This is a genomic window from Streptomyces sp. STR69 (genome assembly GCF_024519455.1).
Classification (GTDB): domain Bacteria; phylum Actinomycetota; class Actinomycetes; order Streptomycetales; family Streptomycetaceae; genus Streptomyces.
The window spans coordinates 1-56226 of record NZ_JALJRY010000012.1 but is presented as its reverse complement, the minus strand read 5'-3'; the positions used below and the strand labels follow the sequence as shown (position 1 = coordinate 56226).

At 70.3% G+C, this 56226-nt stretch carries 57 protein-coding genes and 2 riboswitches (1 of these 59 only partly in view); of the genes, 20 read left to right on the top strand and 37 right to left on the bottom strand.

Annotated features, from left to right (window positions below; genetic code table 11):
- From OC490_RS23040 to OC490_RS23025, 4 genes are all read left to right on the top strand, one after another.
- Positions 1 to 730: the final stretch of a YhgE/Pip domain-containing protein gene (locus tag OC490_RS23040; RefSeq protein WP_262059876.1), read on the top strand. 1355 nt of this gene lie to the left of the window's left edge; only the last 730 of its 2085 coding nucleotides appear in the window; the start codon falls outside the window, past its left edge; its stop codon occupies positions 728 to 730.
- Positions 731 to 792: 62 nt separating this feature from the next.
- Positions 793 to 1422, top strand: a complete 630-nt coding sequence (locus OC490_RS23035) for a TetR/AcrR family transcriptional regulator (protein WP_262059875.1) — start codon at positions 793 to 795, stop codon at positions 1420 to 1422.
- A gap of 366 nt (positions 1423 to 1788) precedes the next feature.
- Positions 1789 to 2415 (top strand): DUF4126 domain-containing protein, encoded by a 627-nt coding sequence (locus OC490_RS23030; RefSeq protein ID WP_262059874.1) that lies wholly within the window; start codon positions 1789 to 1791, stop codon positions 2413 to 2415.
- A 45-nt stretch (positions 2416 to 2460) separates the two neighbouring features.
- A complete protein-coding gene (locus OC490_RS23025; protein WP_262059873.1) occupies positions 2461 to 3972 on the top strand; it encodes a phytoene desaturase family protein in 1512 nt (503 codons plus the stop codon).
- Positions 3973 to 3975: 3 nt separating this feature from the next.
- Here the strand turns inward: OC490_RS23025 and OC490_RS23020 are convergent, their stop codons facing one another.
- The 6 genes from OC490_RS23020 to OC490_RS22995 form a co-directional block, all read right to left on the bottom strand.
- Positions 3976 to 4983: a hypothetical protein gene (locus OC490_RS23020; protein ID WP_262059872.1), complete on the bottom strand. Its 1008-nt coding sequence runs from the start codon at positions 4981 to 4983 to the stop codon at positions 3976 to 3978.
- Positions 4984 to 5039: 56 nt separating this feature from the next.
- Entirely contained in the window at positions 5040 to 5963 is a 924-nt protein-coding gene (metF, locus tag OC490_RS23015; RefSeq protein WP_262059871.1) for a methylenetetrahydrofolate reductase [NAD(P)H], read from the bottom strand.
- Between the two features lie 110 nt (positions 5964 to 6073).
- The gene (gene thiE / locus OC490_RS23010) at positions 6074 to 6730 is read right to left on the bottom strand and encodes a thiamine phosphate synthase (RefSeq protein ID WP_262059870.1); all 657 of its coding nucleotides are present in this window, start codon (positions 6728 to 6730) and stop codon (positions 6074 to 6076) included.
- Positions 6731 to 6836: 106 nt separating this feature from the next.
- Positions 6837 to 7208: an Rv2175c family DNA-binding protein gene (locus OC490_RS23005; RefSeq protein ID WP_033284439.1), complete on the bottom strand. Its 372-nt coding sequence runs from the start codon at positions 7206 to 7208 to the stop codon at positions 6837 to 6839.
- 64 nt (positions 7209 to 7272) lie between these two features.
- The gene (locus OC490_RS23000; RefSeq protein WP_262059869.1) at positions 7273 to 8502 is read right to left on the bottom strand and encodes an NAD(P)/FAD-dependent oxidoreductase; all 1230 of its coding nucleotides are present in this window, start codon (positions 8500 to 8502) and stop codon (positions 7273 to 7275) included.
- A 32-nt stretch (positions 8503 to 8534) separates the two neighbouring features.
- The gene (locus OC490_RS22995; protein WP_262059868.1) at positions 8535 to 8885 is read right to left on the bottom strand and encodes a hypothetical protein; all 351 of its coding nucleotides are present in this window, start codon (positions 8883 to 8885) and stop codon (positions 8535 to 8537) included.
- A gap of 52 nt (positions 8886 to 8937) precedes the next feature.
- Positions 8938 to 9049, top strand: a riboswitch (TPP riboswitch).
- Here OC490_RS22995 and thiO point away from each other — a divergent pair.
- From thiO to OC490_RS22970, 5 genes are all read left to right on the top strand, one after another.
- Positions 9047 to 10219: a glycine oxidase ThiO gene (gene thiO / locus OC490_RS22990; protein WP_262059867.1), complete on the top strand. Its 1173-nt coding sequence runs from the start codon at positions 9047 to 9049 to the stop codon at positions 10217 to 10219. It overlaps the preceding riboswitch by 3 nt.
- A complete protein-coding gene (gene thiS / locus OC490_RS22985; protein ID WP_201049026.1) occupies positions 10216 to 10416 on the top strand; it encodes a sulfur carrier protein ThiS in 201 nt (66 codons plus the stop codon). Before thiO ends, thiS begins: the two co-directional genes overlap by 4 nt.
- Before the next feature lie 3 nt (positions 10417 to 10419).
- A complete protein-coding gene (locus tag OC490_RS22980; protein WP_262059866.1) occupies positions 10420 to 11214 on the top strand; it encodes a thiazole synthase in 795 nt (264 codons plus the stop codon).
- 104 nt (positions 11215 to 11318) lie between these two features.
- On the top strand, positions 11319 to 13253 hold the full coding sequence (gene pknB / locus OC490_RS22975) for a Stk1 family PASTA domain-containing Ser/Thr kinase (protein WP_262059865.1): 1935 nt from the start codon (positions 11319 to 11321) through the stop codon (positions 13251 to 13253).
- Between the two features lie 34 nt (positions 13254 to 13287).
- The gene (locus OC490_RS22970; protein WP_262059864.1) at positions 13288 to 14172 is read left to right on the top strand and encodes a deoxyribonuclease IV; all 885 of its coding nucleotides are present in this window, start codon (positions 13288 to 13290) and stop codon (positions 14170 to 14172) included.
- A gap of 11 nt (positions 14173 to 14183) precedes the next feature.
- On the opposite strand, the gene OC490_RS22965 is transcribed toward OC490_RS22970, so the two are convergent.
- On the bottom strand, positions 14184 to 14798 hold the full coding sequence (locus OC490_RS22965; protein WP_262059863.1) for a sulfite oxidase-like oxidoreductase: 615 nt from the start codon (positions 14796 to 14798) through the stop codon (positions 14184 to 14186).
- Between the two features lie 158 nt (positions 14799 to 14956).
- On the opposite strand from OC490_RS22965, the gene bfr reads away from it, so the two are divergent.
- Complete coding sequence (gene bfr / locus OC490_RS22960; protein WP_019067787.1) at positions 14957 to 15433, top strand: bacterioferritin; 477 nt, start codon at positions 14957 to 14959, stop codon at positions 15431 to 15433.
- Between the two features lie 6 nt (positions 15434 to 15439).
- Here the strand turns inward: bfr and OC490_RS22955 are convergent, their stop codons facing one another.
- On the bottom strand, positions 15440 to 15673 hold the full coding sequence (locus tag OC490_RS22955) for a bacterioferritin-associated ferredoxin (RefSeq protein WP_262059862.1): 234 nt from the start codon (positions 15671 to 15673) through the stop codon (positions 15440 to 15442).
- A 151-nt stretch (positions 15674 to 15824) separates the two neighbouring features.
- The gene (locus OC490_RS22950) at positions 15825 to 17177 is read right to left on the bottom strand and encodes a class II 3-deoxy-7-phosphoheptulonate synthase (RefSeq protein ID WP_262059861.1); all 1353 of its coding nucleotides are present in this window, start codon (positions 17175 to 17177) and stop codon (positions 15825 to 15827) included.
- Positions 17178 to 17273: 96 nt separating this feature from the next.
- Here OC490_RS22950 and OC490_RS49575 point away from each other — a divergent pair, with 96 nt between their 5' ends.
- Complete coding sequence (locus OC490_RS49575; RefSeq protein ID WP_071528813.1) at positions 17274 to 17330, top strand: trp operon leader peptide; 57 nt, start codon at positions 17274 to 17276, stop codon at positions 17328 to 17330.
- A gap of 100 nt (positions 17331 to 17430) precedes the next feature.
- Positions 17431 to 19293, top strand: a complete 1863-nt coding sequence (locus OC490_RS22945) for an anthranilate synthase family protein (protein WP_262059860.1) — start codon at positions 17431 to 17433, stop codon at positions 19291 to 19293.
- Positions 19294 to 19353: 60 nt separating this feature from the next.
- On the opposite strand, the gene OC490_RS22940 is transcribed toward OC490_RS22945, so the two are convergent.
- The 4 genes from OC490_RS22940 to OC490_RS22925 form a co-directional block, all read right to left on the bottom strand.
- Entirely contained in the window at positions 19354 to 20382 is a 1029-nt protein-coding gene (locus OC490_RS22940; protein WP_262059859.1) for a 6-phosphofructokinase, read from the bottom strand.
- Between the two features lie 120 nt (positions 20383 to 20502).
- Entirely contained in the window at positions 20503 to 21180 is a 678-nt protein-coding gene (locus OC490_RS22935) for a response regulator (RefSeq protein WP_262059858.1), read from the bottom strand.
- Positions 21177 to 22394, bottom strand: a complete 1218-nt coding sequence (macS, locus tag OC490_RS22930; RefSeq protein WP_262059857.1) for a MacS family sensor histidine kinase — start codon at positions 22392 to 22394, stop codon at positions 21177 to 21179. Before macS ends, OC490_RS22935 begins: the two co-directional genes overlap by 4 nt.
- Before the next feature lie 29 nt (positions 22395 to 22423).
- Positions 22424 to 23170, bottom strand: coding sequence for a lysophospholipid acyltransferase family protein (locus OC490_RS22925; protein ID WP_262060063.1), 747 nt, complete (start codon positions 23168 to 23170; stop codon positions 22424 to 22426).
- Positions 23171 to 23369: 199 nt separating this feature from the next.
- Here OC490_RS22925 and OC490_RS22920 point away from each other — a divergent pair, with 199 nt between their 5' ends.
- Positions 23370 to 24182 (top strand): alpha/beta hydrolase, encoded by an 813-nt coding sequence (locus tag OC490_RS22920; RefSeq protein ID WP_262060062.1) that lies wholly within the window; start codon positions 23370 to 23372, stop codon positions 24180 to 24182.
- Positions 24175 to 24777: a hypothetical protein gene (locus OC490_RS22915; protein ID WP_262059856.1), complete on the top strand. Its 603-nt coding sequence runs from the start codon at positions 24175 to 24177 to the stop codon at positions 24775 to 24777. Before OC490_RS22920 ends, OC490_RS22915 begins: the two co-directional genes overlap by 8 nt.
- A 2-nt stretch (positions 24778 to 24779) precedes the next feature.
- Here OC490_RS22915 and OC490_RS22910 read toward each other — a convergent pair whose 3' ends face one another.
- The 6 genes from OC490_RS22910 to OC490_RS22885 form a co-directional block, all read right to left on the bottom strand.
- Entirely contained in the window at positions 24780 to 25529 is a 750-nt protein-coding gene (locus OC490_RS22910; protein WP_262059855.1) for an endonuclease/exonuclease/phosphatase family protein, read from the bottom strand.
- A 133-nt stretch (positions 25530 to 25662) separates the two neighbouring features.
- Positions 25663 to 26616: an ROK family glucokinase gene (locus tag OC490_RS22905; RefSeq protein ID WP_262059854.1), complete on the bottom strand. Its 954-nt coding sequence runs from the start codon at positions 26614 to 26616 to the stop codon at positions 25663 to 25665.
- Between the two features lie 296 nt (positions 26617 to 26912).
- Positions 26913 to 27398 carry a DUF5304 domain-containing protein gene (locus OC490_RS22900; RefSeq protein WP_262059853.1) on the bottom strand — a complete coding sequence of 162 codons (486 nt, stop codon included), beginning with the start codon at positions 27396 to 27398 and terminating at the stop codon, positions 26913 to 26915.
- Between the two features lie 81 nt (positions 27399 to 27479).
- On the bottom strand, positions 27480 to 28658 hold the full coding sequence (locus tag OC490_RS22895; RefSeq protein WP_262059852.1) for an ArsA family ATPase: 1179 nt from the start codon (positions 28656 to 28658) through the stop codon (positions 27480 to 27482).
- Between the two features lie 144 nt (positions 28659 to 28802).
- Positions 28803 to 29246, bottom strand: a complete 444-nt coding sequence (locus OC490_RS22890; RefSeq protein ID WP_262059851.1) for an SRPBCC family protein — start codon at positions 29244 to 29246, stop codon at positions 28803 to 28805.
- A gap of 125 nt (positions 29247 to 29371) precedes the next feature.
- A complete protein-coding gene (locus OC490_RS22885; protein ID WP_262060061.1) occupies positions 29372 to 30127 on the bottom strand; it encodes a metallophosphoesterase in 756 nt (251 codons plus the stop codon).
- A gap of 340 nt (positions 30128 to 30467) precedes the next feature.
- Between OC490_RS22885 and OC490_RS22880 the strand changes: the two genes are divergently transcribed.
- Complete coding sequence (locus tag OC490_RS22880; protein ID WP_262059850.1) at positions 30468 to 32264, top strand: AMP-dependent synthetase/ligase; 1797 nt, start codon at positions 30468 to 30470, stop codon at positions 32262 to 32264.
- 31 nt (positions 32265 to 32295) lie between these two features.
- On the opposite strand, the gene OC490_RS22875 is transcribed toward OC490_RS22880, so the two are convergent.
- Entirely contained in the window at positions 32296 to 33876 is a 1581-nt protein-coding gene (locus tag OC490_RS22875; protein WP_262060060.1) for a GMC oxidoreductase, read from the bottom strand.
- 83 nt (positions 33877 to 33959) lie between these two features.
- Entirely contained in the window at positions 33960 to 35114 is a 1155-nt protein-coding gene (locus OC490_RS22870; protein ID WP_262059849.1) for a glycosyltransferase family 4 protein, read from the bottom strand.
- A 123-nt stretch (positions 35115 to 35237) separates the two neighbouring features.
- Between OC490_RS22870 and OC490_RS22865 the strand changes: the two genes are divergently transcribed.
- Positions 35238 to 36473 (top strand): glycosyltransferase 87 family protein, encoded by a 1236-nt coding sequence (locus OC490_RS22865; protein WP_262060059.1) that lies wholly within the window; start codon positions 35238 to 35240, stop codon positions 36471 to 36473.
- Positions 36474 to 36560: 87 nt separating this feature from the next.
- Here OC490_RS22865 and OC490_RS22860 read toward each other — a convergent pair whose 3' ends face one another.
- Entirely contained in the window at positions 36561 to 38111 is a 1551-nt protein-coding gene (locus tag OC490_RS22860; protein ID WP_262059848.1) for an MATE family efflux transporter, read from the bottom strand.
- A gap of 86 nt (positions 38112 to 38197) precedes the next feature.
- Here OC490_RS22860 and OC490_RS22855 point away from each other — a divergent pair, with 86 nt between their 5' ends.
- The gene (locus OC490_RS22855) at positions 38198 to 38728 is read left to right on the top strand and encodes a PadR family transcriptional regulator (RefSeq protein ID WP_262059847.1); all 531 of its coding nucleotides are present in this window, start codon (positions 38198 to 38200) and stop codon (positions 38726 to 38728) included.
- Here the strand turns inward: OC490_RS22855 and OC490_RS22850 are convergent.
- The 6 genes from OC490_RS22850 to OC490_RS22825 form a co-directional block, all read right to left on the bottom strand.
- Positions 38716 to 39906 carry a hypothetical protein gene (locus tag OC490_RS22850; protein WP_262059846.1) on the bottom strand — a complete coding sequence of 397 codons (1191 nt, stop codon included), beginning with the start codon at positions 39904 to 39906 and terminating at the stop codon, positions 38716 to 38718. The two genes, OC490_RS22855 and OC490_RS22850, sit on opposite strands and share 13 nt — an antisense overlap.
- A gap of 30 nt (positions 39907 to 39936) precedes the next feature.
- Positions 39937 to 40959, bottom strand: coding sequence for an NlpC/P60 family protein (locus OC490_RS22845; RefSeq protein WP_262059845.1), 1023 nt, complete (start codon positions 40957 to 40959; stop codon positions 39937 to 39939).
- Between the two features lie 242 nt (positions 40960 to 41201).
- Positions 41202 to 41717, bottom strand: a complete 516-nt coding sequence (locus tag OC490_RS22840; protein WP_262059844.1) for a hypothetical protein — start codon at positions 41715 to 41717, stop codon at positions 41202 to 41204.
- A gap of 111 nt (positions 41718 to 41828) precedes the next feature.
- Entirely contained in the window at positions 41829 to 42863 is a 1035-nt protein-coding gene (locus OC490_RS22835; RefSeq protein WP_262059843.1) for a C40 family peptidase, read from the bottom strand.
- Positions 42864 to 43073: 210 nt separating this feature from the next.
- Positions 43074 to 44417 (bottom strand): NYN domain-containing protein, encoded by a 1344-nt coding sequence (locus OC490_RS22830; protein ID WP_262059842.1) that lies wholly within the window; start codon positions 44415 to 44417, stop codon positions 43074 to 43076.
- Positions 44418 to 44454: 37 nt separating this feature from the next.
- Positions 44455 to 44694, bottom strand: coding sequence for a hypothetical protein (locus tag OC490_RS22825; protein ID WP_019067815.1), 240 nt, complete (start codon positions 44692 to 44694; stop codon positions 44455 to 44457).
- Between the two features lie 161 nt (positions 44695 to 44855).
- Between OC490_RS22825 and OC490_RS22820 the strand changes: the two genes are divergently transcribed.
- Both OC490_RS22820 and OC490_RS22815 read left to right on the top strand, forming a co-directional pair.
- Entirely contained in the window at positions 44856 to 45590 is a 735-nt protein-coding gene (locus tag OC490_RS22820; protein WP_262059841.1) for a rhomboid family intramembrane serine protease, read from the top strand.
- The gene (locus OC490_RS22815) at positions 45587 to 45868 is read left to right on the top strand and encodes an Lrp/AsnC family transcriptional regulator (RefSeq protein WP_019062383.1); all 282 of its coding nucleotides are present in this window, start codon (positions 45587 to 45589) and stop codon (positions 45866 to 45868) included. The genes OC490_RS22820 and OC490_RS22815 overlap by 4 nt, the downstream gene beginning before the upstream one ends.
- Before the next feature lie 136 nt (positions 45869 to 46004).
- On the opposite strand, the gene OC490_RS22810 is transcribed toward OC490_RS22815, so the two are convergent.
- The 6 genes from OC490_RS22810 to OC490_RS22785 all read right to left on the bottom strand — a co-directional run bounded on the left by OC490_RS22810 (position 46005) and on the right by OC490_RS22785 (position 53126).
- Entirely contained in the window at positions 46005 to 47366 is a 1362-nt protein-coding gene (locus OC490_RS22810; protein ID WP_262059840.1) for an aminotransferase class V-fold PLP-dependent enzyme, read from the bottom strand.
- Between the two features lie 167 nt (positions 47367 to 47533).
- Positions 47534 to 47650, bottom strand: a riboswitch (SAM riboswitch).
- A gap of 80 nt (positions 47651 to 47730) precedes the next feature.
- Positions 47731 to 48795 carry an anthranilate phosphoribosyltransferase gene (gene trpD, locus OC490_RS22805; RefSeq protein WP_262059839.1) on the bottom strand — a complete coding sequence of 355 codons (1065 nt, stop codon included), beginning with the start codon at positions 48793 to 48795 and terminating at the stop codon, positions 47731 to 47733.
- Positions 48796 to 48929: 134 nt separating this feature from the next.
- The gene (locus tag OC490_RS22800) at positions 48930 to 50567 is read right to left on the bottom strand and encodes a cytochrome b (RefSeq protein WP_262059838.1); all 1638 of its coding nucleotides are present in this window, start codon (positions 50565 to 50567) and stop codon (positions 48930 to 48932) included.
- The gene (locus OC490_RS22795; protein ID WP_262059837.1) at positions 50564 to 51619 is read right to left on the bottom strand and encodes a ubiquinol-cytochrome c reductase iron-sulfur subunit; all 1056 of its coding nucleotides are present in this window, start codon (positions 51617 to 51619) and stop codon (positions 50564 to 50566) included. Before OC490_RS22795 ends, OC490_RS22800 begins: the two co-directional genes overlap by 4 nt.
- Complete coding sequence (locus OC490_RS22790; protein WP_262059836.1) at positions 51616 to 52425, bottom strand: c-type cytochrome; 810 nt, start codon at positions 52423 to 52425, stop codon at positions 51616 to 51618. Before OC490_RS22790 ends, OC490_RS22795 begins: the two co-directional genes overlap by 4 nt.
- 80 nt (positions 52426 to 52505) lie before the next feature.
- Complete coding sequence (locus OC490_RS22785) at positions 52506 to 53126, bottom strand: heme-copper oxidase subunit III (RefSeq protein WP_019067823.1); 621 nt, start codon at positions 53124 to 53126, stop codon at positions 52506 to 52508.
- 157 nt (positions 53127 to 53283) lie between these two features.
- On the opposite strand from OC490_RS22785, the gene OC490_RS22780 reads away from it, so the two are divergent.
- On the top strand, positions 53284 to 53685 hold the full coding sequence (locus OC490_RS22780) for a hypothetical protein (protein ID WP_262059835.1): 402 nt from the start codon (positions 53284 to 53286) through the stop codon (positions 53683 to 53685).
- A gap of 77 nt (positions 53686 to 53762) precedes the next feature.
- Here OC490_RS22780 and OC490_RS22775 read toward each other — a convergent pair whose 3' ends face one another.
- From OC490_RS22775 to OC490_RS22765, 3 genes are all read right to left on the bottom strand, one after another.
- Entirely contained in the window at positions 53763 to 55028 is a 1266-nt protein-coding gene (locus tag OC490_RS22775; protein WP_262059834.1) for an Ig-like domain-containing protein, read from the bottom strand.
- Positions 55029 to 55158: 130 nt separating this feature from the next.
- On the bottom strand, positions 55159 to 55557 hold the full coding sequence (locus tag OC490_RS22770; RefSeq protein WP_262059833.1) for a cytochrome c oxidase subunit 4: 399 nt from the start codon (positions 55555 to 55557) through the stop codon (positions 55159 to 55161).
- The coding region (locus OC490_RS22765; protein ID WP_262059832.1) for a cbb3-type cytochrome c oxidase subunit I at positions 55554 to 56226 on the bottom strand (673 nt) is incomplete at its 5' end. The genes OC490_RS22770 and OC490_RS22765, both read right to left, overlap by 4 nt.

The following is a 56226-nucleotide window of genomic DNA, read 5'->3' as shown; positions in this document are numbered from 1 at the left end:
CGCCGGCGGACTGCACGACGGCGCGGCCCAGATCCCCGACTACGACAAGCAGGACCGCGACCGGCGCACCGGGGTCATGGCCGACCCGGTCCAACTGGCCTCCCAGGACCTGCACAAGGCGCCCAACTACGGCACCGGATTCGCCCCGTACTTCATCCCGCTGTCCCTGTGGGTGGGCGCGATGGTGGCGTACATGCTGATCACGCCCATGAACCGGCGCGCGCTCGCCGCCGGTGCCCCGGCCCGGCGGATCGCGCTGGCGGGCTGGCTGCCGGTGGTGGCGGTCGGGGTGCTCCAGACGGTGGCCCTGATGGCCGTACTGCACTGGGCGATCGGTCTGGAGATGGCGCACGCGGCCGGCACGGTCGGCTTCCTGTTCCTGGTGACGGCCTGTTTCGCGGCGATCGTGCAGTGGCTCAACGCGCGCTTCGGAGCGGCGGGCCGGATCCTCGTACTCGCCCTCCTGATGCTCCAGTTGACGTCGGCGGGCGGCACCTATCCGGTGCAGACCAGTCCCGGGTTCTTCAACGCGATCCACCCCTTCCTGCCGATGAGTTACGTCGTCGAGGCACTACGGAGGCTCATCACGGGCGGCGGTCTGGAACCCGTGTGGCACGCGTGCGTGGTGCTCGTCGCCTTCACCGCGGGCGCGCTCGCACTGACCGCGCTGTCCGCGCGCCGCCGCCAGGTGTGGACGCTCGACCGGCTGCACCCGGAGCTGAGCCTGTGACCTCGCCCAGGACCTCGACACCCGTGCCCACCGCCGGAGCCGGGCCTGTGACAATCAGGCCCATGGAAAGCAGCAGCACCCCGTCGGGCGGCAGCACGCGCCGCGAGACCACCCGGCAGAAGCTCTACGAGGCGGCCGTCACGCTCATCGCCGAACAGGGCTTCTCGGCCACCACGGTGGACGAGATCGCCGAGCGTGCCGGGGTCGCGAAGGGCACCGTCTACTACAACTTCGCGAGCAAGTCCGTCCTCTTCGAGGAGTTGCTGCGGCACGGAGTGGGCCTCCTCACCGCCTCCCTGCGGGAGGCCGCCGAGCAGACCGCGCGGGACGGTGGCAGCAAGGTGGACGCCCTGGACGCGATGATCCGCGCGGGCCTCGGTTTCATCGCCCACTACCCGTCCTTCACGCAGCTCTACGTGGCCGAGCTGTGGCGCACCAACCGCGCCTGGCAGTCCACGCTCATGGTGGTGCGCCAGCAGGTGAACGCGGCCATCGAGGACGTGCTGCACGCGGGCGTGGCGAACGGCGAGTTCAGCCCGGAGATCGATGTCCGGCTGACGGCCGCCGCGCTGGTGGGGATGGTCCTGGTGGCCGCCCTGGACTGGCAGTCGTTCCAGCCGGAGCGCTCCCTGGACGACGTCCACTCGGCGCTGTCCCGACTGCTCCAGGGGCGAGTCAGCGGGGGTCACTGAGCGCACGCACAGAAGCGCCGGTCCGTTGTGGCCGCGTCCCCCGCGGGCCGCCCCGAACCGGCGCTCCCTTGTGCTTCCCCCGTACGTTTCCCCCGTTGGAACCCCCGTTGGTCAGTCCCCCTGGGCTCCCCCGTGCCTCGCTTCCACCGAGGTTCCGGCGGAAGGAGCGGCCAAGGGCGCGGGCCCCGTTCCGCCGCCCCGTGTCGGCGGTACCGGAGCCGCGCCCCTTTCCGTGTCTCCACTCTCTCGTTCGCGCAGGTCGCACCCCATCCGCGCGCGTACTCATCTCACTCCCTAGGTACGCATACTCAGCCGTACGCACTCAGGCCCAGGACGCGCTGTTGCCGAGTGGTTACCATCACCTCCGTGTCCGTACTCCCCCTGGTCTTCACCAGCGGCTGGGCCAGCGGCATCAACGCCTACGCGGTGGTGCTGCTGCTCGGTGTCTTCGGCGCGACCGGGGTGAGTGACGCCGTCCCCGAGTCGCTGCAACGCCCTGAGGTCCTCGTCGCAGCGGCCGTGCTGTTCCTGTGCGAGGCGGTCGCCGACAAGATCCCCTACGTCGACTCCGTGTGGGACTCCGTGCACACCCTGATCCGGCCGGCCGCCGGGGCGTGGGTCGGCGCGGTGCTCGCCGGGCACAGCGGATCGTTGAACGATGTGGCGGCGGGACTGATCGGCGGTTCGACGGCGCTGGCCAGCCATACGGTCAAGGCCGGGACGCGGATGGCGATCAACACCTCGCCGGAGCCGTTCAGCAACGTGGTCATGAGTCTCGCCGAGGATCTCGGGGTCGGCGGGATCGTCTCCTTCGCGATGTTCCATCCGCAGGCGGCGGCGATCATCGCGGCCGTGCTGCTGGTGGCCGGGCTGACGGTCCTGTTCTTCCTGGTCTCGCGGATCCGCCGGTTCCTGCGCCGCCGGGCCCAGCTCCGGGAGGAGAAACGGCTGGCCTCGCAGGTGGGAGGGCCGCCGGACCGGCCACCCTGGTGACGGCCCGTGACCGGGCTGTCAGTGGCGGCCGATAAAGTCGCAGGCATGGCACGGATTGCGGTGATCGGCGCCGGCATGGGCGCGATGGCGGCCGCTGCCCGGCTGGCCGTCGCGGGCCACCGGGTGGCGGTGTACGAGCGTACGGAGACGTACGGCGGTGCGGTGCGCCGCTTCGAGCGGGACGGTTTCTCCTTCGACACCGGCCCCGGGCTGCTGCCCGTGCCCGCGGTCTACCGCGATCTGTTCATCAAGACCGGCAAGGAGCCGCTGGAGGACCTGGTCGAGCTGGTCCAGGTCGACCCGTCCTCACGGCACGTCTTCGCGGACGGCACGGAGGTGTCGTTGCCGAACGCCTCCCGCGCGGGCGTCGTCACGGCCCTGGACGAGGCGCTGGGCGGCGGCGCGGGGCAGCGCTGGGGCGACTTCCTGATCCGGGCCCGCGAGGCCTGGGACCGCACCCGCAGGCCCCTCCTGGAGGAGCCGTTGTGGACCGACTGGTCGGTGCTGGCCGGGCAGGAGCCCTATCCGGCGGTCCCGCACAAGAAGCTGCTGCGCACCCGCCGGGCGAGCACCCTCGCCGAGATCGGCGCCTGGGAGCTGCGCGACGACCGCCTGACGGCCCTCCTGGAGAGCCACGCCCTCGCGTACGGCCTCCACCCCCGGTCCGCTCCGGCAAGCGCGGCCGTGCTGCCGTACATGGAGCACGCCTTCGGCACCTGGTATGTGCGGGGCGGTATACGGGAGTTGGCGCGCGCGGTGTACGAGCGGTGTCTGGCGCGGAAGGTCGAGTTCGTCTTCGGGGCCGAGGTCACCCGGGTCCTGGAGAAGGACGGGCGGGCGGCGGGAGTGGAACTGGCCGACGGCACTGTGGTCGACGCGGACCATGTCGTCGCCGATGTGGACCCCGCGCGGCTGCGGGCCCTGACGGACCGCCCGCTGGACGGGGACGGTGATGTGCGGGCCGATCCGGACTCACCCCGGCCGGTGCGGCTGACGCTCCTGTTGGCCCTGCGTGGCTCGCGCGAGGCCGGCGCCGTCCACCGGACGGTCGTCCACGCGCCGGACCGGGAGGCCGAGTTGGACCTGTTGGCCTCCCCCAGCGGCGACCCGCCCCGCTGCCCCACGGTGACAGTGCTGCGCCCCGGCGACCCCGCACTGCGGCCGGACGATCAGCACGAGTCGGCGGTGGTGTCCGCCGTGCTGTCGAGTGAGGCCGGCTGGGAGGAGGAGAGCACGGTCGGTCGGTACACCGACTTCCTCCTCAAGGCCGCCGAGTCCGCCGTACCGGATCTGCGAGAGCGCCTGTTGTGGCACGAGGTGCGCACACCTGGGGACACGGAGAGCGAGACCGGCGCCCGCTCCGGAGCCGTACCCGCGCCCTCGCTCGCCGCAGGCCGGGGCCGCTTCCTGCACCCCGCGAACACCACACGCCTGCCCGGGCTCTACCGGGTGGGCGGCTGGTCGCACCCCGGCGGCGGGCTTCCGCACGCCGGGATGTCGGGGGCGCTGGTGGCCGGACTGATCGTGGAGGGACCGCAGTTCAGAGGGTCTCAGTAGGCTTCAGAAACGGTACTGCTCGTCGTAGCCGGGGCCCGACTGCGGCTGCTGCTGCTGTTGCTGCTGGCCGTCGCCCTGGTAGTACTGCTGGTCCGCGGGGACTTCGCCGCCGTAGGTCTCGTCGTTGCGCTGCTGCGGGACCCAGACCCCGCCGGCCGGGGTCTCGCCGACATAGCCGCCGTTGCCGTACTGGTCCTGCGTGTAGCCCTGTTGGGGATACTGCTGCTGGCCGTCGTAGCCCGTGTCGTACGTGGCGCCGCCGTAGGTCTGGGTGCCGATGTACGGGTCGGAGTAGGCCGCGTACTGCTGTTGGCCGGTCGTGTCGTAGCCGTACTGCTGCTGGTCGTAGCCCGCGTAGGTGTCGTAGCCGTACTGCTGCTGGTCGCCCGCCGCGTAGGCCTGGTCCTGGGTCTGGCCGGCCGCCGCTGCCGCGTAGGCCTGGTCCGTGCCCGCGTAGTTCGGGTCGGCGGCGTTCGCGTAGGCGGTGGCGCTGTAGACGCCGTAGGAGCCGGTGTCGTCCGGCAGGGGCTGCGGCTCGTAGACCGAGGTGGTCTCGGCGGCCGTGGGGTCGAGCGGGCGGTTCGGGGTGAAGACGTCGTCGCGGTCGAAGTCCTCGTCCTGGCCGAAGTCGACGTTGTTCCGGCCGTACTCCTGGAAGGCGGGCTGGGAGCCCGTCGAGTCGAGGCCGGAGGCGTCCAGGCCCGGGTCGTGCTCGTCCGGTTCGCCGCCGCGGCGCTTGAAGCCGCCGATGCCCGGTCGTCCGGAGACCGCCCAGCCGGCTTCGAAGCCGCGGCGGAACGACAGGGTGACGTAGGTCTGGCCGATGGCGAAGGCCACCGCGCCCAGTCCGATCACGACGACGGAGGGCATCAGTACGCCGAGCACGACGCCCAGGAAGCCGACGAAGGCGAGCAGTCGCCAGCGCAGCCGCGCCTTGTACTGCAGCAGCACCTCACCGAGCAACCACAGTGCGACGATGCCGAACGCGATGTAGAGGACCGTCCAGCCCATGTACGCCCCTCTCCCAGTGGCCGCTACGCAGTGTGTCGTATGTCCGGGCGGCCGGTCTAGGCCTGCGGTGGGTGGTGCAGGCCCAGGTTCTCGTAGATTTCCAGCGTCGCCGTGGAGTTGTTGAGCGTGATGAAGTGCAATCCGGGCACTCCCTCGGCCAGCAGCCGGGCGCAGAACTCCGTGGCGAAGTCGATTCCGATCGAGCGTACAGCCGCCGGATCGTCTTTGGCTGTGAGGATTCGCTCTTTCAGAGCGTCCGGGATGACGGCGTTGCTGAGCTGCGGCAACCGTTCCAGCATCCGCACGCTGGTCACCGGCATGACCTCGGGGATGACCGGTGTGGCACAGCCTGCCGCCTCGACCCGGTCGCGCAGGCGAAGATACGACTCCGGGCGGAAGAACATCTGGGTGATCGCGTAGTCGGCGCCGGCCCGGCACTTGTCGACGAAGTGACGGACGTCCGTGTCCCAGTCCGGGGAACGCGGGTGCAGCTCCGGGAAGGCGGCGACGCCGACGCAGAAATCGCCCGACTCCTTGATGAGCCGGACCAGTTCGGCCGCGTACGTCAGGCCCCGCGGGTGCGCCACCCAGTCGGCCATGGGGTCGCCGGGCGGGTCGCCGCGCACCGCGAGGATGTTGCGGATCCCGGCGTCGGCGTACTGGCCGATGATGTTGCGCAGTTCGGCGACGGAGTGGTCGACCGCGGTGAGGTGGGCGACCGGGGTGAGCGTGGTGTCGGCGACGATCTGCTCGGTCTCCCTGACGGTGCCCGCGCGGGTCGAACCGCCGGCGCCGTAGGTCACGGAGACGAAGTCGGGGGCGACCGCCTCGACCCTCCGCAGCGCGCTCCACAGGCTTCGCTCGCCCTTGGGGGTCTTCGGCGCGGAGAACTCGAACGAGTACGTGTTCTTGCCGGTCGCGAGCATGTCGCGCACCGTCCGTGCGCGATCGGTCCTGGTCGATGCGATTCCGAAGGCCATACCCGCAGGTTAGTCAGGGGACGGCGGTCACCCAACCGGAACCGGAAATTTGCCCGGTTTGTCGCCCTGTTGTCCACCCACCGGACAACAGCGCGACACCCGGACGGCGCTCAGGGCTGCCGGAGCCGCTTCGCGAACTCGGCCGCCGCCGCGCCCGGGTCGTCGGCCTCCGTGATCGCCCGTACGACGACGACCCGGCGGGCGCCCGCTTCGAGCACCTCGTCGACGTTGCCGAGGTCGATGCCGCCGATGGCGAACCAGGGGCGGTCGGTGCCCAGGGCGGCCGTGTACCGGAGCAGGTCGAGGCCCGGGGCGTGGCGTCCCGGTTTGGTGGGGGTCGGCCAGCACGGACCGGTGCAGAAGTAGTCCACGCCCTCCTGGACGGCGGCTGCGGCGGCCTCCGCCTCCGCGTGCGTGGAGCGGCCGATCAGGACGTCGTCGCCGAGGATCGCGCGGGCCGCGGGGACCGGGAGGTCGCCCTGCCCCAGGTGCAGTACGTCGGCGCCGGCGGCGTGGGCGACGTCCGCGCGGTCGTTGACCGCGAGCAGTCTGCCGTGCCGGGCACAGGCGTCGGCGAACACCTGGAGGTGTTCCAGCTCCTCGGCGGCCTCCATGCCCTTGTCGCGCAGCTGCACGATGTCGACCCCGCCGGCCAGGACCGCGTCCAGGAACTCCGGGAGGTCGCCCTGGCGTCTGCGGGCGTCCGTGCAGAGGTAGACCCGGGCGTCGGCGAGTTCCGCGCGTACGGCGGCTGCGGTGTCGGGCATGCGTGGGTCCCCCGTTGTCGTTCGTCGACGTCGTCGTTGCGCGGTGGTGCTGTGTACGGGCCGCGGGTGAGCGTGCCGCGGCCCGTGCACCGGTCGGTCGTCCGGGTCAGACGGCGAGCGCCTGGGCGCGGCGCTTCACCTCCGTGCCGCGATTCTCACTGAGGGCCTGCGCGGGGGTGCCGGGCAGGCTGGGGTCGGGGGTGAAGAGCCATTCCAGCATCTCTTCGTCGGAGAAGCCGTCGTCCCGCAGGAGCGTCAGGGTCCCCGTGAGGCCCTTGACGACCTTCTGCTCGGCCCCGTCGATGAAGGCGGCGGGGACGTGCAGTGCGCGGTTCTCGCCACGCCGTACGGCGATGACTTGGCCGTCCTTGACCAGCTGCCGCACGCGTGTCACCTCGACATCGAGCAACTCTGCGATGTCGGGCAGCGTGAGCCAGGCGGGGACGAGAGCATCGATCTTTGCGTCAATCTCGGTCACGTAAACAGCGTGCCATCCCGGACTGACAGTCGGAAGTCGGGCCGGTCCGACCCGGGGTCACGAACTAGGCGATAGCGGCCTTCATCGGGAGAGAAGGGTCCGCAAGCGGCTCGGGATTCATCGGGGTGCCCGACTCGATCAGGCGGCGGCCCTGGGCCAGGTCACGGGGGCGGCCGACCGCCAGGAGGGCCACCAGGCGGTCCTCGCGCAGCCAGCAGACGGTCCAGGCCGGGGTGGCCGGGTCGCCGCGCCACAGGGTCGTGTCGGCGGACGCGTGATGGCCGACGTACTGGACGAAGCGGCCGAACTGCTCGGACCAGAAGTACGGCACCGGGTCGTAGACCGCCGGGGTCTGGCCGACGATGTTCGCGGCGACCGTGCGCGGGCCCTGGAGGGCGTTGTCCCAGTGGTGGACGAGAAGTCGCTCGCCGTACCTTCCCGAAGGGAAGGAGGCGCAGTCGCCGACCGCGTACACGTCCGGCACCGAGGTGCGCAGCCGGTCGTCGGCCACGACCTCGCGGTGGGCGCCCAGTTCGATGCCGGAGTCCGCGAGCCAGCCGGTGGCGGGGCGGGCGCCGATGCCGACCACGACGGCGCCGGCGGGCAGCCGCGTGCCGTCGTCGAGGACCACGGCGCCGGGCTCGACGCGCTCCACGCGCGTGTGCGTGCGCAGCACGGCTCCGGCGTCCGCGTACCAGGCGGCCATCGGCGCGGCCACCTCGGCGGGCAGCGCGCCCGCGAGCGGCCGGTCGGCGGCTTCCACGACGGTCACCGCGCAGCCCGCCTCGCGCGCGGCCGTGGCGAACTCCGCGCCGATCCAGCCCGCCCCGACGACCACGATGTCGTGCTGCCGCGCGAGCACCGGCCGCAGCCGCTCGGCGTCGTCCAGGGTGCGCAGCAGATGCACCCCGGGGATACCGTCGGCGCCCGGCAGCCGGATCGGTTCGGCGCCGGTGGCGAGGACGAGGACGTCGTAGGGCACCGGGCCCTCGGCGGTGTCCAGTTCGTGGTCTCCGGGGCGCAGACCCGACACCTCGCGCCCGAGCCTCAGTTCGATGCCGAGTGCCTCGAAGTCGACGTCGAAGGCGGAGCCCTCGGCCTTGCCGAGCAGGACGGCCTTGGACAGCGGCGGCCGGTCGTAGGGCTGATGGGGTTCGGCGCCTAGAAGGGTGACGGTGCCGGTGAAGCCCTGTTCGCGCAGGGCCACCGCGGTCTGCACCCCGGCCATGCCCGCGCCGACGACGACCACGCGCCGTCCCGCCCCCGCGCCCTGTCCCCGTGTCTGCTCGCTCATCCGATCACCATAGACACCTGACAAATCGTCAGTCAGGGGGCGCGTTCAGTGACCTGTTCCACAACACTCGTCCCGCTGCCCGGCTGCGACTCCCACTCCCAGTTCTCGTCGAGGCGGACACGACCGTCGGACAACTCGACCACTTCGGACACGCAGTGCCCGCAGGACGTCGTTCCGTCGGTCCTCAACTGCACGTACCGGAAGTCGAGCCGGTCCCCCGCGCGCGTGCCGACGAGATGCCCGCGGACGACGTCGCCGCCCGCGTACTCGGCCCAGATCTCGCCGTCCCGCTCGTGGTACGCGAACCGGGTGCGGGTGCCGACCTGACCCGGTGCCTGGTCCGCGACCGGGGCGAGGACGAGACCGTCGAGCGAGCGGGCCATGGACGGAGGCTCCCTTACTGGGACATGAGGTACGGGCTAGGGTGGCCAACGTACAAGCACTCGCGGGAGTCCGGACGCACCGGGCTGAGAGGGAGGCTGGCGGCCTCCGACCGTACGAACCTGATCCGGGTCATGCCGGCGAAGGGAGGGGCTGGACGCCCATGCCTACACGTACGTCAGACGTCCTCGTCGTCGGGGGCGGGATCATCGGCCTGGTCACGGCCTGGCGGGCCGCGCAACGCGGGTTCGCCACCGCCGTCGTGGACCCCGAGCCGGGCGGCGGGGCCGCCCAGGTGGCCGCCGGAATGCTGGCCGCCGTCACGGAACTGCACTACGGCGAACAGACCCTGCTCGCCCTCAACCTCGCCTCGGCGCACCGCTACCCGGACTTCGCGGCCGAGCTGACCGACCTCACCGGCCTCGATCTCGGCTACCGCCGCTGCGGCACCCTCGCCGTCGCCCTGGACGCCGACGACCGCGCCCACCTCCGTGAACTGCACGCCCTGCAGCACCGGTCGGGCCTGGAGTCCGAGTGGCTGTCCGGGCGCGAGTGCCGGCGCCTGGAGCCGATGCTCGCGCCGGGCGTGCGCGGGGGGCTCCGGGTCGACGGGGACCACCAGGTCGACCCGCGGCGGCTGACGCGGGCGCTGGTGGCCGCGTGTGAGCGTGCCGGGGTCGCCTTCCACCGCACGTGGGCCGAGCGGCTCACGTGCGGCCGGGACCGCGCCACGGGGGTCGTCACGCGCGAGGGGGACGTGCTGGGCGCGGACCAGGTGGTGCTCGCGGGCGGCAGCCTCAGCGGGCGGCTGGCAGGGGTCCCCGACGCCGTCCTGCCGCCCGTACGGCCCGTGAAGGGGCAGGTGCTGCGGCTGACCGTGCCGGAGCGGTACGCGCCGTTCCTGAGCCGGACCGTGCGGGCCGTGGTGCGCGGCAGCCACGTCTATCTGGTGCCCCGCGAGAACGGCGAGCTGGTCGTCGGCGCGACGAGCGAGGAACTGGGCTGGGACACCACGGTGACCGCCGGCGGTGTCTACGAACTGCTGCGCGACGCCCACGAGTTGGTCCCCGGGATCACCGAACTGCCGCTCACCGAGACCCGGGCCGGACTGCGCCCCGGCTCCCCCGACAACGCGCCGCTGCTCGGCCCGACCGCACTGCCGGGACTGCTGCTGGCCACCGGGCACTACCGCAACGGCGTACTGCTCACGCCGGTCACCGGCGACGCCCTCGCGCACGCGCTGGCCACCGGTGAACTCCCGGACGAGGCACGCCCGTTCACGCCGAAGCGGTTCGCCCGCGCGGAACGCACGGAACTCGTGGAGCAGCCCGCATGAACGTCTCCGTCAACGGGGAGCCCCGGGTGATCGCGCCCGGCACGGCTCTCGACACCCTCGTACGCACCCTGGCCCCTTCGCCCTCCGGTGTGGCCGCCGCCCTCAACGAAACCGTCGTCCCGCGCGCGGAATGGCCCTCGACCTCCCTCTCCGAGGGGGACCGTGTCGAGGTCCTCACCGCCGTCCAAGGAGGCTGACCCATGGCCGACGACCCGTTCATCCTCGGTGGTGCGTCCTTCACGTCCCGGCTGATCATGGGCACCGGGGGCGCGCCCAGCCTCGACGTCCTGGAGCGCGCGCTGGTGGCCTCCGGGACGGAACTCACCACGGTGGCGATGCGGCGCGTGAACGCTTCCGTGCACGGTTCGGTGCTGTCCGTCCTGGAGCGGCTCGGCATCCGGGTGCTGCCCAACACGGCGGGCTGTTTCACGGCGGGCGAGGCGGTGCTGACGGCCCGGCTGGCGCGGGAGGCGCTCGGGACGGCACTGGTCAAACTTGAGGTGATCGCGGACGAGCGCACCCTGCTGCCCGACCCGATCGAGCTGCTGGACGCCGCCGAGACCCTGGTCGACGACGGGTTCACGGTGCTGCCGTACACGAACGACGATCCCGTGCTGGCGCGGAAGCTGGAGGACGTCGGGTGCGCGGCGATCATGCCGTTGGGGTCTCCGATCGGCTCCGGGCTCGGCATCCGCAACCCGCACAACTTCCAGCTGATCGTCGAGCACGCGCGCGTGCCGGTGATTCTGGACGCGGGGGCCGGTACGGCGTCCGACGCGGCGTTCGCGATGGAGCTGGGGTGCGCGGGGGTGATGCTCGCCTCGGCGGTGACGCGGGCGCAGGAGCCGGTGCTGATGGCGTCCGCGATGCGCAGCGCGGTGGAGGCGGGGCGGCTGGCCCGGCTGGCGGGGCGTATCCCCCGTAGACATTTCGCCGAGGCCTCCTCTCCGACGACCGGCGTGGCCCGTCTGGATCCCGAACGTCCTGCCTTCTGAACGCCCGCTCCACAGCGTGCGATCCGTCACAGGTCCGCTGCAGTAAGGCCCCGATCCTGGCCGAAAACGTGGTGCTGTCAGCCTCGGCTCGTACACTCACCTGCGTGGATACGACCCTTCATGACCCTCTCGTCGGGCAGCTGCTCGACGGCCGGTATCGCGTCGACGCGCGGATCGCCGTCGGCGGGATGGCCACGGTCTACCGGGCCGTGGACACCCGCCTGGACCGGGTTCTCGCGCTCAAGGTGATGCACCCGACGCTGGCGACCGACGCCTCTTTCGTCGACCGGTTCATCCGCGAGGCCAAGTCGGTGGCGCGGCTCGCTCATCCGAACGTGGTGCAGGTCTTCGACCAGGGTGCCCAGGGCGCGTACGTCTATCTGGCGATGGAGTATGTCGCCGGCTGCACCCTGCGGGACGTGCTGCGCGAGCGCGGGGCGCTGCAGCCGCGGGCCGCGCTGGACATCCTGGAGCCGGTGCTGGCCGCGCTCGGTGCCGCGCACCGGGCCGGGTTCGTGCACCGGGACATGAAGCCGGAGAACGTGCTCATAGGGGACGACGGCCGGGTCAAGGTCGCCGACTTCGGGCTGGTCCGGTCCGTGGACACGGTCACCAGCACCGGGGAGAACGTGCTCGGCACGGTCTCGTATCTCGCGCCGGAGCAGATCGAGGGCGGCACGGCGTCCCCCCGGGTCGACGTGTACGCGTGCGGTGTCGTCCTGTACGAGATGCTCACCGGCCAGAAACCGCACGACGGGGACTCCCCCGCGATCGTGCTCTACAAGCACCTGCACGAGGACGTCCCGCCGCCCTCGGCCGTCTTCCCCGGGCTGGCGTACGAGCTGGACGAGCTGGTCGCCACGGCCACCGCCCGTACCCCGGAGATCCGGCCGTACGACGCGGTCGCGCTGTTCGGGCTGGTCCGCGAGGCGCGGGCGGGGCTGAGTGCCGAGCAGCTGGACGTGGTGCCGCCGCAGGCGCTGACCTCGGAGCATCCCAACGCGGAGAACCGTACGAGTGTGATCCCGCGCTCCCTGACCGTGCCGCGTCCGCTGCCGGTCAACGAGGACGACGAGCCCGGTGACCCGTTCAACCGGACCAGCCGGTTCGAGAGCGGGCCGCCGCTGCCGCCCCGGCGGCGCGACGCGCGGCGGTCTCGACGCGGGCTGCTGGCGATCGTCGCCGCCCTGCTGCTGATCCTCGGGGTCGGGGCAGGGGTCTGGTACATCAACTCCGGTCAGTTCACCAAGGTCCCGCCGCTGCTGGCGAAGACCGAGGTGCAGGCGAAGGAACGGCTGAAAGAGGCCGGTCTCGACGTCAAGTCGGTCAAGCACGCCTACAGCGACACCGTGAAGCGCGGCACGGTCATCAGCACCGATCCGGTGGCCGGCGCCCGCATCCGGGACAACGACTCGGTGGCCCTGACCATCTCGGACGGGCCGGAGACCGTGAAGGTGCCCGATCTGACGGGCTACGCCCTGGGCAGGGCGCGGGCCCTGCTCAAGACGGACGGGCTGGCGGCCGGCATGGTCACCAGGGAGTTCAGCGACGACGTCCCCAAGGGCTTCGTGATCAGCACGGACCCCGGGGCGGGCACCGAGCGCCACGCGGGCTCCGCGATAGCCCTGACCGTCAGCAAGGGCAGCGCGGTCGACGTGCCCGATGTCACCGGTGAGGACCTGGACGACGCGAAGTCGGACCTCCAGGAGGCCGGTCTCACCGTGAAGGTGTCGGACACCGAGGTCACCTCGGAGTACGACGCGGGCCAGGTGGCCCAGCAGACCCCGGCCGGCGACAGCCAGGCCGCCGCGGGCGACACGGTGACGCTGACCCTGTCCAAGGGCCCGGAGATGGTCGAGGTCCCGAGCGTGGTCGGCGCGAGTGTCGACGCGGCGACGAAGCTCCTGAAGGAGTCCGGCTTCAAGGTCGAGGAGGACCGCGGGCTGCTCGGCCTGTTCGGCGACACCGTGAAGAAACAGTCCGTGGACGCGGGCGAGCAGGCCCCCAAGGGGTCGACGATCACGATCACCATCCGGTGACGGGGGCGGCACGCGCGCGTGACACCCTGGTCGGGTGAGCAGCGCGTCCCCCTCCCGCATCCCTTCCCGCAACCCCGTCGGCGGCCATGTCCCGGTGGCCGGCGGTCTCCACTCCGTGGGGCTGTCCTACGCCCGTGAGCTGGCCGCCGAGACCGTGCAGGTCTTTGTCGCCAACCCGCGCGGCTGGGCGACACCGGTCGGGAACCCGCGCCAGGACGAAGAATTTCGCGCGGCCTGCGAGGCCGAGTCCGTCCCGGCGTACGTGCACGCCCCTTACCTGATCAACTTCGGCTCGCACACCGAGGCGACCGTAGAGAAGTCCGTCGAGTCGCTACGGCACTCGCTGCGGCGGGGACGTGAGATCGGCGCGCTCGGTGTGGTCGTGCACACCGGGAGCGCGACGGGCGGCCGGGAGCGGGCCGTGGCGCTGGCCCAGGTGCGGGAGCATCTGCTGCCGCTGCTGGACGAGTTGACGCACGACGACGATCCGTTCCTGCTGCTGGAGTCCACTGCCGGTCAGGGCTCGTCGCTGTGCTCCCGCACCTGGGACTTCGGGCCGTACTTCGAGGCGCTGGACGCCCATCCGAAGCTGGGCGTGTGCCTGGACACGTGCCACATCTTCGCCGCCGGGCACGACCTGACCGGTCCGAGCGGGATGCACCAGACGCTCGACCTGCTGGTGGACACGGTCGGCGAGGGGCGGCTGAAACTGATCCATGCCAACGACTCCAAGGATGTCGTCGGCGCCCACAAGGACCGGCACGAGAACATCGGCTCCGGGCATATCGGCGAGGATCCGTTCCGCGCCCTGATGACCCACCCGGCGACCGAGGGCGTACCGCTGATCATCGAGACGCCCGGCGGCAGGGAAGGGCACGCGGCGGACGTGGAGCGGCTGAAGAAGCTCAGGGACTCGTAGCCCCGAAGGGCTTACAGCTCCGGCCCCTCGCCGGGTCCCTCCTGGTACGAGTACCGCTGTTCCTTCCACGGGTCCCCGACGTTGTGATAGCCGCGTTCCTCCCAGAACCCGCGCCGGTCGGCCGTCATGTACTCGACGCCCCTGACCCACTTCGGGCCCTTCCACGCGTACAGGTGGGGGACGACCAGGCGGAGCGGGAAACCGTGTTCCGCGGTGAGGAGTTCGCCGTCCTTGTGGGTGGCGAAAATCGTGCCCTCGGCGGCGAAGTCGGTCAGCCGGAGGTTGGCGCTGAAGCCGTACTCGGCCCAGACCATGACATGGGTGACGGCGGGCGCCGGCGGGGCGGTCTCCAGGATCACGCGGGCGGGGATACCGCCCCATTCGGCGCCCAGCATGCTGAACTTCGTGACGCAGTGCAGATCGGCCACGACCGAGTCGTAGGGCAGAGCGGTGAACTCGTCGTGGTTCCAGCAGTGCTTGTCGCCGTCGGCGGTGGCGCCGAAGACCCTGAACTCCCAGCGCTCGGGGCGGAACTTGGGTACCGGGCCGTAGTGGGTGACCGGCCAGCCGCGCTGAAGTCGCTGGCCGGGCGGCAGCTCGGACTGTTCGACCCCTCTCTGACCCATGACTCCATCCTGACAGACGGGGGGCGGTGCACATGACCGGCTCTGGGCGGATTCGGGCAACTCCTACTAAGCATGCACTTACTGGACGACATCTTCGCGCCGGTGCAATCATGCGGCGCAACCCGCCAGTTCCCCCTGTTTTGGAAGGAGCCTCTGCGATGCAGGGCGACCCCGAGGTCCTCGAGTTCCTGAACGAGCAGCTCACCGGTGAGCTGACCGCGATCAACCAGTACTGGCTGCACTACCGCATCCAGGACAACAACGGCTGGACCAAGCTCGCCAAGTACACGCGTGAAGAGTCCATCGACGAGATGAAGCACGCGGACAGGATCACCGAGCGCATCCTGATGCTCGACGGTCTGCCGAACTACCAGCGGCTCTTCCACGTCCGGGTCGGCCAGACGGTCACCGAGATGTTCCAGGCGGACCGGCAGGTCGAGGTCGAGGCGATCGACCGCCTCAAGCGCGGTATCGAGGTGATGCGCGCGAAGGGCGACGTCACGTCCGCGAACATCTTCGAGGACATCCTTGAGGACGAGGAGCACCACATCGACTACCTCGACACGCAGCTGCAGCTGATCGAGCAGCTCGGCGAGGCGCTGTACATCGCGCAGCAGATCGAGCAGCCCAGCTAGACCCTGCTAGGCCGCGTCCTCCAGCTCGGCGAGTATCGACTCGCCCTGGTCGGCCGCCTCGCGGCGCGGGCAGGCACCCCGGCCCAGCAGCGCCTGGATACGGCGTACGCACGACCCGCAGTCGGTGCCCGCCTTGCAGGCCGACGCTATCTGCCTGGGGGTGCAGGCACCGCCCTCCGCGTGCTTCGCGACCTGCGCCTCGGTCACACCGAAGCAGTTGCAGACATACACGCGGGTCACCTCCCGGGCGGGATCGAAGTCGTCACGCCATCCCGATAATCGGTGAGGCTAACCTAACCTTACCCGCCGCGCAGGTGTCGCAAAAGTGCCGTGGGGCGGGGATCGTATGTGATCCCCGCCCCACGGCACGCTGCTGTAACAGGTGAAACAGTTACTGGTCCCTGTACATCTCGGCGACGAGGAAGGCCAGGTCGAGGGACTGGCTGCGGTTGAGGCGCGGGTCGCAGGCCGTCTCGTAGCGCTGGTGCAGGTCGTCGACGAAGATCTCGTCGCCGCCGCCCACGCACTCGGTGACATCGTCACCGGTGAGCTCGACGTGGATGCCGCCCGGGTGGGTGCCGAGGCCCTTGTGGACCTCGAAGAAGCCCTTCACCTCGTCGAGCACGTCGTCGAAGCGGCGGGTCTTGTGGCCGGAGGCCGCCTCGTAGGTGTTGCCGTGCATCGGGTCGGTGATCCAGGCGACGGTCGCACCGGACGCGGTGACCTTCTCGACCAGCTCGGGCAGCTTGTCGCGGACCTTGTCCGCGCCCATCCGCACGATGAAGGTGAGCCGGCCGGGCTCGCGGTCCGGGTCGAGGCGCTCGATGTACTGCAGCGCGTCCTCGGCGGTCGTCGTCGGGCCGAGCTTGATGCCGATCGGGTTGCGGATCCGGGAGGCGAACTCGATGTGCGCGCCGTCCAGTTGGCGGGTGCGCTCGCCGATCCACACCATGTGCGCGGAGACGTCGTAGAGCCTGCCGGTGCGGGAGTCGACCCGGGTGAGGGCCGATTCGTAGTCCAGCAGCAGCGCCTCGTGCGAGGAGTAGAACTCGACGGTCTTGAACTCCTCCGGGTCCGTCCCGCAGGCCCGCATGAAGTTCAGCGCGTTGTCGATCTCGCGGGCGAGCTGCTCGTAGCGCTGGCCCGACGGGGACGACTTCACGAAGTCCTGGTTCCAGGCGTGCACCTGGCGCAGGTCGGCGTAGCCGCCGGTGGTGAAGGCGCGCACCAGGTTGAGCGTGGAGGCGGACGCGTTGTACATCCGCTTCAGGCGCTCGGGGTCCGGGATGCGGGCCTCTTCGGTGAAGGCGAAGCCGTTGACGGAGTCGCCCCGGTAGGTCGGGAGGGTCACCCCGTCGCGGGTCTCCGTCGACTTGGAGCGCGGCTTGGAGTACTGGCCGGCGATCCGGCCGACCTTGACCACCGGCACCGAGGCGGCGTACGTCAGTACGGCGCCCATCTGGAGGAGGGTCTTCAGCTTGTTGCGGATCTGGTCGGCGGACACCGCGTCGAAGGCCTCGGCACAGTCGCCGCCCTGGAGGAGGAACGCCTCTCCCTTGGCGACGGCCGCCAACCGGGCACGCAGCTGGTCGCACTCGCCCGCGAAGACGAGCGGCGGATACGACGCGAGGTCCGCGATCACTGCGCGCAGAGCCTCGGTGTCGGGGTACTCGGGCTGCTGCGCCGCGGGCAGGTCTCGCCAGGTGTTGCCAGCGCTGGCGCTGGTCTTAGCGTTCACGGTCACGTCCTCAACATTACGGGGTCGTGTCGAGCTATTTTCGCGCGGCTCGACAGGTGAGACACCCTCGCGCTCAGGTGCGCGTGGGGTAGGGTGCCTCGCATGTTCGCGCACTCGACCCAGAACTGGTGGTGGACCGCTCATCCGGCGGCCCACTGACTGCGCGTACTCCCAGTACTTCGCGAAGGCCGCCCGAGGGCGGCCTTCGGCGTTTCCGGGGTCGTTCCTCACCGACAGATCGACAGATCGCAGAGGAACCATGGACCTGACACAGCTGCTGACCGACGACCGGCCGTTCGCCCTGCTGCGCCGCCGCACGCCGGGCCACGACGAGAACACGGTCGAGGTCTTCCTCGGCCCGGTCTCCACCCACGACCGCCTCGCCGACCTCCCCGCCGAGGGCCTGGCCCTGATCCCCTACCGCCAGATCCGCGAGCGCGGCTTCGACGTCCGTGACGACGGCACTCCCCTGGCCTTCCTCACCCCCGAGGAGTCGTACGGCATCCCGCTCGACGACGCCCTGGACCAGCTGCCCGCGCACGACGTGCGGGTCGAGGGCGGTGGCTTCGACGTCGACGACGAGCAGTACGGGGAGATCGTCGGGCGGGTACTGCGGGAGGAGATCGGGCGCGGCGAGGGCGCCAACTTCGTCATCCGGCGGACGTACGAGGGCGAGATCCCGGGGTACGGCAGGGCCGACGCGCTGGCGCTGTTCCGGCGGCTGCTGGTGGGTGAGCGGGGCGCGTACTGGACGTTCGTCGTGCACACCGGAGAGCGGACGCTGGTGGGCGCGAGCCCCGAGGTGCATGTCCGGATGTCCGGCGGGACGGTCGTCATGAACCCGATCAGCGGGACGTACCGCTATCCCGCCGAAGGCCCCACCCCCGAGCACCTGCTCTCCTTCCTCGCGGACGGCAAGGAGATCGAGGAGCTGTCGATGGTCGTCGACGAGGAACTGAAGATGATGTGCACGGTCGGCGACATGGGCGGGGTCGTCGTCGGGCCGCGGCTGAAGGAGATGGCCCATCTCGCGCACACGGAGTACGAGTTGCGCGGCCGGTCCTCGCTGGATGTGCGGGAGGTCCTGAAGGAGACCATGTTCGCGGCGACCGTCACCGGGTCGCCGGTGCAGAACGCCTGCCGGGTCATCGAACGGCACGAGGCCGGCGGGCGCGGCTACTACGGCGCCGCGCTGGCCCTGCTCGGCCACGACTCCGGCGGCGCCCAGACCCTCGACTCCCCCATCCTCATCCGCACCGCCGACATCGACCCGGCCGGCCGGCTGCGGGTCCCGGTCGGCGCCACCCTGGTCCGTGGCTCCGACCCGGCGGGCGAGGTCGCGGAGACCCACGCGAAGGCGGCGGGCGTACTGGCCGCGCTGGGCGTACGACCGTCCCGGCCGCGCGACGAGAGCACCCGCCCCCGGCTCGCCGACGACCCCCGGGTGCGGGCCGCGCTGGACAGCCGCCGCACCTCCCTGGCCCCCTTCTGGCTGCGGATGCAGGAGCGGTCCGAGGAGCTGACCGGGCACGCGCTGGTCGTCGACGGGGAGGACACCTTCACGGCGATGCTCGCGCACGTGCTGCGGTCGAGCGGCCTGGAGGTGACCGTGCGGCGGTACGACGAGGCGGGGCTGCGGGAGGCGGTGCTCGCGCACGCGGGGCCGGTGGTGCTGGGGCCCGGGCCGGGGGATCCGTGCGACACGGCCGACCCGAAGATGCGGTTCCTGCGGGCGCTGACCGCCGAGGTCGTCCGGGAGAACCGGCACGGCGTCCTCGGCGTGTGCCTCGGGCACGAACTGATCGCGGCGGAGCTGGGGTTGGAGATCGTACGGAAGGAGGTTCCGTACCAGGGGGCGCAGACGGCGGTCGATCTGTTCGGGCGGGAGGAGACCGTCGGTTTCTACAACAGCTTCGTGGCGCACTGCGACGACGAGGCCGCCGCCGAGCTGGGTGCCCATGGTGTGGAGGTCAGCCGGAGCGCGAGTGGTGAGGTGCATGCGCTACGGGGGCCCGGGTTCGCCGGCGTGCAGTTCCATCCGGAGTCGGTGCTGACGCTCAACGGGGCTGCTGTCGTACGGGAGTTGATGGGTCAGCTGCGGGGGACGAGCACGTTCTCCTGAACGGCCTCGAACGCCGGCCGGGCCGAGCCGCCCGGCCGGCGTCGAGAGCGCGGCCGGGGGTCAGCCGAAGAACACCCCGACCTCCTCGTACAGCTTCGGGTCCACCGTCTTGAGCTGGGCCGTGGCCTCCGCGATCGGTACGCGGACGATGTCCGTGCCGCGCAGGGCGACCATCTTGCCGAAGTCCCCGTCGCGGACGGCCTCGATGGCGTGCAGGCCGAAGCGGGTGGCGAGCCAGCGGTCGAAGGCGCTGGGCGTGCCGCCGCGCTGGACGTGCCCGAGGACGGTGGTGCGGGCCTCCTTGCCGGTCCGCTTCTCGATCTCCTTGGCCAGCCATTCGCCGACCCCGGACAGCCGGACATGTCCGAAGGAGTCGAGGGTGCCGTCCTTCAGCACGACCTCACCGTCCTTGGGCATGGCCCCCTCCGCGACGACCACGATCGGGGCGTACGACGCCTTGAAGCGGGAGGTGATCCAGCCGCACACCTGGTCGACGTCGAAGCGCTGCTCGGGGATGAGGATGACGTTGGCGCCGCCGGCCAGGCCGGAGTGGATCGCTATCCAGCCGGCGTGCCGGCCCATGACCTCGCAGACCAGGACCCGCATGTGCGACTCGGCGGTGGTGTGCAGCCGGTCGATGGCCTCGGTGGCGATGCCCACGGCGGTGTCGAAGCCGAAGGTGTAGTCGGTGGCGGACAGGTCGTTGTCGATGGTCTTCGGTACGCCGACGCACGGCACGCCGTACTCGTCCGAGAGCCGCGCGGCCACGCCGAGGGTGTCCTCGCCGCCGATCACTATGAGTGCGTCGACCTCCTGCGCGGCGAGGTTGGCCTTGATACGGCCGATGCCGTTCTCCAGCTTCAGCGGGTTGGTGCGGGAGGAGCCGAGGATGGTGCCGCCGCGGGGCAGGATGCCGCGCACCGCGGGGATGTCGAGACGGACGGTGTCGCCTTCGAGCGGGCCTCGCCAGCCGTCCCGGTAGCCGACGAAGTCGTAGCCGTACTCCTGTACGCCCTTGCGGACGATGCCCCGGATGACGGCGTTGAGTCCGGGGCAGTCGCCGCCTCCGGTCAGTACTCCGACGCGCATGGAAAGTTCCCTTCGCCGCAGTTTCCTGTGACAGCCACGCTAATGGTGATCCAGGTCACAGAGGGATGGGCGGGAAGGTCAATTCAGATGAATTGTGGGGTAGTTGATCTACCGGTCCGACTACGCGTCGTCCAGGCCGCGCTCTATCGCGTACCGCACCAGCTCCACGCGGTTGTGCAACTGGAGCTTGCCCAGGGTGTTCTGGACGTGGTTCTGGACCGTGCGGTGCGAGATGACCAGGCGCTCGGCGATCTGCTTGTAGCTCAGGCCCTTGGCGACCAGGCGCAGCACCTCGGTCTCCCGGTCGGTGAGTTGGGGCGCCTTGGGCTCGTCGCTGCCTGCGGCCGGTGCCGGGTCGGAGGCCAGACGGCGGTACTCGCCGAGGACCAGTCCGGCGAGCCCGGGGGTGAACACCGGGTCGCCGACGGCCGTACGGCGCACCGCGTCCAACAGCTCTTCCGTGGAAGCCGACTTGAGCAGATAGCCGGTCGCGCCCGACTTCACCGCCTCCAGCACGTCGGCGTGCTCACCGCTCGCCGAGAGCACCAGGACGCGCAACGCCGGGTTGGCGCCCACCAGTTCCTTGCAGACCTGGACGCCGGGCAGCACCGGCAGGTTCAGGTCGAGGACCAGGACGTCGGGGGCGGCGGCCCGGGCCCGGCGTACCGCCTGCTCGCCGTCCCCGGCGGTGGCGACCACGTCGAAGCCGGACTCCGCCAGGTCGCGGGCGACCGCGTCGCGCCACATCGGATGGTCGTCGACCACCATGACCCTGATCGGGCCCCGCTGCTCACTCATCGTGTCCCCGCCTTCCCCCGCGCCTTCGGTACCTTCAGCTCGACTTCCGTGCCCTGCCCGGGAATCGAGACCAGCTCTGCACTGCCGCCGAGGTCCCGCAGCCGCCCCCGGATCGACAGGGCGACCCCGAGCCGCCCCTCCCCCTCGGCCTGCGCGAGCCGCCCCTCGGGGATACCGGGCCCGTCGTCCCGCACGGTCACCACGACCTCCCCGGGCTCGTCCTCGACCAGGATCCAGGCACGGGCCTCGTCACCGGCATGCCTGCGCACATTGTCCAGGGCGGCACCGACAGCGGCGGCCAGTTCCTTCGCGGCGGGCGCGGGCAAGGGCACCGGCGCACCGGGCTCGGCGAAACTCACCTTCGCGGCCGCGTACGGGGCGAGCAGCGCCCGAAGATCGACCGGCCCGCCGTCGTCGTCATCGCATTCTTCTACGGCTCTCACGACCGCGCCCTCCGCCGCGTCCAGCGAGACCCGGGAAACGGGCACCAGGCCGCCGGAGACCAGGGTGCGCAGGGCGATCTCCTGCTCGCCGGCCATCCGGCCCAGTTCGCCCGCCTCGCCGCCGAGCACGACACCGCGCCGCTGCACCATGGCCAGCACCTGGAGCACACCGTCGTGGATGTCCCGGGCCAGCCGCTCCCGCTCCCGGGTGGTGGCCTCGATCTCCAGGGCGCGGGCGAGGGTGCGCTCCGAGGCGCGGGCGACCTCCACGACGTAGCCGATGGCGATGGAGGCGACCCAGACGAGGACCACGTTGTGGACGGTGTCGCGGGCCGGGGAGCCGCGCTCGATCAGGTTGGCGACGGCGACCGGGGTGGAGGCGAAGGCCGCCCAGCGCCAGCCGCCCTTGATGGCGTAGGCGAGGACCGAGCCGGCGGTCCATATCGACGGCAGGGTGGGGCCGCCGCTGTCGATGTGGTGGGCGTCGGCGGCGACCGGGGTGAGGACGATGCCGGTCAGCGCGATGGCGAGGTCCACGGCGAGAAAGCGCTTGGTGCAGGCGACCGCGCTCTGCACCCGGGGCAGGGTGGCGAGCGTCCAGACGAACAGGACGACGTAGAAGGCGATGGCGATGCCCGGGCGGTCGAAGTCGTCGTAGGCGGCGGCGAACAGCCCGACCGCGTACAGCATGGTCAGCACCCGGTAGCCGCTCAGGGCACGCCACAGCGGCTGCTCGACCGACATTCTGATGACACGCTCGCGCTTGGCCAACTCCCCCACCCCCGACGCAGACCGTCCCGCTACGGGCTGGTCTGTTCCTTCTCCGCTTGTGCGAGCGCGGCCTTGGCGGCCTTGTCCGCTTCCTTCTCGGCCTTCGCCGCATCCGCGAGCTGCCGCTTGGCGGCCGTCGCGTAGATGTCGACGTACTCCTGGCCGGAGAGCTTCATGATCTCGTACATGACCTCGTCGGTCACCGCGCGCAGGACGAAACGGTCGTGCTCCATGCCGTTGTACCGGCTGAAGTCGAGCGGCTTGCCGATCCGGATGCCCGGGCGCATCAGCTTCGGCACGACCTTGCCGGGCGGCTGGATCTTCTCCGTGTCGATCATCGCGACCGGGAGCACCGGAGCGCCGCTGGCGAGCGCCACGCGCGCGAGGCCGCCGGGTTTGCCGCGGTACAGACGGCCGTCCGGGGAGCGCGTGCCCTCCGGATAGATACCGAACAGCTCACCGCGCTCCAGGACGTCGAGCCCGGCCTTGATCGCGGCCTCGCCGGCCCCGCGCGCACCGGAGCGGTCCACCGGGAGCTGGCCGGCGCCCTTGAAGAACGCGGCCGTCAGCTTCCCCTTCACCCCGGGCGTCGTGAAGTACTCGGCCTTCGCGATGAAGGTCACCTTGCGGTCGAGGACCGCGGGCAGGAAGAACGAGTCCGAGAAGGAGAGGTGATTGCTCGCCAGAATGGCGGCGCCCTCCGCCGGAATGTTCTCAAGGCCCTCCACCCACGGCCGGAAGGCGACCTTCAGCGGCCCACCGATGGCGACCTTCATCGTGCCGTACAACAACCGAGTGCCTCCTGTGCTCATCGATCAGACCTTAACCCGGAGCACCGTCAAAGGACCCGACGGCCCTGGTCGGTGTCAGTGCGGTCGCGTACGGTTAACCGCACCTGGACTCGTTCACGCCTCACTGACGCACACCCTTCTTCATGAACATGAACACGCCCCTCTCATGAACAGGAGACCGAAGGTGCCGGTCCTCCCCGGAGCCGAGCCGTACCGCCACGAGGGCGGGGAGGTCGGAGTTCTCCTCTGCCACGGCTTCACCGGTTCCCCGCAGTCGCTGCGCCCCTGGGCGGAGTATCTGGCCGAGCGCGGCCTCACCGTGTCGCTGCCGCTGCTGCCCGGGCACGGCACCCGCTGGGAGGACATGCAGCTCACCGGCTGGCAGGACTGGTACGCGGAGGTGGACCGCGAGCTGCGCGCCCTGCGCGAGCGCTGCTCGCAGGTCTTCGTCGCGGGCCTGTCCATGGGCGGCGCGCTGGCCCTGCGGCTGGCCGCGAAGCACGGCGACGAGATCAGCGGAGTCGTGGTCGTCAACCCCGGTATCAAGGTGCACGGCCTCGCCGCGTACGCCCTTCCGGTCGCCCGCCACCTGGTGCGTACGGCGCCGGGTATCGCCAGCGACATCGCGAAGGAGGGCAGCGACGAGGTCGGCTACGACAAGGTGCCGCTGCACTCCGCGCACTCGCTGCGCAATTTCTTCCGGCTGGTCGACCGCGAGCTCCCGCAGGTCACCCAGCCGCTCCTGCTGCTGCACAGCGCCCAGGACCATGTGGTGCCGCCGGCCGACTCGGCCCGGGTCCTCAGTCGCGTTTCCTCGGCCGACGTGACGGAAATCCTGCTGGAACAGAGCTACCACGTCGCGACGTTGGACCACGACGCGGACCGGATTTTCGAGGAGAGCTTCACGTTCATCGGCCGGCTCGCACCCAGTGTCGGCAAGCAGGCGTCCGACACGGGCCGGGTGAGCGAGCAGGAAGGGACGGCCACAGGTGGCTGAGCACGACTCCGACCGCGAGGGCCTCGAACCGGACGAGCAGGGCGTCCCGTTCGACGAGGAGGCCGCGTGGGCCGCGATCGTCGCCGGATACGGCGACGAGCCCAAGGATCCGCCGGGCGCCAAGCCGTTCAAGTCGATCGAGGACCTGGCGCTGCTCGACCCCGAGAAGAACGACGAGCAGCCCAAGGCCAAGGAGCAGGACAAGACCAAGGGCTCGGACCAGGGCACGGAGGAGCCGGCGCCCGCCAAGCCGCTGGGCAGCTCCGTCTCGTTCGCGCCCGGCGTCGGTGGCCCCCGTGACTACACCGCGCCGGACTCCTCCGAGGACGACTTCGACGAGGACGACGAGGGCCACTTCGTGCCGCCGGAGCCGCCCCCGCTGCCGGCCGCCGACACGACGGCCAAGTTCGCCTGGCTCGGGGTGATCGGCGGCCCGATCCTCCTGCTGCTGGCGGTGCTGCTCGGCTGGGACATGACCTGGTGGCTGGCGACCGTCGGCATCGGCGGCTTCCTGGGCGGCTTCGGCACGCTGGTGATGCGGATGCGGACGGACGACGAGGAGGGGGACGACCCCGGACGCGGGGCCGTCGTCTGACGTTATTGAACGGCGGGAATTCTGAGGGCGGCCAGGACCGGGAAGTGGTCCGTGGCCGCCCTCAGGTCTGTCTCCGTCACTCCTGGCAGGCCCAGCGGCACCCCACAGCCCAGTACCTCGACGCCCTGCGTGGCGAAGATCGCGTCGATGCGCTGGAAGGGGTTGCCGGGAGTCCAGGTGTACTCCTCGCCCCAGGGGGCGGTGGCCCAGCAGTCCTGCAGTTCCTTGGCCAGCCGCTCGAAGGTCCGGCCGGTGGGGCGGTCGTTGAGGTCACCGCCCGCGATCACATGGTCCACGCCCATCCCGGCCAGCCGGTCGAGCAGCATGCCGCCCTGGTCGTAGCGCTCGTCGTCGCGGAGGCTGAGGTGACAGCTGAGGACACCGAGCCGGGCGCCGCCGATCCGTACGACCGCGGTGGCGAAGCCGCGCCGGAACTCGCCCGGGGTGAGCGGCAGGAGTACGTCCTCCGTGCGTTCGACCGTGGCCCGCAGCGAGCACAGCAGAGCGGGGCCGGCGGCGGTGCCTCCGCCGCTGAGGACGACCAGGTCCGAGGCGGAGGCGAGGCGGGCCAGCTTTTTGCGCCAGCGGAAGAAGAGGGGGGCCTCTTGGACCAGGACGAGGTCCGGGGCGCAGGCCCTGATCACCCGGGCCAGGGCGTCGGTGTCGTCGCGCATCGAGCGGATGTTGTAGCTCAGGACGCGGATGATCGCCGAACCGTCGGGTTCGGTGCGGGAGTTGGGGAGCGGCGCCATGTGGATCAATTTACGCCGCCTGACAGCTCGGGGCGCGGGGTACGTGGGCGACTGCCGGTCGAGTGCGGCCGGTCGCGCCCACGCGGCGGTAGCCGCAGATCGACTACCGCCCCGCGCCCCTGAACAACGCTGCTTACATGATCGGGTCCGGCTCCCTCGCCAGGTCCGCCGCGCCCACCATGCCCGCCTTGTTGCCGAGCTGTGCGGCGATCACGTCGGCCACCGGGCGCCAGTTGCCGCCGACCAGCCAGCGCTTGTAGGACTTGCGGATCGGGTCGAGGACGAGTTCGCCCTCGTCCGAGAGGCCGCCGCCGACGATGAACGCCGAGGGGTCGAAGAGGGAGGCCAGGTCGGCGAGGCCGGCGCCGGCCCAGCGGGCCAGCTCGCGGTAGGAGTCGACGGCCACCGGGTCGCCCTGCCGGGCGGCCATGGAGATGTGCTTGCCCTCGATGCCCTCGGGGGTGCCGTCGCCGAGGGAGAGCAGGACGTCGGCGGCCTCGGGGGTCGCGTTGGCGCGCTGCTTGGCGTAGCGCACGAGGGCTCGGCCCGACGCGTACTGCTCCCAGCAGCCCTGCGATCCGCAGCCGCACAGCAGGCCGTCCGGCACCATGCGGATGTGGCCGAACTCGGCGGCCACCCCGAAGTGCCCGCGGCGCAGCTTGTTGCCGATGATGATGCCGCCGCCGAGGCCGGTGCCGAGGGTGATGCAGATGACGTTGCGGTGGCCCTTGCCGGCGCCGAACCTGTACTCGCCCCAGGCCGCGGCGTTCGCGTCGTTCTCCACGACGACGGGGAGGCCCACGCGGGCCTCGACCTTGTCCTTCAGCGGCTCCTGGCGCCAGTCGATGTTGGGCGCGAAGTAGACCGTGGATCGCTGGCGGTTGACGTACCCGGCCGCACCGATGCCCACGCCCACGATCTCGTGCCCGGCGCGTGCTCCGTCGACTGCGGCGGCGATGGCGTCCACGATGCCCTCGGGGGTGCCCGGGGTCGGCACCTGGTGGGTCGAGAGGATGTTGCCTTCCTCGTCGACCACACCGGCCGCGATCTTCGTGCCGCCGATATCGACGCCGATGGTGAGTCCCATGAATCCCTCAGTTTCGGTCGAGCCCCGCTACGGCCCACCGTACCCGAGGGGCTGCCGCCAGATTCGCGTCGTTCGCCCGGAGGGCGGGCCCGGCGGTGGCGATGGGGGTGCCCCCGCGCGAGTTCTGTTCGAGTGTGGGGGAGCGTGCAGCCGCAAGGCGGAGGAGGGAGTCATGGCGGAGCCATGGCGACCGACGACAACGCCTGGGGGTCCCCCCACGCCCTTAAGGCAGTGGGGGAGTGCGCACCAGACGCCGCCGGGCAGACGCGAATCTGGCGGCAGCCCCTCAGGGGCTTCTAGTCCAGGTCGATGCGCTCCCCGGGGCCGGAGTCCTCCCCCGGGTCCCGCAGGTCCTTCAGTTCGCTGTCGCGTGCCGTCCAGCGCTGTTCCTGGGCCTGGACGGCGGAGCGGTACGCGGCGAGGAGTTCGTTTCCGGCCGCCGCGAGGTGGTCGAAGACGTCCGGGTTGCGTTCGATGACGGGCTCGACGGCGGCCCTGGCCTGCTGGACGACCTGCTTGACCACCTGCTGGGCGGCCGGTCCGGCGACCTGGCCGAGCAGCGGTGACTGGAGGCCGGAGAGCTTGTCCGTGACGGTGTCGACGAGCTTGCGCAGTTCCTCGGCGGCCGAGCCCGGGGGCGGGCCGTACTGGGTGCGGCGGCGGGCCTTCTCCGCCGCGAGGTCTTCGGCGGCCGCCGTCGCCCAGGCGTCGGCGTCGGTCGCCCGCACCTCGTCGAGCGCCTCTTCCTTGCCGGCCTCGTACGGGGGGAGCTCTTCGCTCATGACGGACTCCTGACTACGGTTCGTCTCTACGACGTTACCCGAATGGGCGTACGTGCTTCACGTCTCCGCACCCACCAATACTCACCTTCCCTGCGGCCACAGGTCCGGGTCGGGCGTGAAGCGGATACGGAGCTCACCCTCGCGCAGGGCGGCACCTGCCACGGTGCAGCGGCGCAGGGCCGAGGGCAGGGGGACGATACGGCGGAACCGGCCGACGGTGACGACGAGTTCGTCTCCGCGGCGGACGAGGTCCAGCTCGTCCCGTATCGCGCCGGGCAGCGGGATGTGCCATACGAGGACCCTGTCGCCGCCGTCCTCGGCCGGCTCGTCGGTCACGGGCCACTCGACCGTGGAGCCGGTCGCGTTGACACCGGGCACGGCGAGCGCGGCGAGGTCGTCGGTGCCGCGCGGGTCGTGGCCGAGGTGCGGGACGTGCCGGACGTCGTACGTGCCCTGCCACTCGTCCAGGGTCTTGCGCTGCTGGGCGCCCAGGCCGGCGAGCCAGGTGTCCTCGACGGACTCGGGCAGCACCCGGTTGGCGATCAGGACGTCGGGGCGCAGGCCGCGCAGGGCGAGGGCGAGACCGGCCGCGCGGACGGCGTCGGCGCCTGCCGGTCCGGGTTCGGCGACCAGGCGTACGGACGTGTTCCGGTCGGCGAGGACCGCCTCGACCGCGGCCAGTTCCACATCCCAGCGGCCTGCGGTGTCGTAGAGCCACTCCGAGGGCATCGGGACGCCGGCGAGGCGGCCGAGGACCGGGCGCAGGGCGCGGGCCGCCTGGCGCTCCGCGGGGAGGAGGCGGCGGAGATAGCGGCGGAGTTCCTCGGGGAGGGCGAGGAGTGCGAGCGCGTGGGGGGTGGGCGGGAGGTCCACGACGAGGAGGTCGTAGGCCTCGGAGAGGGCCGCGTCGCGCAGGGCGCGGAGCAGGGCCAGTTCCTCGGCGCCGGGGAGCGGGGTGAGTTCTTCCGCGTCCAGGCGGGCGGCGCCCAGGAGTTCGAGGGCGGAGGAGGCCCGGTTCTGGAAGGCGGTGAGGTCTGCGCGGAACGACTCCGTGGCGTCGGGGCGCCAGGCGGTGAGTTGTTCGGTGACCCGTACCGGGGCCGCTCCTGTCGGCACGGCCAGGGCCGCGCCGAGGGTGTCGCCCCGGTCTGCCCCCAGGAGCAGGGTGCGGGTGCCGGTGCCTGCGGCGGCTTGTGCGGTGGCGGCGGCGAGGGTGCTGCGGCCGCTGCCGCCTGGGCCGGTGATCAGGAGGGTGCGCATATGAGTGAACGGTAGTCGGTCGGTCGGGGTCGGGGTCGGGCGCCGTTGCCGGGGGCTCCGCCCCCGGACCCCCGTCGGCCCTGAAGGGGCCTCGTCCTCAAACGCCGGACGGGCTGAGAGAAGACCGGCGTCGAAAGGAACCCCCTACTTCTCCCCCGACTCCACCCGCTTCTTCAGTCCCGCCAGCGCCCTGTCGATGATGACCTTCTCGGCCTTGCGCTTGATCATGCCCAGCATGGGGATCTTGACGTCCACGGTGAGGAGGTACGTGACCTCCGTGGCTCCCGCGCCCTTGGGCTTGAGGAGGTAGGAGCCGTCCAGGGAGCGCAGCATCTGGGACTTGACGAGGGTCCAGGAGACCTCGTTGTCGCCGGTCCAGGTGTACGCGAGGACCTGGTCGTCCTTGATCGCGCCGGCGTCCATGACGAGCCTGACCTGTTCGGCGCGGCCCCGCTCGTCGGTCTTGAGGACGTCCGCCTCCTTCACCTCGCCGGTCCAGTCCGGGTAGCGGGCGAAGTCGGCGATCACCGCCATGACTTCGGCCGGTGCCGCCTCGATCGTGATGCTCGAACTGGTGTGTTCCGCCATCGCTGTGGCTCCTCCAGATGCGGACCGGCAGGGCGTCGTCATCGTGCGCTTGTGCGTGCAGCGTGAAGGCTACCTCCCCGCCAACCCCCTTACCGCACCCCCTACCTGCGGACATCAGGAGGAGGTCACCACTCCAGCGCCCAGGGCTTGCCGCTCCCCGCGAAGTGGCCGACGTTCACGCACTCGGTCGCGCCGATCCGCATCCTGCGGACGAGCGGCTGGTGGACGTGCCCGAACAGTGAATAGCGCGGCCGGGTGCGGCGGATCGCGTCCAGGAGGGCCCGGCTGCCGCGCTCGAAACGGCGCGCGACGGTGTCGTAGACCAGCTCGGGGACCTCGGGCGGGATGTGCGTGCACAGGACGTCGACCTCGCCCACGGCCTCGATCTTGGCGGCGTACTCCTCGTCGCTGATCTCGTACGGGGTGCGCATGGGGGTGCGCAGGCCGCCGCCGACGAAGCCGAAGGTCCAGCCGCCGATCTCCACGCGTTCGCCGTCGAGCACCGTGGTTCCGGGTTCGGCGTACTCGGGCCACAGGGTCGGCATGTCGACGTTGCCGTAGGTGGCGTACGTCGGAGTGGGGAAGGCGGCGAACATCTCCGCGTACTGCTTGCGGACCGCCTTCTCGATGAGGGCCGCGCGGTCACTGCCTACCGTGCTCCAGAGGCGGGCGCCGAGTTCGCGGGCCTCCTCGAAGCGGCGGGCGGTGCGCAGCTCGACCAGGCGGTCGGCGTTCTCCTCGCCGAACAGTTCGGGGAAGATGCCGCGCGCGTGGTCGGCGTAGTCGAGGAAGAGGACCAGGTCGCCCAGGCAGATCAGGGCGTCGGCACCCTCGCCGGCCCCGGCCAGGTCACGGGCGTTGCCGTGCACGTCGCTGACCACATGTACGCGCGTCCGGGAGTTACCGGATGGTGTGGGTGCCATGACGATCAAGCGTAGGCGTGTGCGGCAAACGTGAACAGTGGCGGCGCCGCTTGCGGTTACTGGCCAGTTAAGAAACGCGTGGACTACTGTGCCCGGGAGGAAACACCAATCTGTGTGACGCAGCGAACATCTCGCCGGGACCCCCTGTCGTAGGAGCCATACCGGCGGGGAACGTCCGGGCAGTCCAGTCGTGCTCAGGATTTCAATTACCCGGTCCTGAAGCACCTGCCCGAGCCTTGGACCGGACCGTCGCATCACACAACGTCGTGGCGCCGGCGCCCTATGAGGAGCAGCAGTCTTGCGCGAGTTCAGCCTTCCGGCTTTGTACGAGGTCCCTGCGGACGGCAATCTGACCGACATCGTCCGCAGAAACGCCGCGCAGCACCCAGATGTCGCCGTGATCGCCCGCAAGGCGAACGGCGGCTGGCAGGACGTGACCGCCACGGTCTTCCTCGCCGAGGTGCACGCCGCCGCCAAGGGGCTCATCGCCTCCGGCGTCCAGCCCGGCGACCGGGTCGGGCTGATGTCCCGCACCCGGTACGAGTGGACGCTGCTCGACTTCGCGATCTGGTGTGCGGGCGCGATCACCGTGCCGGTGTACGAGACCAGCTCGCCGGAGCAGGTGCAGTGGATCCTGAGCGACTCGGGTGCCACCGCCCTCGTCGTGGAGCAGGACGGGCACGCCGCCGCCGTCGAGTCGGTGCGGGCGCAGCTGCCCGCGCTCAAGCACGTCTGGCAGATCGACGCCGGCGCGATCGACGAGCTGGGCCGCGCGGGCAAGGACGTCTCGGACGCGACCGTCGAGGAGCGCAGCTCGCAGGCGAAGGCCGACGACCCGGCGACCATCGTGTACACGAGTGGCACCACCGGCCGGCCCAAGGGCTGTGTGCTCACCCACCGCAGCTTCTTCGCGGAGTGCGGCAACATCGTGGAGCGGCTGCGCCCGCTGTTCCGTACCGGCGAGTGCTCGGTGCTGCTGTTCCTGCCGCTCGCGCACGTCTTCGGGCGGCTGGTGCAGATCGCGCCGATGATGGCGCCGATCAAGCTGGGCCTGGTCCCGGACATCAAGAACCTCACCGATGAACTCGCCTCGTTCCGGCCGACGTTGATCCTCGGTGTGCCGCGTGTCTTCGAGAAGGTCTACAACTCGGCGCGCGCCAAGGCGCAGGCGGACGGCAAGGGCAAGATCTTCGACAAGGCGGCCGACACCGCGATCGCGTACAGCCGCGCGCTGGACACGCCGTCGGGTCCGTCGCTCGGTCTGAAGATCAAGTACAAGACCTTCGACAAGCTCGTCTACAGCAAGCTGCGCGCAGTGCTCGGCGGCAAGGGCGAGTACGCGATCTCCGGGGGCGCCCCGCTGGGCGAGCGGCTGGGTCACTTCTTCCGGGGGATCGGCTTCACCGTCCTTGAGGGGTACGGGCTGACCGAGTCCTGTGCCGCCACGGCCTTCAACCCCTGGGACCGGACGAAGATCGGCACGGTCGGGCAGCCGCTGCCCGGCTCGGTGGTGCGGATCGCGGACGACGGCGAGGTGCTGCTGCACGGCGAGCACCTGTTCAAGGGCTACTGGAACAACGAAGCGGCCACGGCCGAGGCGCTGGCCGACGGCTGGTTCCACACGGGGGACATCGGCACCCTCGACGAGGACGGCTACCTCAGGATCACCGGCCGCAAGAAGGAGATCATCGTCACCGCAGGCGGCAAGAACGTCGCCCCGGCCGTGATCGAGGACCGCATCCGCGCGCACGCGCTGGTCGCGGAGTGCATGGTCGTCGGGGACGGGCGGCCCTTCGTGGGCGCGCTGGTCACCATCGACGACGAGTTCCTGGGCCGCTGGGCGGCCGAGCACGGCAAGCCGGCGGGTTCCACCGCGGCGTCGCTGCGCGACGACCCGGATCTGGTGCAGGCGATCCAGGACGCCGTCGACGACGGCAACGCCGCGGTGTCGAAGGCGGAATCGGTGCGGAAGTTCCGCATTCTGTCCTCCCAGTTCACGGAGGAGTCGGGCCACCTGACGCCGTCCCTGAAGCTCAAGCGCAATGTGGTGGCGAGGGACTACGCGGACGAGATCGAGGCCATCTACCAGAAGTAGACGGGTAGTCGGGGCAGTTGGGACTTTCGGCTCAGAAGTCCTCGGCGAGGACCCGTTCCAGCGTGCGCTCGGCGAGCGCGGTGATCGTGACGAACGGGTTCACGCCGATGTTGCCGGGCACCAGCGAACCGTCCGTGATGTACAGCTTCGAATACCCCTTCACCCGGCCGTAGTTGTCGGTCGCGTTGCCCAACACGCAGCCGCCCAGCGGGTGGTAGCAGAAGTCGTCCGCGAACACCTTGCTGGGCGTGCCGAACAGGTCGGAGCGGTAGACCGTCGCGTTGGCCGAGTTGATCCGGTCGAAGAGCTTCTTGGCCATGGCGACGGAGACCGCGCTCTGGGCCGCGGTCCAGCCCAGCTTCACCGTGCCGCTCGCCGAGTCGTAGGTGAAGGAGGCCCGTTGGGGGTTCTTGGTGATCGCCAGATAGAGGCTCACCCAGGTCTCGAACCCGATGGGCAGCGGGGCGATCTCCGCGAAGACCGGGTTGTCGGTGTTGGCCCAGTCGTCGATGCCCATGACCGGCATGGTCGACTGGTTGGCGCCGGTGGTGTCCCAGATGTGGTTGGCGCGGCCCAGCATGGTGTTGCCGTTGGGCCCCCAGCCCGCCCCGACCGAGGAGTTGAGCGCGGGCAGGGTGCCGGTGTCCCGGGCGCGGACGAGGAGTTCGGTGGTGCCGAGGCTGCCGCCGCCGAGGAACAGATAGGTGCAGCTGTACTGCTTGGTCTCGACGACCGCGCCGGTGTTGTCGATCCGGTCGACGGTCAGCAGGTAGGACCCGTCGCTCGCCCGCGTGACGGCCTTCACCTTCTCCATGGTGTGGATGGTGACCTTGCCGGTGCCGAGCGCCGAGGCGAGATAGGTCTTGTCGAGGCTCTTCTTGCCGTAGTTGTTGCCGTAGATGACCTCCTGGGCGAGCGCCGACTTGGTGGCGGTGCCGGCCGCCTCCTGCTGCATGTAGCCGAAGTCGTAGACGTTGGGCACGAAGGTGGTCGTCAGGCCGGTGTTCGTGGCGGCCTTCCGTGAGGTGCGGGTGAACTGGTACCACTCGGTCGACTCGAACCAGGTCGGGTCGACGGTGTTGACGCCGAGCATGGTGCGGGCGCGCGGGAAGTACGTGTTGTACATCGCGGTGGCGTCCACGGCGGGGAACTGCTCGGTGAAGTACGACTGGCGCGGGGTGACCGCCATCCCGCCGTTGACCAGCGAGCCCCCGCCGACACCGCGTCCCACGTACACGGACATGTTGTCGTAGTGCACGCGGTCCAGGACACCCGGGTACGCGGTGATGTCCTTGTTGACGACGTCCAGCCAGAGGAAGCTCGCGAGCGGGGCCTCGGTGCGGGTCTTGAACCACATCGACCGCTGGTCCGGGTTGGCGGTGTTGCAGAAGATCTTGCCGTCGGAGCCGGGCGTGTTCCAGAGCCTGCCCATCTCCAGGACGAGGGTGGTGATGCCGGCCTGGCCCAGGCGGAGGGCGGCGACCGCGCCGCCGTAGCCGGAGCCGACGACGATCGCGGGGGCGGTTTCGACGGCCGCCGGTTCGACGGCCTGGGCCGACTGGAGGCCGATTCGGGTGAGACCGGCCGCTGCGGCGGTCTGGAGGGCGACCATGCCCAGTATTTGACGTCTCGTCAGCTGATGCTGTGTCAGTTTTGCTGTCATGCGCGCAGCATCTGCGGATTATCCGGTTCCGCCTAGTCCCCGGTGTGCAACAAGGTTTTCAATTTCTCCGCGAGTAGATCCCAGCGCCACTTCTCCTCGACCCAACTGCGGCCCCGCTCGCCCATGTTGCGGCGCAGTTCCGGGTCACCGAGCAGCGCGACGATCCGGTCGGCGGCCTCCTCCGGGGACCCGCCGCGCACCACCCACCCGGTCTCGCCGTCGAGCACCGCGTCGGGCGCGCCGCCGGAGTCACCGGCGACGACGGGCAGCCCGGTGGCGGACGCCTCCAGGTAGACGATGCCGAGCCCCTCGACGTCGAGCCCGCCGCGCCGGGTCCGGCACGGCATCGCGAAGACGTCACCGGCGCCGTAGTGCGCAGGCAGTTCGGCCCAGGGCACGGCCCCCGTGAAGCGCACGGAGTCGCCGACACCCGTCTCCCGCACGAGCCGCCGCAGGTCCTTCTCGTACGGTCCGCCGCCCACGATCAGCAGGACGGCGTCGGGCTGCCGGGCCAGGATGCGCGGCATGGCGAGGATCAGCGTGTCCTGCCCCTTGCGCGGCACGAGCCGCGAGACGCACACGACGACGGGCCGGTCGCTCAGCCCGAGCCGCGCCCGGACCTCGGCACCGCCGGAACCCGGGTGGAAGACCTTCTCGTCGACGCCGGGCGGCAGTTGGACCATCCGCGCCGCCGCCTCCGGGCTCAGCGCACCGGCGATCCGCGACCGCGTGTACTCCCCGAGGTAGGTGATCGTGTCCGTCGACTCCCCGATGCGGTGCAGGAGTTGACGCGAGGCGGGCAGCTGCGCCCACCCGGCCTCGTGCCCGTGCGTGGTGGCCACCAGCCGCTCGGCACCGGCCTTCCGCAGCGCCGGCGCCATCAGCCCGAGCGGCGCCGCCGCCCCGAACCACACCGCCGTACACCCGTGTTCACGCAGCAGTCCGACGGCTGTGCGGGTCGCCGCGGGCGTCGGCAGCAGCATGGTCGTCGCATCCCGTACGACGGTGAAGGGCTGCTCCGCGTCGAAGGCGGCGGTCGCCTCTGCGCCCTCCCGGCCGCGCTTCCAGGTCGAGGCGTAGACGACGAGCCGCTCGGGCTCCAGCCGCAGCGCCATGTTGTGCAGGAAGGCCTGGATGCCCCCGGGCCGGGGCGGAAAGTCATTGGTCACGATCAGGGTCTTGCGCACGCGGCCGACCTTACCCGGGGTGGGTTCACAGCTCGGCACGGCCGCGCTTCATGGCCATCGCACAGCGGGTCGGGAGAACATGTGGCCCTCACCCGGCAGGCACGGCACGGAACAGGGGCTCAGGTGGAGATCGCGGGCGCGAGACGGCGGCTGGCAGCGCTGCTGGGGACCTGGGGCCTGACCCGGATCGTTCTGCTGCTGTTCGTCTTCAAGGTGTTCGTGTTCCCCGGCCCGGACGTCACCAGCGATGTGTCGGTGATCTACCAGGGCTGGTACGAGACCCTGCGGCACGGCAGCTTCCCGCTGGACGACGTCACCTGGCAGTACCCGCCCGCCGCCGCCCTCCCGATCCTCTCCCCCGCCCTGCTGGGCTTCCTCGACTACGCGTCGGCGTTCTTCGTCCTCGCCTGCCTCGCCGACCTGGCCGTCCTGGCCCTGCTCCTGTACACGGGCCTGCGCCCCGGCCGGACGCTGCGCGGTGCCTGGGTGTGGGTGGCGGGCGTCCCGCTCCTGGGCCCGACCGTGTACGCGCGCTACGACGTGATGGTGACCGCGGTCGCCGTGGCCGCGCTGCTCGCCGGCGTCCGGCATCCGCGTGTGATGGGCGCGCTGGTGGGCTTCGGCGCCCTGCTGAAGGTGTGGCCCGCGCTGCTCCTGCTGGGCGCGGTCAAGCGCCGGGCCTGGGGTGCGGCGGCGGTGACCGTGGTCGCGGTCGCCTCCGTCTTCGCGGTGTCGATGCCGGGCGCGTTCGCGTTCCTGACGTTCCAGCGCGAGCGGGGCACGGAGGTGGAGTCGCTGGGCTCCCTGGTCTTCCACGTCGCCCGGCACTTCGGCTGGCAGGGCCAGGTGCTCCTGAACTACGGCTCGGTCGAGTTCGTCGGCCCGTACGTCAACTGGGTCAGCACGGCCGCCCTGGGCCTCACGGCGATCGCCTTCGGCTGGCTCATGCTGTGGCGGCTGATGGCGGCCCGCTTCCTCCCGCACACCCTCGCGGACGCGGCCTTCGTGGCGGTGCTGATGTTCACGGTCACCAGCCGGGTGATCAGCCCGCAGTACGTCGTCTGGCTGATCGGCCTCGCGGCCGTCTGCTCCTGCTTCCGCGCCAGCCGCATGAAACTCCCGGTCGGCCTGGTCCTGGCGGCGGCCTTCGTGACGGTCCTGGAGTTCCCGGTCTGGTTCGCCGACGTGGTCGCCAGCGACGACCTGGGCATCGCCCTCCTGTTCCTCCGCAACGGCCTCCTGATCGCGGCGGCGCTCACCGCCGCCCGCGAACTGTGGCGGGCGTCGGTCACCTGGGCGGACGTACCACCGCTCCCGAATCAGGCCACGCGCTCGAAGGCGACCTCGACCTCCTCCTGACGCCGGACCTGTCCGGCCGGTCACGCGGCGGACGCGGGGCCGACACGCACTCCCCCATCACATCGCCCGCAGCGGCATCCGCCCAGTTCACGGCCTGTGCCGCCGTACAGCCGTACGCACCGCCCGCTGCCCACCGGCATCGACGGGGCGCCGTTCCCCGGCTCCGCCCCGGTCCGCCGGACGGGCCCTGTCGCGCCGGAAGAGGACCGCCACCACCGCGCACTGCACGCCCATCGAGAGCGCCATCGCCAGGCACACACCGGGCAGCCCGAACCCCGACAGGCCGTACGCCAGAGGGAGTTGGACCGCCGTGCCGAGCACGGTGACCCGGAACAGCGCCGGTGCTCCGCCGCTCCCCTCGAAGACCCCGCCGAGCGCGATGAAGCAGGCCATCAGCAGCAGATAGGGGCCGACGCAGCGCAGGAACAGGGCGCCCTCGTGGGCGACTTGGGGGCCGGTGCCGAAGGCGGCCATGATCCAGGGGGCGGTGGCGCACAGCAGGACGGCCGCCAGCACGCCGACCGCGCCGGACACGAGCATCGCCTGGCGTCCGATCTCCCGCCTCGCGTCCTTGCCCGTCCCCCGCAGGTGCGCGGTGTGGATGGAGGCGGCCTGCCGTACGGAGTAGAAGGCCATCGTCGCGAGGTACAGGACCTTGTAGCCGATGGCGTACGCGGCCACCGCCGTCACCCCGAGCCGCGCCACGACCGCGACCAGCACCAGCGCGCCGCCCTGCCGCACGGTGAAGTCGGCGGACATGGGCAGGCCGGTGGCGAACGTCCGGCGCAGGGCGGCGGAGAGGGGCTGGGTGGGGGCCGACCGCGTGGGGGCGGGTCCTGCGGGCGCGGACTCGGCGGGGGCCGGTTCTGTGGAGGCCGGCTCTGTGGAGGCGGGCCCGGCGGAAGCAGTCCGGGCAGAGGCCGGCCCTGCGGACGCGGACCGGCCGGGGACCGCCTGCCCGCGCGGCGGGGCGGCGGAGAGGGGTCCGGAGGGGACGGACTTCGTCCGCAGCAGGGCGTTGCGGCGCAGGGCGCGCAGTCCCACCCCCAGCGCGAGCACCCGGCACAGCACGGTGGAGGCGGCGGCGCCCCGGACGCCGTAGAGGTGGATGAGGAACGGGTCGCAGACCAGGATCAGGCCGTTGGCCAGGAGGGCCAGGCGCATCGGGGTCCTCGTGTCGCCGGTGCCCTTGAGGATGCCGTCGACGAGTTGCTGGACGTAGAAGACGGCGATGCCCGGCAGGGAGATCGTGAAGTAGGCGACGGTGAGCGGGAGTTCGGGGCCGGTGCCGCCGAGGAGCAGGCGGGACAGCGGGGCGCGGAGCAGGAAGCCGGCCGTGACGACCATCGGGGTGACCAGCGCGCACAGGGCCCAGCCGCCGCGGACCGCAGAGCGCAGCGCCGCCGGGTCGCGGGCTCCCCTCGCGTGGGCGACCAGCACGGTCGTGCCGGAGGCGAAGACCAGGGCGATGCCCAGCAGCACGTTCTCGGTGGTGGTCGCGACGGCCACCGCGGCGACGGCCGGGCCGCCGAGCCGGGCGACCCAGACGGTGTTGATGATCCCGGCGGCGACGGAGGCGAGGAGCGAGAGGTAGACGGGGTGGGCGAGCGATATGAGCTGTCGGCGGTGGGTGTTCACGGGCGACTCCCTCGATACGAGCTACCTCGTTTAGAGGTAGCTCGATAAGAGGTACCATGAGGACATCGCGCCCGCAAGGAGGACACATGCTGGAGCTCTCGATCCTGGGCTTCCTCGCCGAACAACCGCTCCACGGCTACGAGTTGAAGGAGCGGATCAAGGCGCTCAGCGGCCATGTCCGCCCGGTCAGCGACGGCGCGCTCTACCCGGCGATCACCCGTCTGGTCACCGCGGGCAAGCTCGACCAGCACACGGAGGACGGCACGAGCGCGGCCCCGCGCCGCGTCCTGTCCCTCACCGAAACGGGCCGCGCGGACCTCCTGGAACGGCTTCGCCACCCCAAGCAGACCGAGATCACCGACCACGTCCGCTTCAACACGGTCCTGGCCTTCCTACGGCACCTGCCGGACCGGCGGGAACAGGCGGACGTGCTGCGCCGACGCCTGGACTTCCTGCGGACCCCGGCGAGTTTCTTCTACCGGGACGGCGAGCCGGTGCGGGCCGAGGAGACCCAGGACCTGTTCCGGCAAGGCATGTTGAGGGTCGCGCGGGCGACCGGCGCGGCGGAGCGGGAGTGGCTCACGGAGGCCATCGACCGACTGGATCAGGCGAGTTGAGTCTTGAGGTAGTCCCGCCACTGCGCGGTGAAGTCGTCCAGGCCCACTCCGAGCACCTTCTTCATCGCGTCCTCCACCGCCCCGGTCCGCTTCTTGTGCGCGCCGACGGCCCGGTAGAACTTGCCCAGTTGGCCGACTCCCCAGCGGTCCTCGATCATCCGGCAGGCGAGCCAGCCGCCCTCGTAGGCCTGCGCCAGTTCACCGGCCTCGCTGCTGAAGCCGAAGTCCTTGTCGGTGGGGAGCGCGGTCGGGACGTGGCCGTCCTCGACCGCGCGGTACAACTCGGGCGCGGCCTGCGTCGGAGTGCGGCCGGTGCCCCGGTAGCCGATCCAGTCGGCGTAGCCCTCCGAGAGCCAGAGCGGGGTGGCGGGGGTGGTGTGGGCGCGGGTGGCCACATGGGTCGTCTCGTGGGTGAGCACGACCTGCTTGCCGACCGAGCCCAGCAGGGCGTACGCGTCCGGGTTGACGATGATCCGGTCCGCCGGGGCGTCGCCCGAACCGCCCGCCTCCCCCGTCGTCACCGCGGCGATGCCCCGGTAGGACGCGGCCGGTGCGCCCAGGAGCCCCGCCATGCCGTCCAGGGAGTCGGGGACGAGCACGACGACGTGCCGGGTCCAGTCGGTGCCCCAGGCGCCCGACACGGCCGGTACGGCGTGGTCCGCGAGCGCGCGGTACTCGCGCAGGCCGGCGGCGGACTGCCCGACCCCCATGACCAGGCTGTGCGCGCCCTTGACGACGCTCACCTTCCCCTGGTCCCACAGCTGCTGCCCCGCCTTCTTCGCGGGCTTGTCGGAGGCGACGTACCACTGTCCGTCCGCGGTGAGGCGGAGCGTGAGCGTGCGGCCGACGGTGACGGGTGAGGTGTCGTAACCCCGGACGCGGTAGCTGAGGTCGGCGGCGGCGGTCGCGGTGGCGCCGGTGCGGTGCAGCGAGGTCAGCCGGTAGGACCAGGACGCCAGCGGTACGGCGCTCAGGTTCTCGTACGCGGTGCGCGCGCCGGTGCGGGTGTACGCCGTCTCGTCGTGGTGCAGGACGGCCGCCGCCTGTCCGTCCAGCAGCCGCTGCACCGCCACCTCGGCGCTGTCCCCCGCCGGCTGCCCGCCGCACGCCACCAGCGAGCCGAACAGCAGACACAGCGCGAGCACTCCGGAGCGCGACGCCCGCCTACGACCAGTCACTTCCCGATCGTACGACCCTTTCGCGCCGGTTCAGACCCTCGTGACCGACGAGACGGGCATCATGCCGACCGGGTCGTAGCGCACCGGCGCGCCGGGGTAGGGGGCGTGGATGACCTGGCCGTTGCCCACGTACATCGCGACATGGCTGGCGTCGGCGCGGTAGACGACCAGATCGCCGGGCTGGGCCTGGGAGAGCGGGATCCGCTGGCCGGCGTAGCGCTGTTCCTGCGAGGTGCGCGGGAGGTGGACGCCCGCCCGGGCGTACGACCACTGCATCAGGCCGGAGCAGTCGAAGCCGCCGGGGCCGGTGGCGCCCCACACGTAGGGCTTGCCGAGTGCGGACTGGGCGGCGGCCACGGCCGCTGCGGCGCGGCCCGAGGACGGGACGCCGGCGCCGAGGTCGGGGATGTCCTCGCGGGAGGAGCGGGAGGCGCGGTCGAAGGCGGCGCGGTCGGCGAGCGGCATCCCGTTGAGGATCTGCCGGGCCTTGGCGAGCTTGCCCTCGACGGTCTTCTTGTGGCCGGCGACGGCCTTGCGGCTGCGCTCCAGTTCGGCGAGGTGCCCGGTGGCCTCGCTGCGCTCCTGCGCGAGTTCGCGCATGGCGTCCTGGAGGTCCTTGAGCTCGCCCGCCTGCTCGGTGGTGATGCGGTCGAGGACGGAGGCCTTGTCGAGGTAGTCGGCCGGGTCGTCGGAGAACAGCAGCGCGACCGTGGGGTCGATACCGCCGGAGCGGTACTGGGCGCCGGCGAGTGAACCCAGCGCGTCCCGCATGGTGTTGATGCGCTGCTGCTGCCGGGCGATCCGGTCCTGGGCGTCGCTCACCTGCCGGTGCAACTGCCCGGCGCGCTCGTCGGCCTTGTCGTAGGCCTCGGTCGCCTTCTCGGCCTCCTGGTAGAGCCGGTCCACCTCGGCCCGGGCGTCGTCCTGCGGCGCGGCCACGGCGGAGGAGGCCGGAAGGGCGCCCAGTGCCGCGGCGGCGGCGGACATCACACAGACCGCGGCACTGGCGCCTCGGTCGAACCCGGACGGTGCATGGCGACGACGGGATCCCACGGGAAGCCGCACTCCTTCCGCTGGCGGACACGGACCGCTCCCCCGATGCGGGGAAACGCGCCAGACAGTAGCTCTGTGAAGGGGTGCGGGCCAAAGACCTCCGCGGACACACAACGTGACGCCCCGCCTATGACGCAGGTCATGGGCGGGGCGCGGGGTCAGCGGGGTGTGTCGTAATTCGCCCGTTCGGGCGGTCCGGTCACGTCGGACACGGTCACCGACCGACGCGACCGCGACAACTTCTACAGGTGAGGCGATCCCGTGAGGTCCCAGGGACCCAGAGCACCCTTGCCGTCGGCGTCGATGTCGTAGCGAACGGTCGCGTCTCCCGTGACCCTCGGGCGCATGTTGACATGCATCTTCAGGCCGGTCTGGCAGCGCAGCCCGGCGGAGTCGTCCCGGTTGATGCTGGCGGTGACGTCGCAGACGGCCTTGCTGTCGACGTAGTCGCTTCCGGTCCCACCCGCGGGACTTGATTCCAGCCTGATCTCGAGGTCGAAGTTGTCGAACTTCCTGGTGCTGCCCCCGCCGCCGTCCGTGAACACGCCCGAGAGCACGGCGGTGTAGGTCCGGTAGTCCTCGCTCGCCGGACTGGTGGGGCTCTCCTGGATGCAGACCTGGAGCTTGACGTCCGTGTCGAACCCCGGAGTGGAGAACGACTTCGACTGCATACCGGTGCACACACTGTCCACCGCGTGGGCACTGTCGGCGAACGTCAGCCCACCGACGCAGAAAGCCGCCGTGGCGAGCGAAGTCATGCCTACCCGAAACCGATGCACATATCCCCCTCTGTCATGAACTCAACAGAAGGTATGTCATCGGTAAAGGACTTAGCAACTCCAGGTAAATTCCCGGGGGTTGACCGCCGGTCAGATGCGAACGCCGAACTGGAACGGCATGTTGCCGATCGACTCGTAGCGCACCACGGCGCCGGTGTGCGGAGCGTGGAGCACCTGGCCGTTGCCCGCGTACAGGCCGACGTGGTGGTGGTCGCTGTAGAAGATGACCAGGTCGCCGACCTTCAGGTCGCTCTCGCTGGAGATGATCGTGCCCGCGCCGGCCTGCGCCTCCGATGTGCGGGGTATGGAGACACCCGCCTGCGCGTAGGCCCAGGAGGTGAGGCCGGAGCAGTCGAAGGAGGAGGGGCCGGAGGCGCCGTAGACGTACGGGGAGCCGAGCACCGACTGGGCGGCGGCGAAGGCCGCGGCGGCGCGGCTGGAGGCGGAACCGGTGTTGCCGAGGTTCACGCGCGAGGTGGAACGGCTGGCGGCGTTGGCCTGGTCCTGAGCGAGGGAGGCCTTCTCCGCCGCGGTCAGCGTGTTGAGCAGCTTCTGGGCCGAGGCCAGCTTGGCCTTGACCTCGTCCTTCTTCTTCTTGAGCTCGGTGCGGGTGGCGGAGAGGTCCTTGAGCTTGGTGCTCGCCTCCGCGCGCTCCTGGGCGAGTTCACGCTGCTTGCTCTGGATCTTCGTGAGCGCCTCGACCTGCTGAGCGCTCAACTGGTCCATGGTGGACGCCTTGTCGAGATAGTCGCTCGGGTCCGAGGACAGGAACAGCTGGATCGACGGGTCGATGCCGCCGGTGCGGTACTGGGCGCTGGCCATCGTGCCGAGGCCGTCCCGGAGCTTGTTGAGCTCCTCCTGACCGCGGGCCACGTTGTCCTGGATGGTGGAGATCTCCTTCTGGAGCTTCTCCTGCTTCTCCTGGGCCCCGTCGAGCTTCTCGGTGGCCTGCTCGGCCTGCTCGTAGAGGGCGTCGACCTTCGCCTTGACCTCGTCCTTGCTGGGCTTCTCGCTCGGCGCGGCATTGGCGGCCTGAGCACTGAAGGCAACGGCGGCTGCGGCTGCGGTGGTCAGCACAGTCACACGCGTGCGGCTCGGCTGCTTCGGTCGACGATGGGACGCCACGGAGTCGAGCTCCTTCTATTGAGTGATCACCCGTTCGGAGGTTCGAGGCACGACCCTAGTGACGTTCCTGTGATCAGTTCAAATCCTCACACGAAAAAATGCCGTCACTCAAAGCATTCTTTGCACATAACCAACATGCAGTGATGGTCGATTGACGCTACGTTGCGTGACGGTTCGGTCAATTCAGGCATTAAACCTGTACGTTGACCTTCACGACAGTCGCTTGAGGAGTACCGCAGAAGCGACGGGCCGGGCGCCCGCCTTCGCGATGCCGTCGGCCACCTCGCGGTCGGTGGAGGCGACGATGACCGGCCTCCCCGGCGGCTCCGCGCGCACCAGCTGGCGGATCAACTCGTCGGCGGTGACACCCGGTTTGGAGAACAGCACCCGCACTCCGCGCGGCGGCGCGAGCAGCACCGGCGCGGCCAGCTCGGCCCCGTCGAAGACACAGGTCACCTCGGCCCCGGTCTGCGCGGCGAGCTGCGAGAGCTGCCCCAGGAGCCTCAACCGCTGCTTCTCCAGGGGCATTTGGGGATAGCCGGTCTTGGTGACGTTGTAGCCGTCGACGACCAGATGGGCCTGCGGCAGCGCGAGCAACTGGTCGAGGATCGCGGGGTCGTTCTCGGACAGCGCCCGCGCCGCGATGTCTTTCGGGGTCATACGTCCCGGTTCGACCGCGTCGACGGTCTCGGCGGGCCGTACGGAGACGGGCGGCAGCGCGAGTTCCCTGCGCAGCCCCTGGGCCGCGTCCAGCACGGTGTCGAGCAGCAGCCGTACCCGCATGTCCTCGACGCTGCGCCCCTCCCTGGCCGCCTTGCGGGTGGCCTCCAGGGACGCCTCCGCCTCCGCGAGCCGGGCCTTGAGCCGCCGGGTCTCGACCTCGCCCGCGGACACCTGGGCCTGGCCCTCGGCGCGCGCGGTGTCCGTCTCGGCCCGCAGCTTGCGCAGAGCGGCCTCGCCGCGCTTGATGTCGCTGTGCGCGGAACGCAGCTTGCGGTGCAGCGATTCCGCTTCCTTCTTCGCCGCGTCCAGCTCGGTGCGCAGCCGCTCGGTCTCGGTCCGGGTGGCGTCCCGCGCCAGCGCCAACTCCTCGCGCAGCCGCTCCAGTTCGGCCCGGCTCTCCTCGTCCGCGCGCTCGGCGTCGGCGCGCAGCGCCTCCTCACCGGCGGCGGTCACCAGCTTGACCCAGCCGGTGGGGCGCAGAACATAGGCCGCGGCCGCCACGTCGAGCGGATCCGCGGCCGGAGGCGGCGAGCCGGAGTCGAGGGCACCGGTCAGCTCCGACTGGGCCTCTCTCAGCTTTTCCCCGATACGCTGCCGGAACAATGGATCGGTCTCCAACGCGGCGGCCATCGCGTTGCCGGCGAACTTGGCCCGCCTGTTGGGGGCGAAGCGGGCGTACTGTCGTAGCTGCGCGGGCAGTTCGGCGACGGTGAGCCCACCGAAGCCGTCCGACACGATCTGTACGACTCTCCTCCGCACGCCGTCGGGCAGCGGACGGTCGAGCACCTCGGCGGCGCCGTCGCCCGGCCCCCCGCCTGAGTTCTCCACCATCCCTCACACCCCTATACGTGTGCGGGGCCGCTCCCTCTCAGGAGCCGGCGCCCGGCCTGTCCACGAGTTCCACCTGATCCACGGCGTTGCACCAGCGGCAGCGCACCGACTCGATGGTCTCACTGACCACCTCGCGCTCCTCCACCTTCGGCTCACCCGCCAGGTCCAGGTGGAGGTACTCCACGACCTTCGACGAACGTGTCACGTCGAAGCGCGTGAGGTTGCCGCAGAGGGTGCAGCGCCACCGCGTCGAGGCGGTCGGCAGGGGTACCGTCATCGTGGCTGTCCGCTTCCTTCTTGTTCCAGTTTCCGTGATCGCCGGTTTGCCCGGCGAGTGTGGCTCGTAACCCTACGGCCTGGCGGGTACTCGCCGCTCGGCCATCCACAGCGGCGAGGCACTCCGCCCCGGTGCGTCCCGTTACGTCATGCTCTGTGTCCATGATCAGCAACTGGGGAACAGCGGCCGTCAGAGCCCTCCGGAACACCTCGGCACCGATGACCTACGCCCTGATCGCCCTGTGCTGCCTGATCTTCGTCCTCGGCCCGGCCTCGGGCTTCGTCCCCTCCTACGGCACCGGGGACGCGCTGCTCGCCGCCCAGCGGACGTACTTCCACCGCTGGGGCGTGGTACCGGCCGACCTGTTCGCCGCCCCCACCCGAGAGGCCCTCACCCCCGTCACGGCCCTCTTCGTCCACGGCAGCTGGATCCATCTCCTCGGCAACATGCTCTTCCTCTACGTCTTCGGAGCGATGACCGAGGAGCGGCTGGGCCGGGTCGAGTTCACCCTCTTCTACCTGGCCTGCGGCTATCTGGCGCTGCTGGGCTACGCGATGGCGAACGCCGGCTCCACGCAGTCCCTCGTCGGCGCGTCCGGGGCGATCTCGGCGGTCCTCGGGGCGTTCCTGTACCTGTTCCCCCGGGCCCGGGTGACGAGTCTCCTCCCCTTCCTCTTCTTCCTGCCGCTGCGCTTCCCCGCGTGGGTCGTGCTGCCGTTCTGGGCGGCGCTGCAGTGGCTGGCGGCGGGGCAGGCCGCCCAGGGACCGGGGGTGGCGTACCTCGCCCACCTGGTCGGCTTCACGCTCGGGTTCGGTTACGCGTGGGTCAGATTCGGCCGTACGACTAGAGTGAGGGCCGCCCCAGCAACGGTCCCCGAGGGAGAGAACCAGCCGTGATCACCGCGATCGTCCTCATCAAGACCAGCGTGGACCGGATTCCGGAGATCGCCGAGTCGATCGCTGCGCTCGAATCCGTGAGCGAGGTCTTCTCCGTCACCGGTACGTACGACTTGATCGCGATGGTGCGGGTGCGGCAGCACGAGGACCTGGCCGAGGTGATTCCTGGGCGGATCTCCAAGATCCCCGGGGTGGAGGGGACGGATACGCACGTCGCCTTCCGGACCTACTCGCAGCATGACCTTGAGGCTGCGTTCGCCATTGGGCTGGACTCTTGAGTTGAGCGCCTAGTGGGGTGGGGGGCGCGGGTCGTTTGCGGCTGACCGTGCGTCGCGGCTGGTCGCGCCCCGCGGCGGAGCCGCATATCGATACAGCCCCGCGCCCCTCAGGGGGCTGCCCTCAAGGGCGTTTACCTCATACCGCGGGTACGCAGCGGCCGTTCTCCGTGCGGTACGTCCACTTGGCGCCCTTCGTCACCAGTTCGCGTACCGCGCCCACGAAGCGCTCGACGTGCTCGTCCGGGGTGCCCGCTCCGAAGCTCACGCGGATCGCGTTGAGGGACTTCTCGCCCGGGGCTGCCTCGGGGGCGCCGCACTCGCCCTGGGTCTGGGGGTCGCTGCCCAGGAGGGTGCGGACCAGCGGGTGGGCGCAGAAGAGGCCGTCGCGGACGCCGATGCCGTACTCGGCGGAGAGGGCGGCTGCGAAGTGGGAGCTGTTCCAGCCGTCGACGACGAAGGAGATCACACCCACGCGCGGGGCGTCGTCACCGAACAACGACAGGACGCGGACCTCCGGAACCTCGGCAAGGCCCGCCCGCACCTTCTCGATCAGGTGCTGCTCGCGGGCCACCAGTGTGTCGAAGCCCGCCTCCGTCAGCGCCTTGCAGGCCGACGCGATGGAGTAGGCGCCGATGACGTTCGGGGAGCCGGCCTCGTGCCGGGCGGCGCTGTCGTGCCACTCGACGTCCACTCCCCCGTCCTCGCGCCGGGTGACCTTGCGGCTGGCACCGCCGCCCGCGAGGTAGGGGTCGGCCGCCTGGAGCCAGTCGGCGCGGCCGGCCAGGACTCCCGAGCCGAAGGGGGCGTAGAGCTTGTGGCCGGAGAAGGCGATCCAGTCGACGTCGAGGTCCTGGACGGACACCGGGTGGTGCGGGGCGAGTTGGGCGGCGTCCAGGACGATCCGGGCGCCGTGGGCGTGCGCGGCGGCGGCGAGTTCGCGGATCGGCCACAGTTCGCCGGTGACGTTCGAGGCGCCGGTGACGCAGACCAGGGCCGGGCCGTAGGGGTCACGGGCGGCGAGGGCCTGCTCCAGGGTCTCGACGGCCTGGGCCGGGGTGCGCGGGGCGTCGAGGCAGGTGACCCGGGCGTCCTTCCAGGGCAGCAGGGACGCGTGGTGCTCGGTCTCGAAGACGAAGACCTGGCAGTCGGCCGGGAGGGCCGCGGCGAGGAGGTTGAGGGAGTCCGTGGTGGAGCGGGTGAAGATCAGCTGGTCGTCGGCGCGGCAGTCGAGGAACTCCTCGACCGTCTTCCGCGCGTTCTCGAAGAGGTCCGTCGACAGTTGCGAGAGGTAGCCGGCGCCTCGGTGGACGCTGCCGTAGTACGGGGCGTAGGCCGCCACGTCGTCCCAGACGCGCTGCAGGGCTGGGGCGCTGGCCGCATAGTCGAGCGCCGCGTAGGTGACTTCGCCGCCCGTGACGAGCGGGACGGTGACATCCCGGCCGAGAACGGGCAGCTGGGCACAAATGGTCTGAACGGCGGCAGCGGTGGAGACAGACATGGCGAACTCCCGTGAGAGGCAAGGCGGATCCGCCGTGCGAGCGCGGACGGCTCCAGCACGGAAGAGGGTGAAAAGGGGGTATGCGGAGGCGGGGCTCGACGCCCTATCGCATTCGCTTGCTCACAGAGGGCTCCCTCGATGACCAGGACCCCTGGTGTCTTTCGAGGGGCCCGCGCTTGCCGCAGACCTCGCTGCCCACGGCCTGGTCTTCACCCGGGGCACCCCGCCACGGACGGAGGGTTGCCGGACAGTCGGCCGGGGCCTCATGACTGTCACTCATGACCTGGTCGGAAAACTTACGTGAGGTGATCGTCGTCCCGCAACCCGTGTCCGGATCGCGGGACGACGACCGCCGTACGGACGGCTACGCGTTGGTGGCAGCCGCCCAGCGCTCCAGAGTCCGCTTGGCGGCGCCCGAGTCGATCGACTCCGCCGCCTTCTCCATCCCGGCCCTGATCCGGTCCGCCAACGGCCCGTCCCCCCGCTCCAGCGCCACCAGGGCAGCCGCCGAGTTCAGGAGTACGGCGTCCCGCACCGGGCCCGTCTCGCCGTCCAGGAGACGGCGGGCGACACCCGCGTTGTAGTCGGGGTCGGCGCCGCGCAGGGCTTCCACGGGGACGAGTTCGAGGCCGACGTCCCGGGGGTCGAAGGACTCCTCGGTGACCTTGCCGTCGCGGACGATCCACACCCGGGAGGTGGCTGTGGTCGTCAGCTCGTCGAGGCCGTCGTCACCGCGGAACACCAGCGCGGACGAGCCGCGTTCGGCCAGCACGCCGGCCATGAGCCCGGCCATCCGGGTGTCGAAACAGCCGACCGCCGACGAGGTGACCTTCGCCGGGTTGGTGAGCGGGCCGAGGAGGTTGAACGCGGTCGGGATCCCCAGCGCCCCCCGGACCGCGCCGACGAACCGCATCGAGGGGTGGAACTTGGCCGCGAAGCAGAAGGTGATCCCGGCCTCCGCCGCCACCCGCGCCACCTGCTCGGTCGGCAGGTTCAGGTTGATGCCGAGCTTCTCCAGCACGTCGGAGGAGCCGCTCGCCGAGGACGCGGCCCGGTTGCCGTGCTTGACGACCTTCGCACCGGTACCGGCGATCACGATCGCGGACATCGTCGAGATGTTGACCGTCTTGGCCCGGTCGCCGCCCGTACCGACGATGTCGACGGCCGGCCCCGGGACGTCCAGCGGCTTCGCGTGGGCGTACATCGTCTCGACGAGACCGGTGATCTCCTCGACCGTCTCGCCCTTGGCCCGCAGCGCCACCAGGAAGCCCGCGATCTGCGCGTCCGCGGCCTCGCCGCTCATGATGCGGTCCATCGCCCACGCCGTGTCGGCGGTGCTCAGGTCCCGTCCGGCCAGCAGCGCGCTGAGTACGTCGGGCCAGGAACGGGCCGCCGCGGTGTCGCCTCCAGCGGGGGTCACAGCGCTCATACGGCCGCTCCTGGGTGTCGTAGAAAAATGGTTCAACGATGTGACCCCACCCTATCCAGCGCGGGACACGGCGAAGGGCCCCGTCCGGTGTTCGGACGGGGCCCTTCGACTGTGGCGTGGCGACGCCTCAGCGATCAGTGGTGGCCGTGGCCGCTCGTGATCTCCTTGTACTCCTCGACGGTGGGCTTGGCGATCTGGGACTCCTCGCCGTAGTACGCCTCGCTCAGCTTGGCGCGCAGCTTCTCGGTGCCCTTGACCTTGCGCTCGACACCGTTCTCGTCGACCGTCGCGCCGATCGCGGCCGGCACGTACTGCTCGTGCGCGGTGAGCGTGTGCAGCGCGTCCTGGCTGAGCGGCTCGTGGATCTCGACGAACTCACCGTGCGGCAGGCGCTTGATGATGCCGGACTCGCGGCCGTGCAGCACCTTGTCCTTGTCGCGGCGCTGGAGGCCGAGGCAGACCCGCTTGGTGGCGATGAAGACGAGCACCGGCACCACGAAGAAGGCGACACGCACGAACCAGGTGATCGAGTTGATCGACAGGTGGAAGTGCGTGGCCCAGATGTCGTTGCCGCCACCGACGAGCAGGACGAAGTACCACGAGATCCACGCGGCACCGAAGGCCGTACGGGTCGGGACGTTGCGCGGGCGGTCCAGGATGTGGTGCTCGCTCTTGTCGCCGGTGACCCAGGACTCGATGAACGGGTAGACCGCGATCGCGACCAGGACCAGCGGGAAGATGATCAGCGGGATGAACACGCCCAGGACGAGCGTGTGACCCCAGAAGTTGATCTCCCAGCCCGGCATGAAGCGGATCAGGCCCTCGGAGAAGCCCATGTACCAGTCGGGCTGGGCGCCCGTGGACACCATGTCCGGACGGTACGGGCCCATGGCCCAGATCGGGTTGATCGAGGCGATCGCCGCGATCGCCGCGATGACACCGAAGACCAGGAAGAAGAAGCCTCCGGCCTTGGCCATGTAGACCGGCAGCAGCGGCATGCCCACGACGTTGTTGTTCGTCTTTCCGGGACCCGCGAACTGCGTGTGCTTGTGGTAGAAGACCAGGATCAGGTGGCCGACCACCAGACCGAGCATGATGCCCGGCAGCAGCAGGATGTGGATCGAGTAGAACCGGGCCACGAAGTCGCCGCCCGGGAACTCGCCGCCGAAGAGGAAGAACGACAGGTACGTGCCGACGATCGGCACGGACAGGACCGCGCCCTCCATGAAGCGGACACCGGTGCCGGAGAGCAGGTCGTCCGGGAGCGAGTAACCGGTGAAGCCGGTGAACATGCCCAGGACGAACAGCAGGAAGCCGAACAGCCAGTTGACCTCACGCGGCTTGCGGAACGCACCCGTGAAGAACACGCGCATCATGTGCACGAACATGGCGGCCAGGAAGATCAGCGCCGCCCAGTGGTGGATCTGACGGATCAGCAGACCACCGCGCACATCGAAGGAGATGTGCATCGTCGAGTTGAACGCCTCCGACATCAGCTGCCCCTGGAGCGGGACATAGCTGCCGTGGTACGTCACCTCGTTCATCGACGGGTGGAAGAACAGCGTCAGATACACACCCGTGAGGATGATGATGATGAAGCTGTAGAGGCAGACCTCGCCCAGCATGAACGACCAGTGGTCGGGGAAGATCTTGCGCATGTTGGACTTGGCCAGGGAGTAGATCCCGAGGCGTCCGTCCGCCCAGTCGGCAATCTTCTCGCCGGCCGGTGCTTTCTCGCGCGCACGCGAGTCTGTGTTCGTCGTAGTGCTCATCCGCGCTCCCAGAATGCAGGACCGACGGGCTCCTCGAAGTCGCCGAGCGCCTGGAGGTAGCCCTCGTCGCTCACGCCGATGCGCAGCTGCGGCAGGGCGTGACCGGCCGGGCCGAAGATCACTCGGGCACCGTCGGAGAGGTCGAAGGTGGACTGGTGGCACGGGCACAGCACGTGGTGCGTCTGCTGCTCGTACAGGGAGATCGGACAGCCCACGTGGGTGCAGATCTTCGAGAAGGCCACGATGCCCTCGTGCGCCCACTCCAGCTCGCGCTTGTCCTTGATGTTGTCCGGCTGCAGCCGGACGATCATCAGCGCCGCCTTGGCGATCTCGGTCTGGAACTCCTCGTCGGTCTCCTCCAGGCCCTCGGGCTTGGCGAAGGTGAGCGAGCCGACGGCCACGTCCGAGGGACGCAGCGGCAGGTTCGTGTTCATGTTGACGAGCAGCTTGCCCTTGGACCAGATGGTGTGGCGGAGCTTCGTCCCCGGCAGCGGGCCCAGGTCGCGCAGCAGCATGACGCCGGAGAGCGGGAACAGGGCCAGCGCGCCGAACATCGTGTTGCGGATCAGCTTGCGACGGCCGAGCGCCGACTCCTTGGCGCCCTCCTTGAAGTCGGCCAGAACCTTGGCCTTGACCTCGGGGGGCGCCTCGATCGCGTGTCGCTCGTCGGCGATCTCCACGTCGGACATCAGGGTGCGGGCCCAGTGGACCGCGCCCGCGCCGATGGTGAAGAGCGCCCCGCCGAGGGTCAGGCCCAGCGCGAAGTTGAGCGCGCTGATGTGACCGATCGGGAAGACGAAGATCGACTTGTCGGCCGGGATCGCCACGTACGAGGCGATGAAGCCGACCGTGAGGAGCATCGACAGCGTGAACAGGAAGGCGACGACGCGCTCGGACCGCTTGGCGGCCCGCTCGTCGATGTCCTGGACACGGTGCTCGTGCGGCGGCAGTCCCGGGTCGGCGAACGGGTCGTGCTCGTCCGCGACCGACACCGCGCCGTGCGCGTCCTGCTCAGCGGGCAGGTTCTCTTCTGGAATGTCTTGGCTACTCATGACTTCTTGGCCTTTGCGGTCCGAGCGGCGACCCAGACGGCTACCGCGATCAGCGCGCCCAGACCGAAGATCCAGGCGAAGAGACCCTCACTGACCGGACCGAGACCGCCCAGCTCAAGACCGCCGGGGCTCTCGGTGTTGTCGCCGTTGACCGCGTTGAGGTACGCGATGATGTCCTTCTTGTTCTTCGACGACAGCGTGGTGTCGGGGAAGGAAGGCATGTTCTGCGGGCCGGTCTGCATGGCCTCGTAGATGTGCTTCGGGGCAACGCCTTCGAGGCTCGGCGCGAACTTGCCGTGCGTCAGCGCGCCGCCCTTGCCGGTGAAGTTGTGGCACTGGGCGCAGTTGGTGCGGAACAGCTCGCCGCCCTTGGCGATGTCCGACCCCTCCGGCCCGTACTCGTTCTTCGTCGGGATGACCGGACCGGCGCCCAACGAGGCGATGTACGCCGCGAGCTGGTCGATCTCGGCCTGGGAGTAGATGACCTTCTTGGCCGGGATCTGAGCGCCCGGCTGCTGGGCCGGCATACGGCCGGTGCCCACCTGGAAGTCGACCGCCGCGGCGCCGACACCCACGAGGCTCGGCCCGTCGGAGGAGCCCTGACCGCCGGTGCCGTGGCAGCTGGCGCAACCGACGGCGAAGAGCTTCTTGCCCTCGTCGATGGAGAGGGACTGGGCGGACTCGTCGGCCTGCGCCTTGCTCGCGGGCGCGAGCAGGCTGAACACCCCCCCGGCTGCCGCCAGCGCGAGGAGTAGTACGACGACCGCCGCCAGCGGATGGCGTCGTCGTGTGGAGAGCTTTTTCACGGATTACCCCGGTGTCAGGATCTTCTGCGTCGATGCTTCTGGAATGTGCGCTTCTTGGCTGCGCGCGGGATCGGGCCCGACTACTTGATCAAGTAGATCGTGGCGAAGAGGCCGATCCAGACGACATCGACGAAGTGCCAGTAGTAGGACACGACGATGGCCGCGGTCGCCTGTTCGTGGGTGAACCTCTTCGCCGCGTAGGTGCGGCCGAGAACGAACAGGAAGGCGATGAGGCCGCCCGTCACGTGCATGCCGTGGAAACCGGTGGTCAGATAGAACACCGAGCCGTACGGGTCGGAGGACAGCGACAGGCCGTCCTTCTTCACCAGCTCCGTGTACTCGAAGATCTGACCGCCGATGAAGATCGCACCCATCACGAACGTGATGATGAACCAGCCCCTGAGCTTCTTCACGTCCCCGCGCTCGGCGGCGAAGACGCCGAGCTGGCAGGTGAGGGAGGAGAGCACCAGGATCGTGGTGTTGGTCGCGGAGAACGGAAGGTTGAGATGGCTCGCCATCTCCTTCCAGTGATCCGGACCGGTCACCGATCGCAGGGTGAAGTACATCGCGAAGAGGGCCGCGAAGAACATCAGCTCGGAACTCAGCCAGATGATGGTTCCGACGCTGGTGAGGTTCGGCCGGTTGACCGACGGGTGCGCGTGCCCGGTTTCTACTGTCGTTGCTGTCGCCACGACCGACATTATGTCGGTCGCTTATCCCGCCCTCACTCCGGGGGGTGCCGTTCGGAGTGTCCGCAGCGTGTGTACTGCCCGTATGGCCCATCGCAGGGGTGTTCCAACAGGTGTTGACGGGGTGTTCAGAGGAGTAGCATCCGCGCAACGGACCTTGGGAGGAAGAATGCAGCCGACCGCCACGGTGCTGGTCTACAGCGATGACTCCAACACCCGCGAGCAAGTCCGGCTGGCGACGGGGCGCAGGCCGGCTCCGGACGCGCCGCTGGTCGAGTTCCTGGAGTGCGCGACGCCCGCGGCGGCTTTGAAGGAGCTGGACCGGGGCGGGATCGATGTCTGTGTGTTCGACGGGGAGTCCTCGCCGATGGGCGGCATGGGGTTGTGCCGGCAGGTGAAGGACGAGGTCTTCAACTGCCCGCCGGTGCTTGTGCTGATCGGGCGGCCTCAGGATGCGTGGCTTGCCACGTGGAGCCGGGCGGAGGCCGCGGTGACGTTGCCTGTGGATCCTGTTGAGTTCGCGGCTGCTCTGGCGTCTCTGTTGCGTGAGAAGCGGGCCCTGAGCGCCTAGTGGGGTGGGGCGCGAGATGTGTGGCGACTGCGGGCCGGTTGTGGCTGGTCGCGCAGTTCCCCGCGCCCCTGGGTGGGTCACACTGACTCGGGACGAAGTCTCGCCGCGTCCTCAGGCCTGGGACCATCAGGCGTTCCGCCGACCAACGCGCTGCCGCCCCGCCACTTCTTCCAGCCGACGTTCCAGTCGCCGAAGCCGTTGCCGAAGGGTTCCATGTCGTCGCCGTTGGAGTTGACGACCTTGACGACGTCGCCCTCGTGGATGGTGTCGAAGAACCACTCGGCGTTGCTGGTGCTCATGCCGGTGCAGCCGTGGCTGACGTTCTCGGAGCCCTGGGAGCCGACGGACCAGGGGGCGGCGTGGACGTACTCGCCGCTCCAGGTGACGCGGGTCGCGTAGTACACGGGGAGGTCGTACGAGTCCGAGGAGCCCTCCGAGATGCCGACGGTGGTACCGCGCATCCGTACGAAGTACTCCTTGCCCAGTACGACCTTGACGCCGTTTCGGGTCTCGAAGCCGGGCTTGCCGGTGGTGACGGGGATCTCGTTGATCTCCTCGCCGTTCTTGTAGACCGTCATCTCGTGGGACGCGGCGTCCGTCACGGCGATGATCTTGTCGCCCGTGGTGAGTTTCAGCCCCTTGGACCTGCCGCCCCACAGGCGGTCGCTGATCTTCACGCCGTCGAGGTCGCTGTGCACCTGGATGGTGGCGTGGGCGGGCCAGTACTCCTTGGGGCGGTAGTGGAGTTCCTTGTCGTCCACCCAGTGCCAGGCGCCGTCCACGGCGGGCACGGAGTCCACCCTGAGGGCGCGTTCCACGACGGCCCGCTGTGCCTTGTCCTTGACGGGCTTGTTCAGTTGGGCGGTGACCGGCTGGCCGACGCCGTAGGTGCCCGCGTCCGGACCGAACTTCACGGTCAGGCTCTTCTTGGTGGTCGGCTTGGTGGTGTCGAAGGTGAGGACCTTGCGGCCGGGGGCGCCGTCCTCGTCCTCCGTGCTCACCCGCACCGTGTAGTGGGCGTTGGCGGCCAGCGGGGAGGTGCTGCGCCAGCGGGTGCCGTCGGCGTTGAGTTCGCCCGTGACGTAGCGCCCCGTGGCGTCCGTGGCCGTGACGTCCGTGATCCGCCCGTCGTCCTCGGAGGTGGTGACCTCCAGGGGCTTGTCGGGGTCGGCCTTCTTGCCCTTGCCGGACGGGCCGTTGAAGGAGATCTGCCCCGCCGCGTCGTACGGCTTGTCCGACAGCGGGTTGCCGCCGCCGGACCCGCAGGCGGTGACGCCCGCGCCGAGGGAGATCACCAGCAGGGTGCAGCTGACGACGGTGCGGATGCGCGGAGAGTGGTTCATGAGCCGAGGCTATGAAGCTTCGTCAGCGGCGGCGCGTTGGGTCACTCGGACGAGGGACCGGGACTGCGGCAAAAGCACGAGCCCGGACTCTCCTGACGGAGTGTCCGGGCTCGTGTGCGTTCCGCGTGTGCTACTGCGTGCGGCTCTCACCGCGGTAGTACTCGAAGACCCAGCCGAACAGGCCGAGCACGATGAGCGGCGCCGAGAAGTACAGCAGCCACCAGCCGATGGCCACGCCGAGGAAGGCCAGCGCGCCACCGATGCCGAGGGCGAGGGGCTGCCAGCTGTGCGGGCTGAAGAAGCCCACCTCGCCGGCCTCGTCCGCGACGTCGGCCTCCTTGTTGTCCTGCGCCAGCGTGTCGACCCGCCGGGCCGTGAAGCCCAGGTAGAAGCCGATCATGACGCAGAGGCCGAAGGCCATGAAGAGGGCCGTGGTACCGGCCGCCTCCTTGGACCAGAGACCGTAGACAACCGCCATGGCGAGCACGAAGACGCTCAGCCACATGAACATCCAGCCCTGGACCTTCACTTGCCCGCCTCCTTGCCGCCGGCGAGGGCCTTGTCAGCGTGGTGCGCGTTCTCGAGCTGGTCGAGAGCGGCGATCTCCGGGTGGTGCAGGTCGAACGCCGGGGATTCGCTGCGGATCCGGGGCAGGGTGAGGAAGTTGTGCCGCGGCGGCGGGCAGGACGTCGCCCATTCGAGCGAACGGCCGTAGCCCCACGGGTCGTCGACCTCGACCTTCTTGCCGTACTTGGCCGTCTTCCACACGTTGTAGAGGAACGGCAGGATCGACAGGCCGAGCAGGAAGGAGCTGATCGTCGAGATCGTGTTCAGGGCGGTGAAGCCGTCGGCCGCGAGGTAGTCCGCGTAACGACGGGGCATGCCCTCGGCACCCAGCCAGTGCTGGACCAGGAAGGTGCCGTGGAAGCCGATGAACAGCGTCCAGAAGGTGATCTTGCCGAGGCGCTCGTCGAGCATCTTGCCGGTCATCTTCGGCCACCAGAAGTGGAAGCCGGAGAACATCGCGAACACGACCGTGCCGAACACCACGTAGTGGAAGTGCGCGACCACGAAGTACGAGTCCGAGACGTGGAAGTCCATCGGCGGCGAGGCCAGGATGACACCGGTCAGACCACCGAAGGTGAAGGTGATCAGGAAGCCGGTGGCCCAGAGCATCGGGGTCTCGAAGGACAGGGAC

Coding starts and splice junctions, on each gene's coding strand:
- OC490_RS23035 (WP_262059875.1), top strand. CDS start 793: ATGGAAAGCAGCAGCACCCCGTCGGGCGGCAGCACGCGCCGCGAGACC.
- OC490_RS23025 (WP_262059873.1), top strand. CDS start 2,461: ATGGCACGGATTGCGGTGATCGGCGCCGGCATGGGCGCGATGGCGGCC.
- OC490_RS23020 (WP_262059872.1), bottom strand. CDS start 4,983: ATGGGCTGGACGGTCCTCTACATCGCGTTCGGCATCGTCGCACTGTGG.
- metF (WP_262059871.1), bottom strand. CDS start 5,963: ATGGCCTTCGGAATCGCATCGACCAGGACCGATCGCGCACGGACGGTG.
- thiE (WP_262059870.1), bottom strand. CDS start 6,730: ATGCCCGACACCGCAGCCGCCGTACGCGCGGAACTCGCCGACGCCCGG.
- OC490_RS23000 (WP_262059869.1), bottom strand. CDS start 8,502: ATGAGCGAGCAGACACGGGGACAGGGCGCGGGGGCGGGACGGCGCGTG.
- OC490_RS22995 (WP_262059868.1), bottom strand. CDS start 8,885: ATGGCCCGCTCGCTCGACGGTCTCGTCCTCGCCCCGGTCGCGGACCAG.
- thiO (WP_262059867.1), top strand. CDS start 9,047: ATGCCTACACGTACGTCAGACGTCCTCGTCGTCGGGGGCGGGATCATC.
- thiS (WP_201049026.1), top strand. CDS start 10,216: ATGAACGTCTCCGTCAACGGGGAGCCCCGGGTGATCGCGCCCGGCACG.
- OC490_RS22980 (WP_262059866.1), top strand. CDS start 10,420: ATGGCCGACGACCCGTTCATCCTCGGTGGTGCGTCCTTCACGTCCCGG.
- OC490_RS22965 (WP_262059863.1), bottom strand. CDS start 14,798: ATGGGTCAGAGAGGGGTCGAACAGTCCGAGCTGCCGCCCGGCCAGCGA.
- bfr (WP_019067787.1), top strand. CDS start 14,957: ATGCAGGGCGACCCCGAGGTCCTCGAGTTCCTGAACGAGCAGCTCACC.
- OC490_RS22945 (WP_262059860.1), top strand. CDS start 17,431: ATGGACCTGACACAGCTGCTGACCGACGACCGGCCGTTCGCCCTGCTG.
- OC490_RS22940 (WP_262059859.1), bottom strand. CDS start 20,382: ATGCGCGTCGGAGTACTGACCGGAGGCGGCGACTGCCCCGGACTCAAC.
- OC490_RS22935 (WP_262059858.1), bottom strand. CDS start 21,180: ATGAGTGAGCAGCGGGGCCCGATCAGGGTCATGGTGGTCGACGACCAT.
- OC490_RS22925 (WP_262060063.1), bottom strand. CDS start 23,170: ATGAAGGTCGCCATCGGTGGGCCGCTGAAGGTCGCCTTCCGGCCGTGG.
- OC490_RS22910 (WP_262059855.1), bottom strand. CDS start 25,529: ATGGCGCCGCTCCCCAACTCCCGCACCGAACCCGACGGTTCGGCGATC.
- OC490_RS22905 (WP_262059854.1), bottom strand. CDS start 26,616: ATGGGACTCACCATCGGCGTCGATATCGGCGGCACGAAGATCGCGGCC.
- OC490_RS22900 (WP_262059853.1), bottom strand. CDS start 27,398: ATGAGCGAAGAGCTCCCCCCGTACGAGGCCGGCAAGGAAGAGGCGCTC.
- OC490_RS22895 (WP_262059852.1), bottom strand. CDS start 28,658: ATGCGCACCCTCCTGATCACCGGCCCAGGCGGCAGCGGCCGCAGCACC.
- OC490_RS22890 (WP_262059851.1), bottom strand. CDS start 29,246: ATGGCGGAACACACCAGTTCGAGCATCACGATCGAGGCGGCACCGGCC.
- OC490_RS22875 (WP_262060060.1), bottom strand. CDS start 33,876: ATGGTCGCCCTCCAGACCGCCGCAGCGGCCGGTCTCACCCGAATCGGC.
- OC490_RS22855 (WP_262059847.1), top strand. CDS start 38,198: ATGCTGGAGCTCTCGATCCTGGGCTTCCTCGCCGAACAACCGCTCCAC.
- OC490_RS22840 (WP_262059844.1), bottom strand. CDS start 41,717: ATGACTTCGCTCGCCACGGCGGCTTTCTGCGTCGGTGGGCTGACGTTC.
- OC490_RS22830 (WP_262059842.1), bottom strand. CDS start 44,417: ATGGTGGAGAACTCAGGCGGGGGGCCGGGCGACGGCGCCGCCGAGGTG.
- OC490_RS22825 (WP_019067815.1), bottom strand. CDS start 44,694: ATGACGGTACCCCTGCCGACCGCCTCGACGCGGTGGCGCTGCACCCTC.
- OC490_RS22820 (WP_262059841.1), top strand. CDS start 44,856: ATGATCAGCAACTGGGGAACAGCGGCCGTCAGAGCCCTCCGGAACACC.
- OC490_RS22810 (WP_262059840.1), bottom strand. CDS start 47,366: ATGTCTGTCTCCACCGCTGCCGCCGTTCAGACCATTTGTGCCCAGCTG.
- trpD (WP_262059839.1), bottom strand. CDS start 48,795: ATGAGCGCTGTGACCCCCGCTGGAGGCGACACCGCGGCGGCCCGTTCC.
- OC490_RS22800 (WP_262059838.1), bottom strand. CDS start 50,567: ATGAGCACTACGACGAACACAGACTCGCGTGCGCGCGAGAAAGCACCG.
- OC490_RS22795 (WP_262059837.1), bottom strand. CDS start 51,619: ATGAGTAGCCAAGACATTCCAGAAGAGAACCTGCCCGCTGAGCAGGAC.
- OC490_RS22785 (WP_019067823.1), bottom strand. CDS start 53,126: ATGTCGGTCGTGGCGACAGCAACGACAGTAGAAACCGGGCACGCGCAC.
- OC490_RS22780 (WP_262059835.1), top strand. CDS start 53,284: ATGCAGCCGACCGCCACGGTGCTGGTCTACAGCGATGACTCCAACACC.
- OC490_RS22775 (WP_262059834.1), bottom strand. CDS start 55,028: ATGAACCACTCTCCGCGCATCCGCACCGTCGTCAGCTGCACCCTGCTG.